The organism is Sporosarcina sp. HYO08 (assembly GCF_001563475.1).
Lineage (GTDB): Bacteria > Bacillota > Bacilli > Bacillales_A > Planococcaceae > Sporosarcina.
This window is the reverse complement of the sequence record NZ_LPUT01000005.1, coordinates 1-43,295: the sequence shown is the minus strand read 5'-3', so window position 1 is coordinate 43,295 and position 43,295 is coordinate 1. Positions and strand designations below refer to the sequence as shown.

38 protein-coding genes, 2 rRNA genes and 1 riboswitch are annotated in these 43,295 nt (G+C 41.4%); of the genes, 2 read left to right on the top strand and 38 right to left on the bottom strand.

The window, feature by feature from the left end; genetic code table 11:
* Positions 1–87: 87 nt before the first annotated feature.
* From AU377_RS04005 to AU377_RS03940, 13 genes are all read right to left on the bottom strand, one after another.
* The gene (locus tag AU377_RS04005; protein ID WP_067404568.1) at positions 88–1,044 is read right to left on the bottom strand and encodes a restriction endonuclease subunit S; all 957 of its coding nucleotides are present in this window, start codon (positions 1,042–1,044) and stop codon (positions 88–90) included.
* A 1-nt stretch (position 1,045) separates the two neighbouring features.
* Positions 1,046–3,175: a class I SAM-dependent DNA methyltransferase gene (locus AU377_RS04000; protein WP_067404565.1), complete on the bottom strand. Its 2,130-nt coding sequence runs from the start codon at positions 3,173–3,175 to the stop codon at positions 1,046–1,048.
* 175 nt (positions 3,176–3,350) lie between these two features.
* Positions 3,351–3,860: a hypothetical protein gene (locus AU377_RS03995; RefSeq protein WP_067404562.1), complete on the bottom strand. Its 510-nt coding sequence runs from the start codon at positions 3,858–3,860 to the stop codon at positions 3,351–3,353.
* A gap of 21 nt (positions 3,861–3,881) precedes the next feature.
* On the bottom strand, positions 3,882–4,790 hold the full coding sequence (locus AU377_RS03990; RefSeq protein WP_067404559.1) for a DUF6731 family protein: 909 nt from the start codon (positions 4,788–4,790) through the stop codon (positions 3,882–3,884).
* Between the two features lie 147 nt (positions 4,791–4,937).
* Positions 4,938–5,330, bottom strand: coding sequence for a hypothetical protein (locus tag AU377_RS03985; RefSeq protein ID WP_067404555.1), 393 nt, complete (start codon positions 5,328–5,330; stop codon positions 4,938–4,940).
* 614 nt (positions 5,331–5,944) lie between these two features.
* Positions 5,945–6,799, bottom strand: a complete 855-nt coding sequence (locus AU377_RS03980) for a hypothetical protein (protein ID WP_067404552.1) — start codon at positions 6,797–6,799, stop codon at positions 5,945–5,947.
* 310 nt (positions 6,800–7,109) lie between these two features.
* The gene (gene nhaC, locus AU377_RS03975; RefSeq protein WP_067404549.1) at positions 7,110–8,540 is read right to left on the bottom strand and encodes a Na+/H+ antiporter NhaC; all 1,431 of its coding nucleotides are present in this window, start codon (positions 8,538–8,540) and stop codon (positions 7,110–7,112) included.
* A 106-nt stretch (positions 8,541–8,646) separates the two neighbouring features.
* The gene (gene iadA, locus AU377_RS03970; protein WP_067404546.1) at positions 8,647–9,795 is read right to left on the bottom strand and encodes a beta-aspartyl-peptidase; all 1,149 of its coding nucleotides are present in this window, start codon (positions 9,793–9,795) and stop codon (positions 8,647–8,649) included.
* Between the two features lie 527 nt (positions 9,796–10,322).
* A complete protein-coding gene (locus AU377_RS03960) occupies positions 10,323–11,075 on the bottom strand; it encodes a hypothetical protein (RefSeq protein ID WP_067404540.1) in 753 nt (250 codons plus the stop codon).
* 51 nt (positions 11,076–11,126) lie between these two features.
* Complete coding sequence (locus AU377_RS03955) at positions 11,127–12,014, bottom strand: recombinase family protein (protein ID WP_256381693.1); 888 nt, start codon at positions 12,012–12,014, stop codon at positions 11,127–11,129.
* Positions 12,015–12,316: 302 nt separating this feature from the next.
* Positions 12,317–13,687, bottom strand: a complete 1,371-nt coding sequence (rlmD, locus tag AU377_RS03950; RefSeq protein ID WP_067404537.1) for a 23S rRNA (uracil(1939)-C(5))-methyltransferase RlmD — start codon at positions 13,685–13,687, stop codon at positions 12,317–12,319.
* A 213-nt stretch (positions 13,688–13,900) separates the two neighbouring features.
* Positions 13,901–14,926 carry a cytochrome d ubiquinol oxidase subunit II gene (locus tag AU377_RS03945; protein ID WP_067404534.1) on the bottom strand — a complete coding sequence of 342 codons (1,026 nt, stop codon included), beginning with the start codon at positions 14,924–14,926 and terminating at the stop codon, positions 13,901–13,903.
* The gene (locus tag AU377_RS03940) at positions 14,923–16,269 is read right to left on the bottom strand and encodes a cytochrome ubiquinol oxidase subunit I (RefSeq protein ID WP_067404531.1); all 1,347 of its coding nucleotides are present in this window, start codon (positions 16,267–16,269) and stop codon (positions 14,923–14,925) included. Before AU377_RS03940 ends, AU377_RS03945 begins: the two co-directional genes overlap by 4 nt.
* Positions 16,270–16,677: 408 nt before the next feature.
* Here AU377_RS03940 and AU377_RS03935 point away from each other — a divergent pair, with 408 nt between their 5' ends.
* Positions 16,678–17,112 (top strand): NUDIX domain-containing protein, encoded by a 435-nt coding sequence (locus tag AU377_RS03935; protein ID WP_067404528.1) that lies wholly within the window; start codon positions 16,678–16,680, stop codon positions 17,110–17,112.
* A gap of 23 nt (positions 17,113–17,135) precedes the next feature.
* Here AU377_RS03935 and AU377_RS03930 read toward each other — a convergent pair whose 3' ends face one another.
* The 23 genes from AU377_RS03930 to AU377_RS03820 form a co-directional block, all read right to left on the bottom strand.
* Entirely contained in the window at positions 17,136–18,077 is a 942-nt protein-coding gene (locus AU377_RS03930; protein WP_067404525.1) for a diacylglycerol kinase, read from the bottom strand.
* Positions 18,078–18,167: 90 nt separating this feature from the next.
* Positions 18,168–18,731 carry a thioredoxin family protein gene (locus AU377_RS03925; protein WP_067404524.1) on the bottom strand — a complete coding sequence of 188 codons (564 nt, stop codon included), beginning with the start codon at positions 18,729–18,731 and terminating at the stop codon, positions 18,168–18,170.
* Between the two features lie 122 nt (positions 18,732–18,853).
* Entirely contained in the window at positions 18,854–20,284 is a 1,431-nt protein-coding gene (gatB, locus tag AU377_RS03920; RefSeq protein WP_067404521.1) for an Asp-tRNA(Asn)/Glu-tRNA(Gln) amidotransferase subunit GatB, read from the bottom strand.
* A gap of 3 nt (positions 20,285–20,287) precedes the next feature.
* Positions 20,288–21,751: an Asp-tRNA(Asn)/Glu-tRNA(Gln) amidotransferase subunit GatA gene (gatA, locus tag AU377_RS03915; RefSeq protein ID WP_067404519.1), complete on the bottom strand. Its 1,464-nt coding sequence runs from the start codon at positions 21,749–21,751 to the stop codon at positions 20,288–20,290.
* Positions 21,752–21,771: 20 nt separating this feature from the next.
* Positions 21,772–22,059, bottom strand: coding sequence for an Asp-tRNA(Asn)/Glu-tRNA(Gln) amidotransferase subunit GatC (gene gatC / locus AU377_RS03910; protein ID WP_067404517.1), 288 nt, complete (start codon positions 22,057–22,059; stop codon positions 21,772–21,774).
* A gap of 119 nt (positions 22,060–22,178) precedes the next feature.
* On the bottom strand, positions 22,179–23,306 hold the full coding sequence (locus AU377_RS03905) for a CamS family sex pheromone protein (protein ID WP_067404572.1): 1,128 nt from the start codon (positions 23,304–23,306) through the stop codon (positions 22,179–22,181).
* A 5-nt stretch (positions 23,307–23,311) separates the two neighbouring features.
* A complete protein-coding gene (gene ligA, locus AU377_RS03900; RefSeq protein ID WP_067404512.1) occupies positions 23,312–25,324 on the bottom strand; it encodes an NAD-dependent DNA ligase LigA in 2,013 nt (670 codons plus the stop codon).
* Positions 25,325–25,343: 19 nt separating this feature from the next.
* Complete coding sequence (gene pcrA, locus AU377_RS03895; protein WP_067404510.1) at positions 25,344–27,593, bottom strand: DNA helicase PcrA; 2,250 nt, start codon at positions 27,591–27,593, stop codon at positions 25,344–25,346.
* A gap of 49 nt (positions 27,594–27,642) precedes the next feature.
* Positions 27,643–28,335: a heptaprenylglyceryl phosphate synthase gene (locus tag AU377_RS03890; RefSeq protein ID WP_067404507.1), complete on the bottom strand. Its 693-nt coding sequence runs from the start codon at positions 28,333–28,335 to the stop codon at positions 27,643–27,645.
* Between the two features lie 86 nt (positions 28,336–28,421).
* Complete coding sequence (locus tag AU377_RS03885) at positions 28,422–28,742, bottom strand: YerC/YecD family TrpR-related protein (RefSeq protein WP_067404504.1); 321 nt, start codon at positions 28,740–28,742, stop codon at positions 28,422–28,424.
* Positions 28,743–28,771: 29 nt separating this feature from the next.
* Positions 28,772–29,818, bottom strand: a complete 1,047-nt coding sequence (locus tag AU377_RS03880; protein WP_067404499.1) for a DUF3048 domain-containing protein — start codon at positions 29,816–29,818, stop codon at positions 28,772–28,774.
* A 172-nt stretch (positions 29,819–29,990) separates the two neighbouring features.
* The gene (purD, locus tag AU377_RS03875) at positions 29,991–31,250 is read right to left on the bottom strand and encodes a phosphoribosylamine--glycine ligase (RefSeq protein ID WP_067404496.1); all 1,260 of its coding nucleotides are present in this window, start codon (positions 31,248–31,250) and stop codon (positions 29,991–29,993) included.
* Between the two features lie 13 nt (positions 31,251–31,263).
* On the bottom strand, positions 31,264–32,799 hold the full coding sequence (gene purH / locus AU377_RS03870) for a bifunctional phosphoribosylaminoimidazolecarboxamide formyltransferase/IMP cyclohydrolase (protein WP_067404493.1): 1,536 nt from the start codon (positions 32,797–32,799) through the stop codon (positions 31,264–31,266).
* 45 nt (positions 32,800–32,844) lie between these two features.
* Entirely contained in the window at positions 32,845–33,417 is a 573-nt protein-coding gene (purN, locus tag AU377_RS03865; RefSeq protein WP_067404490.1) for a phosphoribosylglycinamide formyltransferase, read from the bottom strand.
* Complete coding sequence (gene purM / locus AU377_RS03860; protein WP_067404487.1) at positions 33,414–34,472, bottom strand: phosphoribosylformylglycinamidine cyclo-ligase; 1,059 nt, start codon at positions 34,470–34,472, stop codon at positions 33,414–33,416. The genes purN and purM overlap by 4 nt, the downstream gene beginning before the upstream one ends.
* Positions 34,473–34,490: 18 nt before the next feature.
* Entirely contained in the window at positions 34,491–35,936 is a 1,446-nt protein-coding gene (gene purF, locus AU377_RS03855) for an amidophosphoribosyltransferase (protein WP_067404485.1), read from the bottom strand.
* Entirely contained in the window at positions 35,894–38,122 is a 2,229-nt protein-coding gene (gene purL / locus AU377_RS03850) for a phosphoribosylformylglycinamidine synthase subunit PurL (protein WP_067404482.1), read from the bottom strand. The genes purF and purL overlap by 43 nt, the downstream gene beginning before the upstream one ends.
* On the bottom strand, positions 38,106–38,792 hold the full coding sequence (gene purQ / locus AU377_RS03845; RefSeq protein ID WP_067404479.1) for a phosphoribosylformylglycinamidine synthase subunit PurQ: 687 nt from the start codon (positions 38,790–38,792) through the stop codon (positions 38,106–38,108). The genes purL and purQ overlap by 17 nt, the downstream gene beginning before the upstream one ends.
* Positions 38,789–39,043: a phosphoribosylformylglycinamidine synthase subunit PurS gene (gene purS, locus AU377_RS03840; protein ID WP_067404476.1), complete on the bottom strand. Its 255-nt coding sequence runs from the start codon at positions 39,041–39,043 to the stop codon at positions 38,789–38,791. Before purS ends, purQ begins: the two co-directional genes overlap by 4 nt.
* 63 nt (positions 39,044–39,106) lie before the next feature.
* On the bottom strand, positions 39,107–40,228 hold the full coding sequence (gene purK, locus AU377_RS03835) for a 5-(carboxyamino)imidazole ribonucleotide synthase (RefSeq protein ID WP_067404467.1): 1,122 nt from the start codon (positions 40,226–40,228) through the stop codon (positions 39,107–39,109).
* Positions 40,225–40,713, bottom strand: a complete 489-nt coding sequence (gene purE, locus AU377_RS03830; RefSeq protein ID WP_067404464.1) for a 5-(carboxyamino)imidazole ribonucleotide mutase — start codon at positions 40,711–40,713, stop codon at positions 40,225–40,227. The genes purK and purE overlap by 4 nt, the downstream gene beginning before the upstream one ends.
* 208 nt (positions 40,714–40,921) lie before the next feature.
* A riboswitch (purine riboswitch) is annotated at positions 40,922–41,021 on the bottom strand.
* An 85-nt stretch (positions 41,022–41,106) separates the two neighbouring features.
* On the bottom strand, positions 41,107–41,298 hold the full coding sequence (locus tag AU377_RS03825) for an NETI motif-containing protein (protein WP_067404462.1): 192 nt from the start codon (positions 41,296–41,298) through the stop codon (positions 41,107–41,109).
* A complete protein-coding gene (locus AU377_RS03820; RefSeq protein ID WP_067404460.1) occupies positions 41,295–41,816 on the bottom strand; it encodes a DUF2179 domain-containing protein in 522 nt (173 codons plus the stop codon). Before AU377_RS03820 ends, AU377_RS03825 begins: the two co-directional genes overlap by 4 nt.
* Before the next feature lie 200 nt (positions 41,817–42,016).
* Here AU377_RS03820 and AU377_RS03815 point away from each other — a divergent pair, with 200 nt between their 5' ends.
* Entirely contained in the window at positions 42,017–42,349 is a 333-nt protein-coding gene (locus AU377_RS03815) for a hypothetical protein (RefSeq protein ID WP_067404457.1), read from the top strand.
* Positions 42,350–42,979: 630 nt separating this feature from the next.
* Here the strand turns inward: AU377_RS03815 and rrf are convergent.
* Positions 42,980–43,095 (bottom strand): 5S ribosomal RNA (gene rrf / locus AU377_RS03810).
* Between the two features lie 72 nt (positions 43,096–43,167).
* Positions 43,168–43,295 (bottom strand): 23S ribosomal RNA (locus AU377_RS03805); the annotation flags it as partial.

The following is a 43,295-nucleotide window of genomic DNA, read 5'->3' as shown; positions in this document are numbered from 1 at the left end:
AATCTGTTTATCTTTCAATGTGATCACTCCTGATATTTCCCCCTAACGTAATGCTAGGGTTATTTTCTATCAAAAGTGGCTCAGTTTTCAATTGTTATAGTGGCTCACTTTTAAGTTACCATATACACCACTTCTAGCAAAAAGAATATCTTCATCATTTAATATGAAGTTTCTAGCTACTTCTATTGGTAGTGATAATTTATTCTTATCTTTCAATCGCCCATCCAATGTAACATCAGTAATTCTAATGTATCTAGGTAAACCCTCTGAAAACTCTACTCCTGTTTCATTTGCACCGTATTGGAATGGTCTATTTGTAAGAAATTTCAACTTCACCATATCCCAATGTTCTGGAACATCTCCAATCCATTCATTACCAGTTGGCTTCATTCTCAAATTAGGATTAATTCCCTTTGTAACAGCTTTACTTATTACTGCTTGCTTCCGTTCCTTTAATGCAGAGATTAGTTTTTTCTTTACCTTTATAAACTTATTTATTTTAGCAAGCTGAAAGTCTAGATATTTTACTATTTGTTCTTGTTCTTCAAGGGAAGGTATTGGTAAAGATTGATTAGCAAACACTTCAAATCTAAAATCGGATGACCTTTCCCGTATCCCCCTATATAAAGACTGAATAAAGCCTGTCTTCGCCATTTCTCGAACTATATATGCATAATAATAATTATTTAAATCTTCCTTAGGGATACACACACTATAAACAGGTGTAGCTTTTCCATCTGAATCAGAAACACCAACTGCCCCTGCAAAAGCATCCATAACATGAATCACTAAATCGCCTTTTCTAATTCCCTGATACCCAATTTCTTTAATTGATTCTGTAAATCCTGTTATTCTTCTATTTTTTCTTAATGTAACCGTTCCGTCTCTAAAGCAAGTTACTACTTCATCAAAATCTCTAACAGGTCTATTCATTTTATTGAACATTGCCTTTGCACGTTTTACATTCCAATTTGATGGTATTTTATCTAACCATGGGATTAACGTGCTCTTGTATTCTCCATAAGGTTTAAGTTTAATTACCATGTCACTTACCTCCTATGATTTCCTGAAGTAAGCCGCCAGTTTCTGCTTCGAGCGTTTTAATGTCGGCTGCTATTTCGTCAAGTGAGCGTAATTGGACTGGTTTGTAGAAATACTTTGTGAAACTAAGTTCATACCCAATCAAGGTTTTACTGTCATCTATCCACGCATCTGGCACAAAAGATATGACCTCATCTGTGAAGAACTGTTCGATACCGCCTTCATGTAGTAGAGGTATTTGCTCCGTATCTCTTAAATCACTGTCGGCCTCATACTCTACAATACACGGTTTTCCGTCAAGTGTTGTTTCGAATAAACCATACAGTGGATTCGCTTCAACTTTTCCAGCTTTGTGTATCTTTCTGATAACTTTTTCTGCTTCCTCATCAATATAGGCAAGGTGGTTTTTTATGAGATTGATTCTTTTAGCAGGTAGTTTGGCATTTAATTCTTTTGCTACATTACGTAGTTCTTTTACGAACAAGTTAAAGTCAGTAATTGTAGTGTATTGGAACTTTTTAGCTACTGCATAAATAACAGACATTAAAGCTGTTTCTTTTTGTTGCTCACAAATCCTTTCAAAGTCGTCTAGTTTTTCTTTTGCTAGATCTATGCTTAAACGTAAAGGTCTTTCAACTGTAATCTTATGGTAACCAAACTCTTCATTGTCGAATACCTTAGACTGTTCGTTCTCATCGAAGTTGATAAGCATTTCAACAATCTGTTTTCTAATCTCAGGCGTAAATTCACAGTTTTTGTTACCCAGGTTCTTTCTAAGAGGACTTTTAAGTTTTGTTGCATCTATCAATTGAACTTTCCCTCGTCGATGTGGTGCTTTCCTATTAGTAACGATCCAGATATAAGTTGCAATGCCTGTGTTGTAAAACATATTTTCAGGCAATGCGATAATTGCTTCAAGCCAATCATTTTCGATAATATATCTTCTAAGATTACTCTCACCTTGTCCCGCATCGCCAGTAAATAGTGAAGAACCGTTATGAACCTCGACAATCCTACTACCTAGTTCTGTATCATGTTTCATTTTGCTGATTTTGTTTGCCAAAAATAACATCTGTCCATCACTTTGGCGTGGAATCATCTTAAATTCGGGATCACCTGCATGAGAAACAATAAATCGTGTATCAGAGATGCCTGTTTTACCCCCAAGGCGTTCCAAATCCGTCTTCCAACTTTTACCATACGGAGGATTTGATAGCATGAAATCAAAATCATACGTTGGAAAACCATCATTTGACAGCGTAGAGCCATAGGCTACATGATCCTCTTGTACTCCTTCACCCTTAATTAGCATATCTGCTTTTGTTATGGCATACGTCTCTGGATTGATTTCTTGCCCATATAAATAAGTTTTAATACTTTTATTATGCTCCCTTGCCAATTGGTGTAGCCTGTCTTCTGCGATGGTTAACATCCCGCCCGTTCCACATGCGCCGTCATAAACAAGGTAAGGAGCGTCTTTAATTTTATCTGCTACTGGTAAGAAAGTAATATCTGCCATCAGTTCAACAACATCACGAGGGGTAAAATGTTCTCCCGCTTCCTCATTGTTTTCTTCGTTAAATCTGCGGATTAATTCCTCGAAGATGACGCCCATCGTATGGTTATCCAATCCTTGCATCTGGATGTTACCCTCGGCATCTTGAATTGGGTTGGGGCTCAAGTTAATTGTCGGGCTTACGAACTTTTCGATAACTGCCCCTAAAATATCTGCTTCAATCATTGTGTCGATTTGATGCCTGAACTTAAACTTTTCAAGGATTTCTTGTACATTCGGTGAAAAACCATCTAAATATGCAATAAAGTCCGACTTGAGTTGTTGTTGTTTCGCCCTAGACTTCAGGTCTTTCAATGTGAAGGGCGAAGAATTACAAAAAGCTTGCCCTGCTACATTACAAAGAGCAGCTGTTTGATTGACAACACCTGCCTCATCTAATGATTTTTTCATCTGCAATACAGCTTCTTTTGTAGACTCGAGAACTGCATCAAGCCTACGAATGACTGTCATAGGTAAAATTACGTCTCTATATTTTCCCCTTACATAAACGTCACGAAGGCAATCATCTGCAATGCCCCATATAAAACTGACGATTTGATTATACGTTTGATCATTCATATTTGTTCCTCCATTTTATACACAGTACTTAGTTTTATAGTATCATATCGCCGCTTACTTGTGAGGTACTAGGAAATTGTTACCATTATTTTTATATTCAAGGTGTATTTTATAAACGAAAAAGAACCTATCCCTTTAAATGATGCTAAAATAATCATCAATAAAAGAATAGGTGCTAATTTTGGTTTTCTTTATTTATTGAAGGTTTAAATACGGGTGGGCTCTCCTGTTCCTCTTGTCTCTGCTCATGTAATACTGATTTCAATATGTTAGAAATAACATACATTATTCTATAGGAAGAAAAAAACAAAAAGGTGATCAGTAACACAAATGCGATTAGTAAGATGTTTGCATACTTTCCTTCATAATCCATAAACATGAATAGGATCATTGAATAAATTGCTAAAATCAACCCCGCTACTATAGCTTGTGATATATATGAAGTTAAGGTGTTATGAGCACCGTTATCCTTTATTCTCTGCATTACCTTTGCGTTAGTTAATGTTAGAAGAATTGAAATCATTGTTCCTAGAAACGCTATGACAATGGAACTTAACGTAACCGTGGCATTAAGTATAAGGTCAATATTTTTAACATCAGAAACTTCCCATTTTAAAAGATAAACTATTACCCCAAGAATAAGTGCAAATACATATGGATAACTACTTTCCCACAGTTTTTCCATTGATTTCCTCCTTACAAATATTTACACGTAGGTATTGTTTATATCGTTTATCCTTGTTCTATAAAGTATTTGCATTCTATTTACAACCGTAATATGTAATATATTCCTCGATTTGGGGCTTATGTCATTTCCAGAGAAATTGTGAAAATCATATAGTCTGTGCTGAATTAAATCAACTGTCTCCACCTTAGCATCTTCATTAGCCTTTTTTCGAACCTCTATTTTACTAACATTAGGATCACCTGCCATATCCTCAAGTTCTTCGTAAACCGGTAAACGACTACTTTTCTTGGAACCCTTTGGTTGGATACTTATTTTGAAGGTTATTCCAACCGATTCATTCATATCATTTGCCCCGCTAATGATTTGGCCAAGTGACTTTTTGGTTGTTGGTAAAGCATTCTTTATGTCTGCGATTGAAACTTCAGCACCCCTTATCAAGTGATCTCTTTTTAAAAGCTCCATTGCCTTAGGATGAACTAATGGTTTAAAGAAAACTGTAAAACCAGGTTCATTAACAACATCAGTAAAATAATTTGCTATTGCAGAAGGCGATAAACTATACATATTTCTCCTTATCATTATTACGCAATTATTTGGATCATATAGTACAGAAACTTCTTCACCAAAGCCCTCATCCTCGCTTAAATCATCAAAGAAACCGAAAGTTCCATCATCATTTGTTTTTATTGGGAACCCATCTTTTCTTATACGAACAAAATGCATTTCCCATTTATTATTTTTCTGTTGAATATCTTGTAACCTAGCTTGGTCATTTCCAACTCTATATACTCTTTCTCTAGTAGGAATTGCCCGGGCTTGTGTTAAAACATTAGTCAAATCACAAATCCCTTCATTCATAACATTATTCTCCTGATTGTATTGTCTTGCATAAACTTTAAAGTAATCAAATCTAATCGCTCTTGCCACTTAAATTGCCCCCTTAGACTAAACTACTTCGACATAAAGAGATAATTTCCTGCAATTTACCTATCAAAAAGCACCTATTCTTCTTACGATGCCACTAAATAGTCATCACAAGAGGAATAGGTGCTTTTTTGGCTTTATGTGGATTCACTAACTAACTGTTAACAAATTCCCATTTAAAATATTCACTTCAATATTATAGAATTCTCCCGAACTATCTTCATCACTCACTACATAAGCATAAAGATATCCTTGATTTGCCATGGATATATCATGCTCTATGTACTCCTTGATAACCGACTCTTTATTTCTTTCATTTGTTACATCTTCATCAAAAGTCATTGCCTCAGCAAAAATATCCTTTGGAACACAGAGGTAACTTTTAGTGGTAATTACTTTTTCATACGTAGACACTTCATGCTCACATTGGATTTCAATCTTTTTCCCGATCATCATATTTGATTCTAAAACATGATAAACAATAAGTCCGTTCTTTTTTAAATCCGAAATTATAATTTCTTGTGTATAATTGGTGACAGTCACTCACACAATTCACAAGTGGCAAAAGATCAGTGTATCCCACTTTTCTTATGGGAACGCTTTTGTCCATGTGGCAGAACCCCCCCGCTTCAAAACGGAACATTTTAAGTGGCGGGAGGTTCAAAGGTTTATTGCAAAGTTACAAATCATTGTCCACTTAAAATAATCTCCTGCATCTTCACCCCACCCAAACCCGCATTCCACCGTTGCCGTTTAAAATAAAGTCTTTCATCTTTCCCTCATTTTCACACATTTTTGGTCACGTTTTGACCACTTTTCACTGCTTTTCTCACGCTTTTTGTTCACGTTTTTCTCGGTTTAAAAGAAAGTTCGTTACGTTCGAGAAAGTAGAAAGAGAGTAGTGATAAGGGTTTCAGGGATTTAGGGTAAAGGACTTTGTTTTAAACGGCTGGGACAAGATGTTGCGAGTTTATTATAAAGTGCAAGGGATTATTGCTGAGCTACAATCATCTCTCCAACCACGCCACACACTCAACATGGGATGAGTTGATAGAATTGATGTATTTGCGATTTTTCGTGAAATGGTCGTATGCGGAAACATATCGACTTATTTATACGTTCGTGGGAACATGTCGATATGAATAAAATATCTACATCTATTTTTCATATGTATCAATCGTCATTTCAACATGCACACCTTGATCTAAATAACCTTTATGAACTTTTGCTATGTCTCTCATGCATCCTAATTCTATTGGAGACTCGATTAGACGCTTAATAATATCCTCTTTTTTAGTCTTAATTATAACACGTGCTTCGCTTTGCTCTTTAAATCGTATATTTTTCACAAATAATTCTTCAGGGTAATTTCTATTGAAATCCATCCACCCATTTGTACCGTATTTTTCAAAATCAAAATATGAGACATTCTTAATTAATATTTCAGTATCTTCCAAACCGAGATGTCTTAATGATTGATACAATCTATTCTTAAATTCATTAAAGTTAAAAATAGTTATCAATGCCGGTTGGTCTTCTAATGGTAGCCTTTTAACTTCTTCCGGTAATAAATTATCCGAGAAGTCTCTGAAATATGAGGTTGGGATTTCCGTGGATATCTTATGTTTCCCCGCACTATCAGGACAAGGAAACATGCTGTTTTTCAATATGTACACACAAAAACAGGGTAGCTTTAAACTTCTTTTATCCTTTAGAAATAATCGTCCCTCTCTTATTTCCTTGTGTAATGGTCTAGTATTAGGGTTCAAAACACAGCTTGATTCATATTTTCCAATCAATTCCGACATACGTTCAAAATCGAAACTATCACAAAAAGCCAGTGTTCCTTCATATCCATCTCCCCGACCATCCCCATATTTTTTGGAATAATCAATCCACGATTGGGGGGTGTTGAATTTAATTGACCCGGTATCTAAAAAGGAATCAGCATATTTTGAACTGGTTAATCTACAAACAACAAAAAAGTCGTTAGGCCTTGCCCATTCTCCCATAAAATCCACTCCTTTCAAGGTATATGTGAATTATTCTTCTTAATCAGTGTAAGTCTTCTTCGCCATCTTAAAAGCTTCTTTATACTAACTATGAACTCCTTTTTCCGAATATTCAAGTTTTTCACCTGTCCATTCTTCCTGACCGAGCTTTTTCTCAAGAACTTATTAATTGCACCAGATGAGGAAGGCAGTTTTCAAGTCTATTCGATACTTACTTATATTACTAGGATAAGTTCCCAACAAACAAAAAAGTCAAAATTGTAATGGCGGAAACACCATCAGCAATTTTGACTTTTCTTTTTAAAAATCATTAAGCAGTTTGTCCGCTATCAGTCTCTTTCTCATCATCCTTAATCTTCGCAATCCCAATCCCTGTATACCCAAATATAATCGCAAAGATAAATCCTGTGTAACAGAGGATTGCCCATGGTGCATAGCTTAATGTGGATACACCTAGTGTTCCTGCCATATATACTGCTGCAGATGACCACGGGATAAGTGGTACGACAACGGTACCTGAGTCTTCTAATGTTCTTGATAAGTTTTTTGCATGTAAGTTTTTCTTTTTGTACGTATCTTTAAAGATTTCACCAGGAACGATGATCGACAAGTAAGAGTTTCCTGTGACCAGTGCCATCGTCATACAAGCTGTAACGGTTGAAAGGATAAGGTCTCCTGTTCGTTTTACTACTTTTAATAACGCATTAATAATGACTTCGAGACAGCCTGACTTCGTTACGATTCCAGCAAAGATGAAGGAACAGAACGCAATTAATATAACACCTGTCATCGACTGCATGCCGCCTTGCTGCACAAGTCGTGTCACTTCCCAAATGACTGCTTCTTCCTCAAAGCCTGCCATACCTACATCAAAGCCTGAAACAGTTGAAGCAAAAATATCTTCCACCGAAAAGCCTTGGACAAACTTACCTAACAGTGCCGCTACAAATGACGATAAAATAATGACTGGCAATGTTGGAAGCTTTTTAATCGAACCTAACAAAATAATAAGTGGTGGTAAAAGTAATAATAAATTCCAATTAAACATTTCTGATAATGTGTTTAACATAGCAATTGTTTCTTCAGTCGTTCCACTCACATTACTTGAGCCGTTAAATCCAACGATAGCATATACGATTCCAGCGAGTAATGCAGCTGGGACTGTTGTATAAAGCATATGTTTAATATGTTCGTATAGCTCACTTCCCGCAGCAATTGGTGCTAAGTTCGTCGTATCAGATAATGGAGATAATTTATCACCAAAATAAGATCCGGAAACGATTGCTCCTGCTGTCGCAGGTAAAGATGCACCTAGTCCTGTTGCAATTCCGATTAATGCTACCCCAACGGTTCCAACTGATCCCCAAGATGTTCCTGTTACAATGGAGATAACCGCTGAAACGACGAAAGCAATTAACACGATGAATGTCGGATCAATCATTTTCAGTCCGTAAAAAATCATCATTGGAATCGTACCAGAAATGATCCATGTTCCAATTAAAATCCCAATAGAAATTAATATTAAAATTGCCGGCATTGCAGCATTTATTTTCTCTAATATTCCTTCCATCATTTCATCCCAGCTTACACCTACTCTTAGTGCAATAATTCCGGCAAAGACCGATGCAATAATGAGCAGTGGCTCCGGACGAAATCCGAATACACCATAACCAATTGCTAACAATAATAACATTGCTACAATTGGAAAAATAGATTCTATAAATGTTGGTTGTCTTTTCATGATATCCACCCCTAGTTGTCCTCAAATCTATGTTGTTTAAGAGTTCGGTTAAGGAAGCAAAACGTTATGCTCCTTAACCTGAATCTTTCTTGTTTACGTTAATTTATTATTCAAATGTTCCTTTAACAATAACTTCTTTATTTTTCAACATATGTTTTCCTTTTGCAAAAACATCGTTGATTTCCAATGTATCTTCATCTAAAATGACTAAATCAGCATCAAAGTTTTCTTTAATTTGACCCTTTGTATCAAGATCTAGTGCTTTTGCCGTGTTGCTCGTCACTAATTTTAATACGTCAGATAAATGAACATCATGATTTTTCGCAGTTGAAACGACTTGTTCATATAACGTATACGGGCTTGCAACACCCATCCCGATTAATTCACCTGCATCATTAAATTTCGGCAAGCTGCCATTTCCGTCTGATGATAATGTCAGTTGATCTAAGTTCCCGCCATTTTCTTTATAATAAACGATCCATTCGCCTGTTTTATTATCTGCGGTCATATCGACGAATGCACCTTTATTTCCTAATGCAATCGCATCATCAACTAATGCTTTACTTCTTGTAATATGTGTTGCATAAATTTTTGATGATGGAATTTCAAAATTATCAACGAGCTCATGTAATAAAGCTAACTTCTCTTTTCCAGGTCCAACATGGAAATGAGTCACTCCCGCTTTACCGCTTAATAAGCCGCCAATCTGTGCATCTGCAACAATTTTAGATAGTTCATTCACTGTCGGCTGTGCTGATCTGAAGTCAGAAATCGCAATTTCTCCAGCACCGATCACTTTATCAATAAGGATCACATCGTCTTTAACAGAGGATGTAATTGTTGGGGTAGGAACGTGGTAATTCCCTGTCCAAATGTAAGTTGTTACCCCTTCTTCCTCAAGCCCTCTCGCTTTCGCTAAAAGAGATGTCATATGTCTCGTCGTACCATCTGTACCTAATAGGCCAACGACTGTCGTAATTCCTGATCTAATAATTTCGCTAAGCTGAATTTCAGGTGTTCTCGTAGCAAAGCCACCTTCACCGCCCCCGCCGATTAAGTGAACATGCGGATCAATCATTCCAGGAGTCACAATTTTATTTGCCGCATCAATGACTGTCACATCTAAATCAAGTGCAAGCAATTGCTCTTCATCAATGTCACCAATCTTTGCGATCTTATCTTTTATAATTAAAATAGACTGCTGCCCTAAATCTTCGGGAGCATAAATCGTTGCATTTTTAATAAGTGTTATCATTTAATTTCTCTCCTCAATTTCTGTGCCAATTTACACACAATTAACTGTGATAAATGAAGGCGCTCTTATGTTATAAATGAATAAAATCTATTTTAGCATATTGTAAACGAGCTTTCTATAATTTATCAATAGAAATAAGATTACTAATTTTCTCACTAATCCATTAGTGACGGTATTTTCCAGTTTAAATTTCAAATAACTATTGCTGTTGTTCGATTAGCTAATATCCTCAACAAAATGGGTCCAACATCATAGTGACATATACCCAAACAAAAGTGTTTGTAAAATCCCTAATTTGAAAAAACTGTTCATTATCTCTTTTCGGAAGTTCATGATCAGCTATCTTATCCAAAGTATGCTTAAACTTTTCAATTTTATTTTTTGTATTTTCGTATGTACTATAGTAATTACGTACTTTATTTTTTAATTTATCATACTCCAAAATATCCCCGCTCTCCAAAACAAAATATTGAGATAGAATTCTTGATTACTCTATTTTAAACGTTGGACTTTTTCTACCAACAATATTATTTACCTTTTTTAGCCTTATTCCATTCTATTTTTAAATAAATCCGAATTATATTTCTCAATTTAACCAAATCATTAGCTAATTCTTCATTAAACTTTTTAATTTCCTTTACCTTTGATGCTTCTTTATCATATTGACTCTTAACTTCTTCATTATATTTATATTCTGTACTCATGTGATTTCTTCCATCTATTTCTATTACCTCTTGATATTCAATGCCAACTATATTATTATCCTGAAGTTCTGAATTTAGACTGTCTAAACGGGCTTCAGCCTGTGAAAGTATCCTGCTTTTCACATTCTTATTATACTTAAGAAAATCATCAGATAGTTTTGTTAAAAAGTCTACAATTAAACTATTTTTTCCCTTATTACTTTTTATGTCTAGCACATCTATGTCTTTTTCCTTTTTTGTTTCATGTCCAAAAAACAATATTAATCTTTCAATTTTCTCTCGTACTTCGACAATAATCTTTTGTACCTCTTCCGGATCATCTTCATTCAGTGCTGAAGAATAAGATGATATAATTTCCGCAGTAACATTTCTAACATTTTGAATCCATTCTACTCTTGCATTAGCGTTCTGTAACTTAGAATTTTTCCGTACTGTATATAATAGACCCCCGAAGGACAACAATGCAGCAAAAATGGCAATGTTCTCCGTTGTGAAAATATTACTTTTCTGATTTGTTTCATTTTGATTGATTAAATACTCAGTTAATACTTCAATCAAGTTTGATATATTATCCAAATGCTTCCCTCCTTATTTAGGTTAAATATTTTAAAGGTAACTTTCTCATGTTTAGCTTCTTTTTTTACTACTATATTTCTTGTTCTTCCTTTGTTGCCCACTTTCCGTCTTCACAACATTACTCCGCTTCTTCTTTTCCACCTGCACCGCTTCAAATTGCTCTTTTGAAATGATTGCTGGATGATTATTTTCAGAAACATAATGTTCTTGATGTTCTCCCGCATTGAGTAATCTAACCACACCGATATATTTTTCATTGCTTAGCATGACATCAATCGTTCGATTACTCCATTTTTCTTTTCCTGTTGGTGTTTTTATTCCACGTTTCTCTAATTCACGCTTTACACCTATAATACTTGCACCACGTAAATACAATTCAAAAATCAATCGAACATTTCTAGCTTCATCATCTTTTATAACCAATAGACCTTCTTCATCATTTTCATAGCCGTAGCATTTTCTGTTATATAATTTAGATGTGCCTTGAGCAGCATGACGTTTATAACCCCATTTAATATTTTCACTGCGTGATTCATTTTCTGCTTGTGCAATGGATTCAATAATTGAAATCATCAAAGCACTATCCGTATCAGCCGTATCTAAGCCTTCTTGTTCAAAAATAACACGTACACCAAGTTCCCTCAGTTTGTTTAATCCTTCAAGCACTTCAACTGTATCTCGACCAAATCTACTAATATTTTTTGTTATCACAATTTCTAAATCTTTGGATTCACAATCTTTTATCAGACGTTGAAATGATTTGCGGTTGGACTTTGCTTTTCCAGAAGCTATATCTATGTAAGTATCGACAAGTAACCAGTTAGGGGTTGATGCTGTTAATCTGGTCAAGGCAGATACTTGGGCCGTTAAACTATTCAACTGTTCCACACTATTAGAACTAACACGACAATAAATTCCTACCCGTTTTTCACGTTTCACAGGCTTGGGCGGAATAAAATGTACTCTGCGCTGATCAGATATCCCCTTGCCTCCTGCCACTTATATTTTAGACTAATGATATTAAATGTATTTTTTTCACCATATAGTTAGTCTAAATATAACATGTTTTATGCCTTACATCTATCCTATCAACTCCCCTACCCAAAATCTAATCTGTCAACTCAACCCCAATTTCTAGCTCTTCCAACACCAATAACAAAAAGGGTTTCATCTATTTATTTGTATAAAACAAACTTAGGTGAAACCCTATAAACCTTATTCTATCAACACTTCATCAGTTCTTATCCATCCACCCTAGACATCAACGCGACCAACTCCACATGCGCCGAATGCGGAAACATATCAACCGGTTGCACTTCTTGCGTCCGATAGCCCCCATCTTCCAAGATGCGCAAATCCCGGGCTAGCGTACCTGGATTACAGGAGACATACACAACACGTTTTGGCTTGTATTCCAATATCGTTTTCAACAGTTCTTCATCGCAGCCTTTACGCGGCGGATCGACGACTAATACATCAAAGCGTTTTCCTTCCGCGTACCATTTCGGAATGACGACTTCGGATGCACCTGTCTCAAAGTAGGCATTGGTGATGCCGTTTAATTCTGCATTTCGTTTTGCGTCTTCGATTGCTTGCGGGACGATTTCAACACCGTATACTTCATTCGCTTTTTGTGCGAGGAATAAGGATATCGTACCGATTCCGCAATACGCATCAATGACCATTTCATCACCAGTTAGCTGTGCGTATTCGAGCGCTTGTCCGTAAAGCACTTCTGTCTGCACAGGGTTAATTTGATAAAAGGAACGGGCCGAAATTTCAAAGTCGATCTCGCCAATTGAGTCAACGATGACTGGCTTGCCGTAAAGCAAAATCGTTTCTTCCCCGAAAATGACGTTCGTTTTTTGATCATTCACGTTTTGCATAATGGACGTCACATCAGGAACTACTCGCCGAATGATGTCAATGACCGCCTCTTTTTGCGGGAATTTTTTCTTCCGTGTGACAAGGACGACCATGATCTCTCCTGTTGCACGCCCTTTCCGGACAATCAAGTGACGCAGCATCCCGCGGTGTGTTTTTTCATCGTACGCTTCGATGCCAAGACCATGGAGTTCATGTTTCAATGCGGTCATGAGCGCATCGGCTTCCTCGCTTTGAATAATACAAACATCCGTATCAACGATATGATGTGTACGGGATCGGTAAAAGCCCGAAACGATTTTTCCATCTCGTTCGCTAAAAGGAATTTGCGATTTATTGCGATAGCGCCACGGGTCTTGCATTCCTTTTACTGGGTGAACCGGCACATCTGGCAGCTTGGCGATCCGGTCCATCACATCACGTACCATTTTCCGTTTTTGAACGAGCTGCCCCTCGTACGATAAGTGCTGCAACTGGCAGCCGCCGCATTCAGGAAACACATGGCACGGCGGCTTGACGCGATCTGGCGATGGTTTTACGACATGTAATAACCGTGCAAATCCATAGTTTTTCAATGTTTTTCCAACCACTATATCAACTTCTTCGCCTGGCAATGCCCCTGGAATGAAAAGTGGATATCCCTCCACTTTTGCAACACCGGAACCATCATGCGTTAAATCTTCAACGCTGACGGTAAGGCGATCGTTTTTATTTACAATAAAAGACATGGTAGATCCTCCAATAAATACTGATGTTCCTTATTCTATCATGATAAAAGAGCAGACATCCATCTAAGACGTCTGCTCTTCCTATTATTTGTCTTCCGTATACTTTCTAACCGCCCCGTCCATTGGTGCGAAAACAAATGCCGCAACCAATCCACCGATCAATACGATAAACGGCGCGTAAAATATAAAGAAATTTAACATCGGCAACTCTCCTTATGCATGGTAATCACCTTTCCCTCGCACATAGTCTTTGTCAAACAAGAAGAGGCGCATGAGCAAATACAATGATGGAATGAGCATTGCAAGCCCCAGTACGAACACGACGACGAGCGATATAGCCATCGCTGGATTTGTAAAACTGTCGTAAATGGTCAAGTATGGGTACAACAAATACGGATAATGCGAAGCACCATAGCCGAAAAATGCAAAGAGGAATTGTCCAGTCAACAGCGCAAATGCGACCCCGTAGCTTCGTTTTCTCCAGAGTAGCCAAACGGTGCCGATAAACATTAAAAATGAAATAAGGAACATTGGCCATAGAGCTTGGATGTTGCTGTAATGCGCTGGGTTATGAATACGAAGCTCGAAAATAATGCCTCCAGCCGTGATCATTGTCGGCAATGCCCAAACAAGCGCATATTTCCGCAGCAAATTTGTCGCTTCCACATCCCGCGCTTTATTAGCATACCAAGTTAAAAATACAGCGGAAATATATAACGTTGCCGCAATGCTTAAAACGACAATAGACCATGTTAGCCGGCTCGTAAATAACAACCAATAATCGAGAACTGGTGCTCCGTCTACTATTTCAATAAATCCACCTTCTGAAATGGTCAGTACGATGGAAAGTGAGGCGGGAAGCAAAATCCCCGCAATCCCGTACATAAACGAATAGCCTTTATGTCCCCTAGCCCCATACGTCTCGAAAGCATAGTAAGATCCTCGAATTGCCAAGAGAATAATCCCGATACTCACTGGTACAAGTAATGTCGTTCCGTAGTAAAAGGCCGTTTTCGGGAAAAAACCAATAATCCCTACAAAGAAAAAGACAAGAAAGACGTTTGTGACTTCCCATACAGGTGACAAGTAGCGCTGAATAATATTTGTTAAGATGCGCTGACGACCGGTTAATAAGCTGTAAGCGTTAAAAAATCCTGCGCCAAAGTCAATGGCCCCCACAAGTATATACCCAAATAGAAATGTCCATAAGACGGAAATACCAAGGATTTCTAGGTTCAACGCATATCACCGCCTTTCTCCATCTCCCGATCTTCAATTTCACGTTCAACTGAATTGTTGCGGAACATTCTTCGTAATACGACAACACTGCCAATCCCAAGAACGATATAGAGACCTGCGAATAACACAAGCATTGTGTCAACATGTCCACTTGTTGTCGCCGCTTCATCCACCCGCATAATGCCTCTCAAAATCCATGGTTGACGTCCTACTTCAGCCATCCACCAGCCCGCTTCAATGGCGAGCATCGACAGTGGACCGCCAAGTACAATGAGCCAGCGGAACCACTTCGTGCTGACCATTTTCCATCCGCGTTTAATGCCGGTCCAATAGACAGCCGATAATAGTGTCATCCAAACGCCAATCGTCACCATAATGTCGAACAAGTAATGAATGTAAAGCGGTGGAATTTCATCTTCAGAAAATTGATCAAGCCCAATCACTTCTGCCGACGGTATATTATGCGCGAGAATACTTAATGCATTTGGGATTTTAAAGGCATACTTCACTTCTTCCCCGTCCAATATGCCGTATAAGATAAGCGGTGCATTGCCTTCCGTTTCAAAATGCCATTCTGCTGCCGCAAGCTTTTCCGGCTGGTATTCCGCTAAGTATTTCCCAGAGAAATCCCCGATAAGCGCCGCTGCCACTGAAAAGATAAATCCGACTTTCATCGTTAAAAAGAGTGCTTTCTTGTGATACTCATGATTCGATCCTTTGATGAGACGATACGCTGCGATCGAAGCCAAGACAAAGGCAGCTGTCATATAACATGTCACCACCACATGCGCAACCTTCGTCGGCATCGCTGGATTTAGCATGGCAACGAGCGGATTAATATTAATGAGTTCGCCATTCACAAGGTCAAACCCTTGCGGTGCATTCATAAACGCATTCACGATCGTAATAAAAACAGCCGAGAAAGATGCACCAATCGCTACTGGAATTAATAATAATAAATGCTTTTTCTGATTTTCAAAACGATCCCATGTATATAAATAAATGCCTAGGAAAATCGCTTCAAAGAAAAATGCGAATGTCTCCATGAAAAGCGGAAGCGCAATGACGTTCCCTGCCAGTTCCATAAAGTTCGGCCAAAGAAGCGATAATTGCAAACCAATTGCTGTACCGGTTACAACACCTACTGCCACTGTAATGACAAAGCCACGCGCCCAGCGTCTGGCAAGCAAGATATAATGTTCATCATTTTTCTTAATCCCGACCCACTGTGCAAGCATGATCATAAGCGGAATTCCGACACCGATCGTTGCGTAAATAATATGAAAAGATAAGGTCAATTCGGTTAAGACCCTAGAATAGAAAACTGCTTCTTCATTCCCCAAAAGCTCCTCCCCCTTAACTGCCGAATATTCGGCCAATGATTGATAGCAGCATGATCCCTGCCACTATAAAGGCTAACCACATTAGTCGTTTTTCATGTTTTTTATACATTGGGACACGCCCCTTCTCCTTACATCTTTCGTTCATCCTATATTCAATATACACATCGTGACTGTTTTAAAAAGATTTCAATAAAAATCTTCACAAAATGGTAAAAAGTGTGTGAAAGTTTATTGACTAACTTTGAAGGCAAGAACATTGGTTGGAGACTTGTATGAGTTGGTTGGAGACTAACCACGATTCGTTGGACACTAAACTTATTCCGCCTGATTCAAACACAAACCTAAACAACACTCTTGAAATATTTGAAATTTTTAGTATAATATATTAATTACAAAGGGGGGAACACAATGGAGTTAAAAAGAAAAGTTTTGGCTTACATTACTAAAGGGGATACTAGTAGACGGAAAATCCTTGTGTTCGAACAGAAGGAACATCCGGAAGCTGGGTTACAAGTTCCAGGCGGGACGATTGAGGACGATGAGTTTCTCATTGATGCTCTGTACCGTGAGATTGAAGAAGAAACGGGGTTAACGCGGGACGAGCTCGTGTTAAATGGGAAAGTTAGTAAAACAAAATTTTATCCGAAAAATAAAGATATCATGTATGAACGAACGATTTTTCATCTTGCTTACACGGGAAGCCACCATGAACGAGATTGGGAACATAAAGTGGATCGTTACGGCAAAGATCACGGGAGAACCTTTGTACTCCATTGGGTACCCATTGATCAATGTCCGGAACTGGCTGCGGGACAAGACCAAGCAATCGAATTTATACAGTAAAAAAAGCTGAGGGCATCTTACCTTCAGCTTTTTTCGTCTTTTTCTACGTTTACATATTTTTTATCCTGCTCCCGCAGTTCGTCAAGCGGTGCGAATATTTCTATATGGCGACATAGATTTTGGAAAGTCGCCGGCAGCTTTCCGCCATATTCACCATCCAAATTTAAGAGCACTTCTGCTTTAGAATAGACGTTGATCTTTTCCGCCTTTTTCATAATGACGTGCGGATCATCCAAATGCTCCCCGCGCAGCGCCAATGAAACAATGCGAATAAATTCCGCAACATTGCATTTCTTCAAAATAATAAGTGTAAACTTCCCGTCATTAATGCTTGAGTCTGGCGCAAGCTTTTCAAGACCGCCGACCGAATTCGTTAAACCCACGAGAAACATCATCGCTTCATCATCAAAAACTTCTCCGTCATATTCAATTCGTACATGACTTGAATGGATCGACGGCAACATTTCAATGCCTTTTAAATAATAAGCAAGCTGACCAAGAACAGTCTTCAATCTGCTTGGTACATCATACGTGAGCTCCGTCATTCTGCCGCCGCCCGCGATATTGATAAAGTAACGGTCGTTCATCATGCCGACATCGACTGGAATCATTTCTCCCCGAAGAATAATGTCAACAGCCTCTTCAATATCACGGGGGATCCGCAAGGCTCGTGCGAAATCATTCGTCGTACCTGTCGGGATTAAACCAATTTTCGGTCTTTTTTCGAATGGGCTTACGCCGGCGACAACTTCGTTTAACGTTCCATCGCCCCCTGCCGCGACAACAAGGTCAAAACCGCGTTCCACAGCTAGCTTAGCCGCCTCTCTCGCATCGCCTTCCCCAACCGTTGCATGGCAAGACGTTTCATATCCCGCAGCCTCAAACTTATCGAGCACTTCGACCAAGTGTCTGCGGAATATTTCGCGTCCAGATGTTGGATTATAAATGATACGTGCACGCTTCATCCCATTATTTCCTTCCTATTCATCCATAATTAGTCTTACTTATATGACGCTCGACACATTGCTTAAGTTGCATACGCAAGAAAGTCATACTTATTTTTGCAGGGCAGGAAGAAATGTGTTTCGGATATCTTCATAGACCGTCTGCCAATATTCTGGTTTGGACGTATATTCCTCCATTAACCCTGCGATCAATGCTTGTTGTTTTTCTTTATACTCCGCTGAATCTGCTGGTGGTAATTCTTTGCGCAATTCCATGACGTACGCCTGAATGGATGTTGCACGCGGACCCCATTTTGCTTGAACTTCTCCGGCTTGATCGAGTAGTAAATAGATCGGAATGGATCTGCCGCCATTCGTTAAATGCCGGTCAATCAAGTCCGTATCCTGATCGCGGTAAACCGTGCGCACATCTAAATCCGCCGCTTCGGCAATTTTCCGTAAAATCGGATTGTTCATCATAGCATCGCCACACCAGTCTTCTGTAATCACTAATATATTCGGCTTTTTCTCTTTTAACACATTGATAAACTCCGCATCTTGCGGCATTTCAAACTGCTCATAAATGCCAAAGCTATTTTCTTTATGCGTTCCCATTTGATCCATATAGGTTTCCAATGAAATTGCTTCATCAAAATATTGTTTTTCAGTTTTCATCTTCATCACTCCTTACTAGTAAGTGTACAGTCTTTCTGACGATTGAATCAAATTTTCAGATTAGAAAACGCCCAATGCCAGGTCACTTGTGACAAAGTGGCATAGGACGCTTCCTTTTCTATTTATCGTTTTTGAATTTCTTCTAAAAGAATTTTGTTCACAAGTGGCGGGTTCGCCTGCCCTTTAGATGCTTTCATCACTTGACCGACGATAAAGCCAATTGCACGATCTTTTCCATTTTTATAGTCTTCAATGGATTGTGGGTTGGCATCCAATGCTTCGTTCACCATCGTGCGAAGTGCGCCTTCATCAGAAATTTGAACGAGGCCTTTCGCTTTCACGATGTCAGCTGCATCGCCGCCTTTTTCAATTAATTCCTTGAAAACTTTCTTGGCGATTTTGGATGAAATCGTACCGTCAGTAATGAGTTTCACCATACTTGCTAGTCCTTCTGGCGTTAAAGCTGTCTCGTGGAGCTCTTTTGCTTCTGCATTCAAGTATGCAGATACGTCACCCATAAGCCAGTTCGATGCAAGCTTTGCATCTGCACCAGTTGCAACCGTCGCATCAAAGAAATCAGACATTTCTTTCGTCAACGTTAACACCATTGCATCGTATGCTGGTAAGTCTAGCTCATTCATATAACGGTCTTTACGTGCGTCCGGAAGTTCTGGAATTTCAGCACGTACACGGTCGATCCATGCTTCATCGATATGAACTTCTGTTAAGTCCGGATCATTGATGAAACGGTAGTCGTTTGCACTGCCTTTCACACGCATTAAAGTCGTTTCGCCTGTTGCTTCATCGTAACGGCGTGTTTCTTGTTGGATTTCTCCGCCCGCTAACAAGATTTTCTCTTGTCGCTCGACCTCATTCGCAATACCGCGGCGAACGAAGTTAAAGGAATTCAAGTTTTTCAACTCTGTTTTCGTTCCGAATTGTTCTTGCCCAAATGGACGCAGTGAAATGTTAGCATCACAACGAAGTGAGCCTTCTTCCATTCGAACATCGGAAACGCCTGTATATTGGATAATCGCTTTTAATTTCTCTAAAAACGCATACGCTTCTTCGGGTGAACGAACGTCAGCTTCTGTAACGATCTCGATCAACGGTGTTCCTTGACGGTTCAAGTCTACCAATGAATACCCGTAATCAGAATGCGTTAGTTTCCCTGCATCTTCTTCAAGATGAACGCGCTCAATACGAATTTTCTTTTTCTTGCCGTCTACTTCGATTTCAACCCAGCCGTTTGACCCAATTGGACGATCGTCTTGCGAAATTTGATACGCTTTCGGATTGTCCGGGTAAAAATAATGCTTACGGTCGAAGTTCATCACGGGTGCAATTTCACAGTTTAGTGCAAGTGCCGCCTTCATGCCGTACTCAACCGCACGCTTATTCAATGTCGGCAAAACGCCTGGATACGCTAGGTCAACAACATGAATGTTACGGTTTGGATCTGCCCCAAAATGAGCCGGTGCAGGAGACATAATTTTTGTATCTGTTTTCAATTCGACGTGGACTTCAAGTCCAACAATAGTTTCAAAATTCATGGGTTATTTTCCCTCCCCTAAAGATGGAGTACGTGTATGAAAATCAGTTGCTTGTTCAAAAGCATGTGCTGTCTTATAAATTGTCGCTTCATCAAAGTGTTTACCGATGATTTGAAGCCCGATTGGCAGGCCATCGGAGAATCCGCAAGGTACTGAAATAGCTGGTACACCTGCTAAATTCACTGGCACTGTTAATACATCGTTTGTATATAGCATCAATGGGTCTTTAACTGTTTGTCCCATTTCATAAGCTGTCGTCGCAGAAGTAGGTCCGATGATGACATCATATTTTTCAAAAACAGTAGCAAAATCTTGCGCAATCAATGTACGGACTTTTTGCGATTGGACGTAAAGATCTTCATGATGATCCGCACTTAGTGCATACGTACCGAATAGGATACGCTTTTTCACTTCTTCTCCGAATCCTTCTGCACGCGAACGTGTATAAAGCTCTTCTAAATTCTTCACACCTTCAGCACGATAGCCGAAACGGATACCGTCATAACGGGAAAGGTTGGAAGATGCTTCTGAAGAACAGATGACGTAATACGTCGGAGCTGCATACTTCACATGCGGAAGCGACACTTCCTCCCACTGAGCGCCAAGTGATTCAAGTACGTTCAATGCTTCTTTCACAGCATTTTGAATAGGAGCCGGCACACCTTCACCGATAAATTCTTTCGGAACCGCGATTTTCAACCCTTTCACATCGCCTGTCAACGCTGCTCTGAAGTCTGGAACTGGCTGTGACGATGAAGATGAATCACGCGCATCTACTCCCGAAATGGCACTGAGCAATAGCGCATTATCTTCAACATTTCGAGTCATCGGTCCAATTTGATCGAGTGAACCGGCAAGTCCTACTAGCCCCGAGCGTGACACACGACCGTATGTTGGCTTCATGCCGACAATACCGCAAAATGCTGCTGGCTGACGCACTGAGCCGCCTGTATCTGAGCCAAGTGAAAATGGTACTTCTCCAGCCGCTACTGCCGCTGCCGAGCCGCCCGATGAGCCACCTGGTACATGGGCAATGTTCCATGGGTTTGTTGTTTTTTTGAATGCGGAGGATTCCGTTGTTGAACCCATTGCGAACTCGTCTAAGTTAAGCTTTCCAACAGAAACCATGCCTGCTTCGTTCACTTTCTCAACGACTGTTGCATCGTAAACAGGTACAAAGCCTTCAAGCATTTTGCTTGCTGCTGTCGTTTCAATTCCTTTTGTGACAATATTGTCTTTAATACCAATCGGCAATCCGAAAAGCGGACCTCGGCCTTCCATTGGCTCTTGATCCAACTGTTCCGCTCTTTCAAGCGCTTCTTCTTTTGTCGTTTTTAAAAACGCTTGAACTTCGCCGTCCACTTCTTCGATCCGAGAAAATGCTGATTCTGTCAGCTCTTTAACGGATACTTCTTTATTATGTAAAAGCGACTGAAGCTCTGCAGCCGTTTTGTTTACTAACGTCATCTATTTTTCCACTCCATTCATTAAAGGATATTCGGTACTTTAATTTGCCCGTCTTCGTGTTCACGAACGCTTTTCAGCATTTCCTCACGGTCAAGCACATCGACCGGAACGTCTTCACGAAGGACATTATACAATTGGATCGGGTGCGTCATTGGTGCAATTCCCTCTGTATTGACTTCCTTAAGTTCCTTAGCAAAGCCTGCTAGTTCGCTTAACTTTTCCGCATAGACTGCTGCCTCTTCATCACTTACAGCAAGCTTTGCAAATCCAGCAAAGTATTTTACGTCTTCATTTGTGAATTGCGTCATTTTGCTTTCCTCCTAAAACTCAGTTAAATTTACCCTACGTTTTATCATATCACCTTCACGTTGTGGTGAAAAGTTATCGCTATTCATAGCGGGCTAGCAATAGAATGATGTTTTTCCAATCAATATCCATAAATATGGACGTATGGTTCCTGATTCCCAGCTTCTTTCACAATTAATGCTTCTGGTCCGTTAACGGAAGTAATACTTACCTCTGTATGAATATCTGGAAAATGTTTGTTGACGAGCGAAGTGATGTATTGCGTAAAACCAATCGTTTCACTTGTCCCAAAAAATTGGATAGGAACTTCGATTGTCAAGGATTGCAGTCGATTATTCTTTATGAAAGCTTTTCCAATTACGTTCACAAAACTTGGAAAGTATTCATCAATATCTTGTTTAAAATTTTTAAATGTCGTATTAATGTCTCGATAATTCTCTTCCATTGACGAGGTAGGCAATACAATATAATGCTCGTCCACAACTTTCCACCCAGTTGGCCCTTTTCCTTTATCAGCAACAGCTGTTGCAAAATACGTTCCAGGAACAATTGAGTTTCGACTCTCTTGTTTGAATAAGCCGATGACAATCGGAATGTCAGTAAGACCTTGCTCGGCGCGAAGTCGACTCACAATGATTTCCGCCATCTTCATTCCTTGCTGTTCCAATGTTTTGTCGGGAATCACTGTTTCTTTCCCGGTACGCGTATAATAAATAGAGTTCAAAGCGAGTCCAATCGAGATGCCTGCTAAACGAACTTTTTTCTCGTCTGTCATGACAAGGTAGTTTTGTTCAATCATATGCGCAAGGTAAATAGGTGCATCCGCGGCAATTTCATCTTCACTCATCCCATCTTTTACAGCCGGATTAAGCCCTTCCTCATTATCCTTACTTTTTCTTGAAAGCCAAGATTTAGCCATTTTTTCATCAATGTACTGTCCTTCTTGAAAAAAGTATGTTTTCGGTTCAAATTGTTGTGTAGAGAGCCGAAGCAATCCCTCTTCCGCTTCTTTCATATCATATTTCGTATAAATTCGATTGACAATCATTCCACGGCTTGCACTTTTTTTGAATGGCAAAAGTGTCCGATAAAAGTTATCTTTTAACTGCAAATCTGGAATGATGACTGTTTCTTCAACGTTTTCCTCGTTTTCCTGCAGCAGTTCTTCTTGTTTCTTTCCGAATGAAGGAAGACATCCTCCGAGGATAAGGATGGCTGCCAGCCCCACAATTCCGCTCATTCTTTTCATCATCATTACCCTTTCTCGCCAAGCGATTCGACTAGCTGTGTTTCGTCCCACACAGGTATTTCGAGTTCGTTGGCCTTTGCCAGCTTAGAACCGGCATCTTCCCCAGCAATGACAAGATCTGTCTTCTTGCTTACACTGCCACTTACTTTTCCACCTAGGCTTTCAATTTTTTCTTTCGCTTCGTTGCGCGTTAAGAGTGAAAGCTTGCCTGTCAAAACGACTGTCTTGCCAACGAAAGGTCCTTCAGCCGGAAGGTCTTGCACCGTTAAGCCTTTGTACATTAAATTCAAACCATTGGCTTCTAGCTTATGAATGACATCCCGCACGTCATCATTGCCGAAATAGGTCGTCACGGCGTCTGCAACTTTTTCTCCAATTTCATGGATTTGCATGAGTCGATCTTCTTCCGCTTCCATCAGTGCATGGAGGGTGCCAAATTCCTCTGCTAAAATGGTCGCTGCTTTCTCTCCAACATGACGGATTCCTAGCCCAAATAGTAGTTTCTCAAGTGAGTTCGCTTTGGAAACTTCAATGGCCTTCAGTAAATTCGAGACGGATTTTTCTCCCATTCTCTCCAATGTCAACAACTGCTCTTTTGTTAGTGTATACAAATCGGAAACATCACGAACGAGACCAGAATTATAAAGCTGGTCGACGACTCTTTCGCCGATCCCTTCAATATTCATCGCATTTCGAGAAACGAAATGGAATATGGCTTCTTTCATTTGTGCTGGACACTGCGGATTGACGCATCGAAGCGCGACTTCGCCTTCCATTCGAACGAGTTCCGATTCACATTCCGGGCAATGGTCTGGCATTTCAAACGGCAGCTCGTTCCCCGAACGCTGTTCTATAAGCGGCATCACGACCTCTGGAATAATATCCCCCGCTTTTCGAATAACGACTGTATCCCCAATTCGAATATCTTTTTCTTTGATTAAATCTTCATTATGAAGCGAGGCACGCCCAACCGTCGTTCCTGCCACACGAACAGGTTCTAATATGGCGGTTGGCGTTACGACACCTGTTCTTCCAACAGTCAAGTCAATATCTAATAGCTTTGTCACAACTTCTTCCGCTGGAAATTTAAAGGCCGTTGCCCATCTTGGACTTCTTGCTGTAAAGCCAAGCTGCTCTTGGTCTTCAAAAGCATCCACCTTGACAACGATCCCATCAATTTCATAATCCAACTCTGCTCGTTTAGCAGACCATTTTTCGATGTATTGGATGACCTCATCTATACTTCGGCAACGTTCTCTTGCTTTATTCGTTTCAAAGCCAAGCGTATCTAAATAATCTAGCGCATCCGAGTGGCTGTCTTGTCCATATTCAGTGCCATCGCCGCCAATACCGTAAACGTAGATCGCCAAATGACGGCTCGCTGCAATTTTCGGATCCAATTGGCGAAGGGAGCCTGCCGCTGCGTTTCGTGGATTCGCAAAAGGTTCTTCTCCTGCCTCGTCGCGCGATGCATTCAATGCCGCGAATGATCTTTTTGGCATGTAAACTTCCCCGCGCACTTCAATCGTCGCGGGTTCGCGCAACCGCAGCGGAATGGTGCGTACCGTTTTTAAATTGGCGGTAATGTCTTCTCCTATTGTTCCATCTCCGCGCGTTGAACCTTGAACAAACCGGCCATTTTCATAAGAAAGCGACACGGCCAGTCCGTCGATTTTCAATTCACAAATATAGGTAAGGGCATGACCGGCCGCTTCTCGTGCGCGACGGTCAAAGTCCCTTAAATCAGTTTCATTAAAGGCATTGGAAAGGCTAAGCATGGGAGATGTATGCTCTACTTTTCCAAAGCCCGACAAAATTTCGCCTCCGACACGCTGCGAAGGCGAATCCGGATAAATGAGGTCAGGATGCTCGGCCTCTATCGCGAGTAACTCTTGCATGTACTGATCGTACACCGCATCCGGAACGAGCGGGCGATCGAGTACATAATACGCATGTCCATATTCATGCAATAAGTCATTTAATTGTTCTACCCGTTTTTCGAGTTCAATACGATCCATTTAATTTCTCCCTTTCAGGTCATGCTTTTTCAATGGGTGCGAATTTCGCCAACAATCGTTTTATTCCAACTGGATTTGGGAAGGCAATATCAAGCTCAATGTCTTCACCCGTTCCTTTCACACTGACAACAGTTCCTGTGCCCCATTTCTTGTGTACAGCCTTATCACCCGCGCGCCAAGCCATTTTTTCTCCGCCGCTTTCCTTATAATTAGGTCGCACCACAGCTGAACGCACCGGTTTTGCACTTTGCGTCGAGCGCATGGGACCTGTTGAAAAACCGGATGAAAAAATAGATTCACGGGCAATTGTTTCAATATGCTCGTCAGAAATTTCGCCAATAAACCGTGATGGACTGTTATAGCTTCCCCGTCCAAAAATCGTTCGATACGAAGCGGCTGTTAAAAAGAGTTTTTGTTCCGCACGTGTTATGCCAACATAGCAAAGGCGCCGTTCTTCTTCCATTTCTTCGTCATCCCCGATCGAACGGGAATGCGGGAAAATGTTTTCCTCCATGCCGATGATAAAAACGACAGGAAATTCAAGTCCTTTCGCAGCATGCATCGTCATTAAGACGACTTTTTCTGCCGACTGGTTCTCTTCTTTATCGAGTGAATCGATATCAGCGATTAAGGCTAAGTCCGTTAAAAAGGCAACGAGCGAACGATCTCCGCCATCTTCTTCCGCACGTTTTTCAAATGCTTCTGTTACGGAAAGGAATTCTTCAATATTTTCCAGGCGACTTTCCGACTCAATCGTTTTTTCATTTTGCAACATTTCTCGGTATCCCGTTTTATCCAATACTTGATCGACAAGTTCTGACACTGACAAATATTCTTGCATTTGTGTAAATCCATTCATAAGGTCTCGGAATTTGGCAACTTGATTTGCGGCACGGGCTGTCAACCCCATAAAGTCGACTTCTTGTAACGCATCAAAAATCGAGCGATCATGTTCAATCGCAAATCGGGCCATTTTTTCAAATGAGGTTGCACCTATACTTCGCTTCGGCTCATTAATAATTCTCGCAAGCGCCAAATCATCGTCATTATTAGCAATTAACCGCAAATACGCAAGTAAGTCTTTAATTTCTTTCCGGTCATAGAACTTCGTGCCGCCGACAATTGTATAGTCAATATTGGACTTCACAAGATACTCCTCAATGACGCGAGATTGTGCATTTGTTCGGTAAAGAATCGCAAATTGGTCAAGCTTTAAGTTTTCCTGTTCTTTCAGTTCAATAATTTTCCCAACAACAAATTGCGACTCATCTTTTTCATCGCTCGCCCGATAGACATAAATGGCATCGCCTTCTTCGTTTTCTGTTCGCAGCTTTTTATCATATCGGCTTTCGTTATTTTGAATGACGTCATTGGCAGCGTTTAATATGCGTTTTGTAGAACGGTAGTTTTGCTCCAGTAAAATAACTGTCGCATCTTTATAATCTTTTTCAAACGATAAAATATTACCAATATCCGCTCCGCGCCATCTGTAAATGGACTGGTCAGAATCCCCCACGACACAAATGTTGCGGAATTTATCCGCCAACATTTTCACAAGTCTGTATTGGCAATTATTGGTATCTTGATACTCGTCAACGTGAATATACTGGAATTTGTGCTGGTAATATTCGAGGACTTCGGGAACGCGTTCAAATAATGTTAGTGTTGTCATGATGAGATCATCAAAATCCAATGACTGGTTTTGGCGCAAACGTTTCGTATATGCATCATAAACATCTGCAACTATTTTTTCGTATGGATTAAATTCGTTCATTTGGCTGCGATAGGTTTCTGCATCGATACATTCGTTTTTTGCAGAACTAATTGCATTTAACAGTGACCGTGGATCGTATCGTTTCGGATCGATATTCAATTCCTTGGAAACATTTTTGATCACTGTTAATTGGTCAGCAGCGTCAAGAATTGAAAATGACTTGGAAAAACCGATCCGATCAATATCTCTGCGAAGAATACGTACACACATTGAGTGGAAAGTTGATACCCACATTCTTTCACTGCTGCCAGATCCCAAAAGTCCATCGACACGATCGCGCATTTCACGTGCAGCCTTATTCGTAAACGTAATCGCGAGAATATTGGATGGATACACGTTTTTTTCCACAACGAGGTAGGCGATGCGATGGGTCAACACACGTGTTTTTCCCGAACCTGCCCCCGCCATAATAAGCAATGGTCCCTCTGTTTTCTTTACTGCACGTGCTTGTTCCGGGTTCATGCCCACTAACAAGTTTTCTGCAATAGATTTCATATTAACCGTCCTTTCAAAAACGTTTGTTCCCATTATACATTGGTTACGTTTAGCGGGAAACTGATTTGACTGCTTGTACCGTCGACAATGCAGCTTTTAAATCGTCGTAAACAATATTTCCAACGACGATCGTGTCGGCAATTTCCGCCATCGCTTTTGCTTCCGTTACATTTGTAATACCGCCCCCATAAAATAGGCGCGTATTTTCAAGCACATTGGATGCAGCTTGCACGACTTCTGGGTCGCCGTACATCCCACTATACTCCATATAAAAAACCGGCAACTTAAAAAGATGTTCCGCCATTCGGGCATACGCAATGACATCTTCTTCGTCCGGTATTGTATCTACGCCAGTCAATTTCGCGGCTTTGCAGGCTGGATTCAAAATGCAATAACCTTCTGTTACGATCTCATCCCAGTTGATCATATAACCATACTCGAGCAATGCCTCATGGTGAAGGCCGTTCACCCATTTCACATCTTTTGTATTGAGCACTGTCGGAATGAAATAATAGTCGAATCCCGGTGTAATAGAGTCGACTGTTGACACTTCTAATGCAAGTGGAACAGAGTATCTTCGTATTCTAACGAGAAGATCGAGGACATTATCAAGTGTCACGTCATCTGAACCGCCTACGATAATGCCATCCGTGCCAGATTCACAAAGTTGCTCCAATTGCTCGTCCGTCACCGTTTTTGCCGGGTCTAATTTAAAGGCATGCCGCCATGTTGTAAAGTCCATATTCACTCACCTATTCAAATAATGATGGTTTCTTTAGTATACCAAAAAAACCAGACGAGTTCTTTTCTCGTCTGGTTTTGTTTGTTTTAAACTTTATCTTCATCTGTCGCCTCAGTTTCTGGATACAGCCGACTTAACAATTTATCATAACCGCCGGAACCGTAGTCGAAGCATCGTCGGATTCGTGAAATGGTAGCAGTGCTTGCACCCGTTTCTTTTTGAATCGTTTCATAGGTCTTTTTTAACTTCAATAAATGTGCGACTTCTAATCTCTGGGCGAGTGACTGGATTTCACTGATCGTACAAAGGTCATCAAATAGTTCATAGCATTCATCGAGGGTTTTCAATTCTAGTATCGCCTGAAACAACTGATCTGTTTGGTGCCCACGTATTTTATCAATTTGCATGACTTCCCCCACTTTCTGAATAATGATCTTTATGGTGTATACGTCACAGATGTGTCCATGCCAGGATTCGTTGACACAATATGAATCCACATTTTACCCGGAACAAATTTGGCAGGTGCCCCCTCTACAATTGGCATTAACAGTCCATCACGGTTTTCCCACTCTACCGGTTTAACCGTACCTGCTTGAAAGAGCATCCCCTTTCCACCCGATTCAATATCAACAGATTGTCTTCCTTCACTGTCAATTGTGCGGTGGTTTGCTTCTAAGATGAGCAGATTCGATATTTCAATGGACTGTTCATTCGCTTTGTCGATCGTCACAGTTCCATTTACACTTCGGTTATACGTTTCTTTTGTTGTGTCATACGTATACGTACTCATAAAGTCCGGATTTTTTCCATAATGTACGTCGATTGTCGATGCAAGATCCCCTGCGCGCGCTTCTTCAATGGATTCGTAAAAATTGAATTGCGGTTGTTTCGATATTTCCGTTGCCGCGCCCGTCTGCTCCTCAGCCGCTATAATATTTTCTCCGGATATATAGGAATTATGGGGAGCTTTTCGATCCGCAGCACGCCAAAATAATGACCCATCGTATTGCATGCCGTTTACGTTGTCTACTGCGCCAGACTGCAATAGTTTTTGAGCATCAGGGCTATAGCCATGTGCCACATAAAATGCATCTAATCCTTTGGCAAGGTGAACAAAATAGTCCCTGGCACTGCGAACTGGTCCAATTTCATCTGGCAAACTACTTTGGAATAAGGCAAGAAAGCGTGTGACATTGCCCTCTGCAACAAATTCATAAATGATATCCGCGTCGCTTAAACCGGATTGGGGTCTAGCATGCGGATGATTATTGATCGTTACGAGTACGGGTCTGCGATTAGATACTTCCTCGGCGATTACACCTGTAAAAGGTTCTTTGGATAGTGTCACAGCAGTATCAATCGAGTTTTCTTTTTCTTCAATTTCCTGAACGTCATCTTCCAGGACGCTTTCATCTTTGGAACACGCGCCCATTACTAAAGCAATTACTGTAAGCAGTAAAAGCCATTTTCTTTTTTTTATCATTGTATCCCCCTAGCTTCCAACGAATAAAATTGTCTATATTTTATCGCTTACCGCCATAATCTTTTCCTTTATCGTATCACAGCATTGAAGATTTGAATAGTTGGATCAACGGATGCGAAAAACCCTTGAATTTTTAGATTCAAGGGTTTTTTTATGAGAATCTGTGACTGTATTACTCAAACGTTCTCCAGCCAATATCTTGACGGTAGAAAAAGCCGTTCCATTCAAGCTGGGATAAGCCTTTGTAAACATCTTGCTGCGCTTGTTTCAATGAATTGCCCTTAGCTGCGATTAAAATAACTCGTCCGCCATTACCTACGAAGCCTGTGTCTTGTGCCTTCGTACCAGCATGGAATACTTCCAGCCCGAAGTCGGACAATACATCGAGATTCGGCAGTGCCGCACCTTTTTCAATATCACCCGGATAGCCATCCGCAGCAACGACAACACCTAACATCGCTTCGTCATGCCATTTTAGCTCATATGGTTTACTGTCCATAAGTGCCGTCATAAACTCTCCGAAATCCGATGCCATGCGCGGCAACACGATTTGTGTTTCTGGATCTCCAAAGCGCGCATTGAATTCGATCGTCTTTGGTCCTTCTTTCGTAAGGATCAATCCTGCGTACAAAATGCCTGTAAACGGCTTGCCTTCCGCCGCCATTGCTTCAACAGTCGGAACGACAATTTGTTCATATGCTTCCCGGACAACCTCATCTGAAATTTGCGGAACCGGTGAGTAAGCGCCCATTCCGCCCGTATTTGGCCCTTCATCGCCGTCGAATGCACGTTTATGGTCTTGCGCAATGACCATCGGATAAATTTGACCGTTATGAACAAATGACATGTAGGAAAATTCTTCGCCGTCTAAAAACTCTTCGATGACGACGCGAGACGATGATTCACCAAATTTTTGGTTGCCAATCATATCATCTACTGCATCCAATGCTTCTTCCAATGTCATTGCAACGATTACGCCTTTACCTGCCGCAAGTCCATCTGCTTTGACAACAATTGGCGCACCTTTTTCTCGGATAAATGCTTTCGCTTCTTCTGCATCGGTAAACGTGCCATACGCAGCAGTTGGGATATTGTATTTGGCCATCAGCTCTTTTGCGAATGACTTACTGCCCTCGATTTGTGCCGCTTCTTTTGTTGGACCGAAAATGAGCAAATCGCGCTCATTGAAATAGTCAACAATTCCTTCTGCAAGCGGCTGCTCTGGACCGACAAATGTGAGGCCTACCTCATTTTCTTTTGCAAAGGCAGCAAGTGCCTCAAAATCCGTCGCTGCAATTTCCACAACTGTTGCATCTTGCTTCATGCCATCATTGCCAGGGGCAACAAATACTTGATCAACTGAAGGGGAGACATTGAATTGTCTTGCGATCGCGTGCTCACGGCCGCCGCTCCCGATAACGAGTACCTTCAAAGCCTTTCCCTCCTCAATGTTTAAAATGACGAACGCCTGTAAAGACCATTGTAATGCCGTATTCATTTGCTTTTTTAATAGAATCTTCGTCTTTTACTGAACCACCTGGTTGGATAATTGCTGTGATGCCCGCTTTTGCAGCAGCTTCGACTGTATCATCCATTGGGAAAAAAGCATCTGATGCAAGCGCTGCACCTTTCGCACGCTCCCCAGCTTGTGTCAGCGCAATGTTCGCTGCACCTACGCGGTTCATTTGCCCAGCACCTACGCCTAGTGTCATTTGTGCGTCAGAAACAACAATCGCATTAGACTTTACGTGCTTTACAACTGCCCATCCAAGCTTCATCGCTTCCCATTCTGCTTCCGTAGGCTCGCGGTCTGTTGCCACGCGGATCTCTGCGTCCGCAAAACCAAATGTATCCGGCTCTTGCATAAGCAATCCGCCTTCAACAGAAACCGTATTCCATTGATCCTTTTTGTTTTGATCAAAAGAAATAGTAAGTAGACGAATGTTTTTCTTCTTCGTTAAGATCTCAATCGCTTCTTGTGTAAAGGACGGTGCAATAATGATTTCTAAAAAGATTTTAGACATTTTCTCTGCTGTTGCCCCGTCAACTTCGCGATTAAGCGCAATGATGCCGCCGAAGATAGAAACAGGATCCGCTTCGAATGCTTTGTTGAATGCTTCTTCGATTGAATTGCCCGTTCCAACTCCGCATGGATTCATATGCTTAACTGCAACTGCAGCAGGCGCATCGAACTCTTTTACAATTTGAATCGCTGCATTGGCATCTTGAATGTTGTTATAAGAAAGCTCTTTTCCATGAAGCTGTTCAGCATAAGCGATCGAGAAATCAGACCCTAGCGGACGGCTGTAAAAGGCTGCTTTTTGATGGGGGTTTTCCCCGTAACGGAGCGGTTGTTTTAATTCGTATGTATAAGTGACCTGCTCCGGGAATTCTTCGCCGGCAAGTTCCGTTAAGTATCCTGAAATCAGTGCATCATATGCTGCTGTATGACGGAATACTTTTGCCGCTAAACGTCTGCGTGTTTCCAATGTCGTTGCGCCGTCTGCTTTCAATTCTGCGAGCACTTGATCATAATCTGAAGCATCTACAATGACTGTCACATACGCATGGTTTTTCGCAGAAGCACGAAGCATTGCAGGTCCGCCAATATCAATATTTTCGATCGCATCTTCTGTTGTAACGTCTGGCTTCGAAATCGTTTCTTTAAATGGATATAAATTGACACAAACGATATCGATTGGTTGGATTCCGTGCTCTTCCATTTGCGCCTGGTGCAATGGATCATCCTGTTTCGCAAGTAGTCCGCCATGAATCATTGGGTTGAGCGTCTTAACGCGTCCTTCCATAATCTCCGGGAATTTAGTAACTTCATCAACCGCGGTAACAGCAACGCCATTTTCGGCTAAATGCTTCATCGTTCCTCCAGTTGATAAAATTTCATATCCAAGTGTTTCAAGTGCCTGTGCGAATTGTAAGATCCCACTTTTGTCCGACACGCTGAGCAGTGCACGTTTTTTCACGAATAAACCCTCCAGTTTTGTTTTGGTAAATATAGTTGGTCTTCTTTACCGGTTGAATAGCATTTGTAATGTACTTTTGAATAACTCATGCTCCACCGCATGAATCGCTTCGGCCGTTTGATCGATATCGCCGTCTACTACCTCGACAGCCTGCTGCGCAATAATCGGACCTGTATCCATTCCTTCATCTACAAAATGTACCGTAACACCCGTTACTTTCACGCCATGCGCAACTGCTTGTCCGATCGCATCCTTACCCGGAAACGAGGGCAATAAGGATGGGTGAATATTTACGATACGAGATGGATAAGCAGTTAACAAAGTAGAGCCAATTAGCCGCATATATCCTGCGAGAATGAGCCATTCTGTTCCGCTTTCACGAAGCGCCGACAAAACCGCTTCCTCATACTGTTCTTTTGTATCAAAATCTTTTGGACGGAAGGCCGCAACAGGAATCCCCGCTTTTTCGGCTCTTTCTACGACCAAAGCATTTGGACGATCCGTTACAAGCAACACAATTTCAGCATTCAGCTCTTGCTGTTTGCATGCCTGTTCAAGGGCAGCAAAATTACTGCCGCTTCCAGATGCGAAAACGGCAATTTTTGTTTTGCTTGTCATTGGGCAAGGCTCCCATCGTGATCACCTGTAAAAGTGACACCTTCTCCTTCAATGACCCGTCCAATTGTGTAAGCTTTCTCACCATGGGCTTCTGCAATGGCAATCGCACGTTCCGCTTGCTCAGCAGGAAGAGCAACGACAAATCCTACGCCCATATTGAAAACACTGTATAAGTCTCTATCAGACAGCTCGCCTTTTTCCTTTAGCATTTGGAAAACAGGCAGAACTGGCCAAGCACCAAGGTCTATTTCAGCGCCGAATCCATCCGCTAACATGCGCGGCAAGTTTTCGAAGAACCCGCCACCCGTAATATGCCCCATGGAATGTACATCGAGCTCTTTATGCATTTCAAGAACAGGCTTCGCATAAATTTTCGTCGGCTCAAGCAATGCCTCCCCAATTGTTCCGAGGGATTCATAGCCATCGACGACTGTATCCATTTCAAATCCATTGTCTTCAAAGACAATTTTACGAACAAGTGAATAGCCATTGGAGTGAATGCCGCTTGAAGCAATCCCTACAAGCACATCACCCGCTGCCACTTTTTCACCTGTGACAATAGCTGATTTTTCACAAGCACCTACTGCAAAACCGGCAAGGTCATACTCCTCTTCTTCGTAGAGACCAGGCATTTCTGCCGTTTCTCCGCCGATAAGTGCTGCACCCGATTGCACACAACCGTCGGCAATCCCTTTAACAATTGCTTCTACTTTTTCAGGAACCGCTTTTCCAAGTGCGATGTAATCTAGGAAATATAGTGGCTCTGCTCCTTGTGCAACGATATCATTGACACACATTGCCACACAGTCAATGCCGATTGTGTCATGTTTGTCCGCCATGAAAGCGAGTTTCAATTTAGTACCAACGCCGTCAGTGCCTGAAATAAGAACCGGCTCTTTATATTCAAGGGCTGAAAGATCAAACATGCCGCCGAATCCTCCGAAAGTCCCCGCAACTCCTTTGCGAGCAGTTCGTTCTACATGCGACTTCATCCGTTTAACGGACTCATAGCCCGCCTCAATATTTACCCCTGCTTTTTCATACGCCTTCGACATGAAAAGGCCTCCTATCTATTATCGTACAATTTCTTTTTCATGCGGCATTACCGTATCCGCGAAGATTTCTGTCGGATATTCTCCGGTAAAGCATGCAAGACATTGCCCGCAATTTTTCATCTCTGGTGAGCGGCCGATCGCTTCCAACATCCCTTCGATCGAAAGGAATGCCAGTGAATCAGCACCGATTAGCTCGCGGATTTCCTCGATTGAGCGATTTGTTGCGATCAATTCAGAATCCGTACTAATGTCTACACCGTAATAACAAGGACTGACAAGCGGAGGCGTCGCGATCATTACGTGAACTTCCTTCGCGCCAGCATCTTTTAGCATTTTGACAATTCGTTTCGAAGTTGTTCCGCGAACGATCGAGTCATCAACCATGACTACCCTTTTCCCTTCGACCACTTGCTGTACAGGAGATAGCTTCATCTTAACGCCTTTTTCTCTCATTTCCTGAGTTGGTTGGATGAATGTACGGCCGACATAACGGTTTTTGATCAACCCAAGCTCATATGGAATACCAGTTACTTCGGAAAATCCGATCGCCGCTGATATACTTGAATCCGGTACACCTGTGACGACATCCGCCTCGATCTGCACTTCACGTGCCAGCTGTTTACCGCAACGTTTGCGCGCGGAGTGGATGTTAATCCCATCAATATTGGAATCAGGTCGTGCGAAATAGGCATATTCCATCGAACACATTGCACGGTCAGCCGGTTTTGCAAACTGTTCGGACTTCATGCCACTCTCATTAATGATAATGAGTTCACCTGGTTCAACCGAACGAATACTTTCCGCACCAATAATGTCGAAAGCACATGTTTCTGACGCAACGACCCATGCATCCCCCATTTTCCCCAAGGACAATGGTCGAATCGTATTTGGATCTTGGGCGATCATTAAGCTATCTTCTGTCAGCATGACAAACGAAAAAGCACCTTTTAACAATGACAAAGCTTTTTTCACTCGGTCTTTCTGATTTAAAGTGCCGCTTGTCGCTCTTTTCACTAAATGTGCGAGCACTTCCGTGTCTGAAGCCGTTTGAAAAATACTGCCTTGGCGTTCCAGATGTTCCCGCAGTTCGACTGCATTGACGATGTTACCATTGAACGCAATTGAAAGACTGCCTGTCGTAGAACGGAAAACGAGCGGCTGTACATTTTCAATGCCGCGGCCCTTTTCCGTCGCATAAAGAACATGTGCGATAGCTGCATTTCCTTTTAATTTTTTAATGGCATCGTCGGAAAACACGTCGTTGACTAGTCCTTCGCCTTTGACGACATGCAGTTTTTTATCTTCCTTCGTTACAATACCGGCGCCTTCTTGTCCTCGGTGTTGCAATGCATGCAGACCATAATAACTGATCTGCGCTGCATCCTTATGTCCCCAAATGCCAAACACGCTGCACTCCTCCTTTAAGCCCTCGGGTTTAGCAAGCGTTGGATGGCCCCTGTCCACTCGGAACGGAACTCATCAACAGACCCTTCGATGAGCGTTTCATTTTCACCTTTAATTACAATTTCGTTTTGATCCGTTACAATACCGATCTTTACCGCATCTTTGACAGCAGCTTCAAATGCAGCCGCTTGCTCTTCTTTAACCGTCACAAGGAAACGGGATTGTGTTTCACTAAATAATGCTGTTACGGCAGATCCATTAATTGTTACGCCAGCACCTAAACCTTCGGCGCCAAATGCTTTTTCACAAAGTGCAATCGCAAATCCGCCTTCTGAAAGATCTGTTGCAGATTGTACAAGTCCTTCTTGAATCGCTGCAAGCAATTCTTTTTGACGTTGTGCTTCCACTTCAAGATCAATCGCCGGTGCTTTTCCGGAAATTTTTCCTTCTGTCATTTGTTGCAATTCACTGCCGCCGAAGTCCATGCCTGCTTCACCAATTAAGTAAATAATATCTCCAGCATTTTTAAACTCCGTCGTAATGACATGAGACAAGTCATGTGCGATCCCTACCATACCGATTGTTGGTGTCGGATAGACCGGCACGCCATTTACTTCATTGGATAAAGAGACGTTCCCGCTAATAACCGGTGTATTGAGTGAAAGACAAGCTGCTGAAATACCTTCAGCTGATTTTTCAAACTGCCAGAACACTTCGGGCTTATCAGCGCTTCCGAAGTTTAAGCAGTCTGTAATCGCAATTGGCTCTGCTCCCGAACAAACGAGATTACGCGCAGCTTCCGCAACTGCAATCTTTCCACCTATTTCCGGATCAAGATATACATAGCGTGAGTTACAGTCAGACGTCATCGCCAGTCCTTTGTTTGTTCCTTCTACGCGGATAACGCCGGCAGAAGATCCTGGTGCGACAACCGTATTGCGTAAAGCATGTGTATCAAACTGTTTGTAAACCCATTCTTTGGATGCAATCGTTGGACGCTTTAGTAATTCTTTTAAAGTTCCTTTTAAATCATCAACGACTGGTTCGGCGTTTTCCATTGACTGGAATTCTTTATAGTAAGCAGGTTCTTCAGATTTTTTATGGTAAACAGGTGCATCTTCCGCGAGTGCATCTGCTGACACTTCCGCAACGACTTCTCCTTTATGTAGAAGGCGAAGCATTTTATCATCCGTAACTTTTCCGATCGCCACTGCTTCAATATCGTATTTCGCAAATAGATCCGTGATTTCTTGCTCACGGCCATTCTTCACAACGATCAGCATACGTTCTTGCGACTCAGACAACATCATTTCATATGCTGTCATGCCTTTTTCACGTTGTGGTACAAAATCGAGATTTAACTCAACCCCATATCCAGCTTTCGATGCCATTTCAGCAGCAGAAGAAGTTAGACCTGCCGCGCCCATATCTTGAATACCAATTAGCGCATCAGATTTCACGAGTTCCAAACAAGCTTCCATTACAAGTTTCTCCAGGAACGGATCACCCGCTTGCATAACTGGCAGTTCCGCTTCCTCCTCTACTGATACTTCAGATGAAGACATTGTGGCCCCATGAATACCATCGCGTCCAGTTTTTGCTCCAGCGTACATGACTGTATTTCCTACACCTGAAGCGACGCCTTTTTGAATATCTTCATGGTTTAACAAGCCAACTGCCATCGCATTGACGAGTGGACGCTTTGAATAGCATTGATCGAATTGTACTTCGCCCGCAATCGTTGGAATCCCAATCTTATTGCCGTAGCTTGCAATTCCTGCAACTGCTTCTTCAAACAAATAACGGTCGCGCGCTTCAGACAAATCCCCGAAACGTAAAGAGTTCACAAGTGCCACCGGACGTGCCCCCATGGAAAACACATCACGCAACACGCCACCCGCACCTGTTGCAGCACCGATGAATGGCTCAATCGCTGATGGAGAGTTATGGGATTCCATTTTAAAGACAACAGCTTGGTTATCACCAATATCTACAATCCCCGCACCTTCGCCAGGCCCTTGAAGTACACGTGTGCCCTCCGTTGGGAATTTACGCAGAACAGGTTTCGAACTTTTATAAGAGCAATGTTCAGACCAAAGCGCAGAAAAAAGACCTGTTTCTGTATAGTTTGGAAGACGACCTAGTTTTTCTTCCGCTAGTTGAAACTCCTCGTCGGTCATTCCCATTTGGCGATACAATTTTTCTTCTTTAATTTGCTTTGCAGTTGGTTCATGCTTGGCTGACATTTTGTTCACTCCACCTTTTCACAATTGAATTGAAGAGAGGTAATCCATCCGTTCCACCAATGATTTCCTCTACCGCACGGTCAGGAAGGGGCATCATGCCCAGAACATTTCCTTGTTCATTCAAAACTCCCGCAATTGCTTCCGTGCTGCCATCTACATTGTCATTTGCATACGTGAAGACAATGCGCTGATCATTTTTGAGTTCCGTAATCGTTTGTTCATCGACAAAATAATTACCATATTCATGCGCAAAAGGAATCGAAATTTCTTGCCCTTGTTCATACTCCGATGTAAAAATCGTTTCTGCGTTTTGCACTGTTAGTTTTGTATTGCCTGAACGGAATTTCAATCCTTTATTTCGAAGGAAAGCGCCCGGCAGTAATCCTGCTTCTGTCAAAATTTGAAAGCCATTTCCAACACCGACTACTGGCTTACCGGAAGCTGCAAATTCTTTTAGGCTTTCGATCACTGGTGTACTCAGCGCAAGTGCGCCTGGTCGTAAATAATCTCCATAAGAAGCACCACTTGGAATAAGCACAGCATCGAAATCACTTAAGTCTGATTCAGTATGTCGGACATATTCTGCTTCTTGACCTAACACTTCATGAATTGCATGGTATAGATCTACATCGCTACCCGATCCCGGGAAAGTTAAAATAGCGAACTTCATTTGCCCGCGACCTCCTCGATTTCATACCGATAGTCTTCAATGACTTTATTGACTAATAACTTATCGCACATTTCTTTTACGCGTGTATCAATTTCATTCGCAGTGCCTTCTAATTCAAGCTCGATCAACTTTCCAATTCGTACACTTTCAACCTCATCGTAGCCGATTGCTTGAAGTGCTTGTTTTGCAGCCGTTCCTTGTGGATCTACAACACTTTCACGGAGTGTTACGTATACGTTTACTTTCGTCATATTTTCTTCCTCCTAAATGATTAAGTTATTTGAATAAAGCATGTTCTATTTGAAACGTAAAGCTTATTTTGACCAAATTCCTGTTTTTTCGATTTCTTCTAATGTATTTTCAATATGATCTGTCATAATCGTAACATGTCCCATTTTTCGCTTTTCCTTAGCCTCAGCCTTGCCATAAAGGTGAATAGACCAATCAGGATATTTCGGAATCATTTTTGTTAACGGCTCCACGTGCTCGCCTAGGACATTTACCATAATCGATGGTGCCCAAAGTTTTGGTTTTCGGAGCGGCCAACCGCACACTGCCCGGATATGCTGATGGAACTGCGAAACGTTACATGCTTCAATCGAGTAGTGTCCTGAGTTATGTGGACGTGGTGCAAGCTCATTGATGACAATTTCATCATTTGCAAGGACAAACATTTCAACTGCTAGTGTACCGACAAGCGCTAAATGATCTGCGATTTTGGTAGCTGCTTCTTGAGCTTGCTGAATTACTTTCTCATCGACACGTGCTGGCACAATCGATTCATGTAGAATGTGATGCTTATGAATGTTTTCCGCAATCGGTAAGCAGTAAGATTCCCCAGCAGCATTCCTTTGAATAATGACTGAAATTTCTTTAGTGAACGGTACAAAAGCTTCTGCAATACATGCCGAATGTTCAAAAAGCGCTGCTGCTTCATGAAGATTTTCTGCACTGTCTACCTTTACTTGTCCTTTACCGTCATAACCGCCGAATGCAGTTTTCACGATAAACGGGAAACCAACTTGGTCAATTGTCTCTGTCAGTTCCTCGAAATTTTCAGCCGTAACATAGTTCGCAACTGGTGCGCCTGATGCACGGATTTCGGCTTTTTCATTTATGCGATTTTGCGTTATGCGAACGAGTTCTGCACCTTGTGGAATATAGGCGATTTCTGAAAGACGTTTTAATCCCTCATAGTCAATGTTCTCAAATTCGAAGGTGATGACATCACTTACTTCCCCGAGTTCTTTTAATGCAATCTCATCGTTATAAGGCGCAACAATTTGAACATCTGCAATTTGACCACAAGGGGAATTTTCCGTTGGATCCAGCACTGCTATTTTAAAACCGGCTTCCTTTGCGGCAAGTCCCATCATTCGACCAAGCTGACCACCGCCAATGATGCCAATTGTTTGTCCAGGTAAAATTGTTTTCATTGTAGTTCACCACTGCTTTCTAAAGCGGCATCGCGCATTTCGTCCCGGCGTCGTTGAAGCCTTTTTAGCAGTTCCCCGTCATGTACACTTAACATTTGCGCTGCCAACAGACCTGCATTCGTAGCACCTGCTTTTCCAATCGATACTGTCGCCACTGGAACACCACCTGGCATCTGAACGATCGAAAGTAAAGAGTCCATACCATTTAATGCTTTTGATTGAACTGGTACACCAATGACAGGAAGGATTGTTTTAGCCGCAACCATACCCGGAAGATGTGCAGCTCCCCCTGCGCCCGCAATAATAATATGTATTCCTCTGCCGTGTGCTTGTTCGGCATATTCAAACATGAAATCTGGCGTGCGATGTGCGGAAACCACCTTTTTCTCATATGGAACGTCAAGTTCATCTAAAATATCGCAGGCATGCTTCATTGTTTCCCAATCACTTTTACTTCCCATGATCACACCAACTTTTGGTTCCACTACAAATCCGCTCCTCAATTAAATAATAAATAGTAATTCATAAAACATCTTGTTTCATTCATCAAATATGATTTTTAACTTTATACTTAAAAACAAAAATCCTCGAATATACGCTTCACCATTATGTGCGAAAAGCTGTACGTTCGAGGAATGTAAGATGCGCAAAGATGTGGTCAACCATAGTATCGACATATTTGACGCAAATATCCTAAAAGTCGCTTTCCCGCATAGTCCAGACATTACGGTGTCTTGGTAGAAACACTTAAGCCAATTCTTAAGTATATATGTGGGTTCTTTTTACTCTACAATTTTACCAATAGGAATAGAGTACGTCAACGAAAAAGACGAACATTGTAATAAGCAACAATATAAATGTTCGTCTTTTCGGCAGATTTATGACTCAGATAAAGATCCTTTAAATTTTATTATTTGTTTTACTGGAACGAATGTACCATCAACCTCTTCAAATAGCGGTTCTTCCTTTCTAGCAACTGCAGTGTAACCTTCTTTTTTCATTCTTTCTAAACACGCAGCGATTGTTTCTCCATCCTGCACTTCAAACCAAACTACTTTTTTTCGGCTCACTTAAACAACTTTCCTTTCCGGACGGTTTTTACCCAGAAACCGCCATGGATCGTTTTTGCCTCGTACGCAATAATGAATGCTCTTGGATCATGTTCTTTAATCGTCGCATATAGCTGTAACTCATATTTTCGCGGAGTGAGGATTTGTAATGCGGAACGGTCTCCATCCAGTCCATTTGCGGACCAATCCGTTACGCCGTACCCTTTATCTCTTAAGATTTTCGGTAGTTTTAAATCTTTTTCGGCCGTGATCACATTTACAGTTATATAACCGAGTGCCATCTTCTCTTCAATTTTTGAACCCACGACAACACCACATCCATATCCGATCGCATAGGCTATAAGGTTTTGAATTTCATTTAAATTTTCAAGGACTAAACCTAGGCCCACTACATAAATAATAACTTCTACAACGCTTACAACTGCCGCAATATACCTATACCCTTTTAAGGTTAAAATCATGCGTACCGTAAAGAATGTTACATAGACAATATTAATGGCAAAAATAATTAAAACCATCTGCAAGACAACCACCTCTTCCTTGAATCGTAACGTTCGTAGCTTATGATTTCAAGGGATTTAGCGTCGAAATATGAAAAATGTTGCGAAAATCGTATGGGATTAGCTTGTTGAGTTTTCTCTTTTTGAATGCTAAACATTTTTGGAGTAATTTACTTGGTTTTAGGGAGACTTAAATAAGTATAGGAGCAACTCGGTAGTTGTTTAGAGAAACTCACATAGATTCGGGAAACTCAAGTAGGCATGAGGGCAACTTGGGAGTTGTTCAGGGAAACTCAATGTGTATTGAGGGCAACTCGGGAGTTGTTCAGGGAAACTCAATGTGTATTGAGGGCAACTCGGGAGTTGTTCAGGGAAACTCAATGTGTATTGAGGGCAACTCGGGAGTTGTTCAGGGAAACTCAATGTGTATTGAGGGCAACTTGGGAGTTGTTCAGGGAAACTCAATGTGTATTGAGGGCAACTCGGGAGTTGTTCAGGGAAACTCAATGTGTATTGAGGGAAACCTACATAGATTCGGGGAACTCAAGTGAGCATGAGGGAAACCCGACATGTTTTGAGAATAACCCGGCACATTTTCAAGTCGTTTTTTCCAATTTAGGCAATATCATTTTCAGCATACCTTAATTGGATTCTATTTATAAACACAAAAAAAGCCATCACCGATTGGCAATGACCTTGCGCCTGGCGACGTCCTAAAACCCTTGCTTAGATTTACGCAAAAAACGCGTAAATCACGCAGAAACAAAAAGGTTTTAGTGGAACCTTTTTGTTTTGCAGGGGGAAGCCCCCAACTACCATCGGCGCGCGAGCTTAACTTCCGTGTAAAAACCTGTGCTGTGATTTACACAAAGAACGTGTAAATCACGCAAAACGCCAAGATTCTAATCGAATCTTGACGTTTGGCTTCGAACGGCGATGAGCAGCGGATTTCGTCGTCAGCTTCGACAGTCCGGTTCTCGCGTATATCATAGTGCTTTGATTTACAGCCTTCGGTGTAAATCACGCAAAACCATGTTTCGCTTCGATCCTCCCGCCTTCGCTTCCTAGAACTCCACTACTCCTCACCATTCTCGCACGCTATTAAACAAGAACAAAGAACCTTCGGTTTGATTTCAATTTTAAACACAAAAAAAGCCATCACCGATTGGCAATGACCTTGCGCCTGGCGACGTCCTACTCTTGCAGGGGGAAGCCCCCAACTACCATCGGCGCTGAAGAGCTTAACTTCCGTGTTCGGTATGGGAACGGGTGTGACCTCTTCGCCATCGGCACCAGACTATGAGCTTGTTCGCTCAAAACTGAATAAAACAAACATTGGATGCATAATCGTAATCATGTCTTTTTAAATAAGGTTAAGTCCTCGATCGATTAGTATCTGTCAGCTCCACACGTCGCCGTGCTTCCACCCCAGACCTATCCACCTCATCATCTTTGAGGGATCTTACTTACAAATGTAATGGGAAATCTCATCTTGAG

Coding starts and splice junctions, on each gene's coding strand:
- AU377_RS03820 (WP_067404460.1), bottom strand. CDS start 41,816: ATGGTTTTAATTATTTTTGCCATTAATATTGTCTATGTAACATTCTTT.
- AU377_RS03885 (WP_067404504.1), bottom strand. CDS start 28,742: ATGCAAATTGATAAAATACGTGGGCACCAAACAGATCAGTTGTTTCAG.
- gatB (WP_067404521.1), bottom strand. CDS start 20,284: ATGAATTTTGAAACTATTGTTGGACTTGAAGTCCACGTCGAATTGAAA.
- nhaC (WP_067404549.1), bottom strand. CDS start 8,540: ATGAAAAGACAACCAACATTTATAGAATCTATTTTTCCAATTGTAGCA.
- AU377_RS04005 (WP_067404568.1), bottom strand. CDS start 1,044: ATGGTAATTAAACTTAAACCTTATGGAGAATACAAGAGCACGTTAATC.
- AU377_RS04000 (WP_067404565.1), bottom strand. CDS start 3,175: ATGAATGATCAAACGTATAATCAAATCGTCAGTTTTATATGGGGCATT.
- AU377_RS03995 (WP_067404562.1), bottom strand. CDS start 3,860: ATGGAAAAACTGTGGGAAAGTAGTTATCCATATGTATTTGCACTTATT.
- purQ (WP_067404479.1), bottom strand. CDS start 38,792: ATGAAGTTCGCTATTTTAACTTTCCCGGGATCGGGTAGCGATGTAGAT.
- ligA (WP_067404512.1), bottom strand. CDS start 25,324: ATGGATCGTATTGAACTCGAAAAACGGGTAGAACAATTAAATGACTTA.
- AU377_RS03890 (WP_067404507.1), bottom strand. CDS start 28,335: ATGGACTTTACAACATGGCGGCATGCCTTTAAATTAGACCCGGCAAAA.
- AU377_RS03905 (WP_067404572.1), bottom strand. CDS start 23,306: ATGAAAAGAATGAGCGGAATTGTGGGGCTGGCAGCCATCCTTATCCTC.
- pcrA (WP_067404510.1), bottom strand. CDS start 27,593: ATGAAATCTATTGCAGAAAACTTGTTAGTGGGCATGAACCCGGAACAA.
- rlmD (WP_067404537.1), bottom strand. CDS start 13,687: ATGTCTTTTATTGTAAATAAAAACGATCGCCTTACCGTCAGCGTTGAA.
- gatC (WP_067404517.1), bottom strand. CDS start 22,059: ATGACGCAATTCACAAATGAAGACGTAAAATACTTTGCTGGATTTGCA.
- purS (WP_067404476.1), bottom strand. CDS start 39,043: ATGACGAAAGTAAACGTATACGTAACACTCCGTGAAAGTGTTGTAGAT.
- AU377_RS03935 (WP_067404528.1), top strand. CDS start 16,678: ATGGAGTTAAAAAGAAAAGTTTTGGCTTACATTACTAAAGGGGATACT.
- purN (WP_067404490.1), bottom strand. CDS start 33,417: ATGACAAGCAAAACAAAAATTGCCGTTTTCGCATCTGGAAGCGGCAGT.
- AU377_RS03980 (WP_067404552.1), bottom strand. CDS start 6,799: ATGGGAGAATGGGCAAGGCCTAACGACTTTTTTGTTGTTTGTAGATTA.
- purM (WP_067404487.1), bottom strand. CDS start 34,472: ATGTCGAAGGCGTATGAAAAAGCAGGGGTAAATATTGAGGCGGGCTAT.
- purL (WP_067404482.1), bottom strand. CDS start 38,122: ATGTCAGCCAAGCATGAACCAACTGCAAAGCAAATTAAAGAAGAAAAA.
- AU377_RS03925 (WP_067404524.1), bottom strand. CDS start 18,731: ATGAAAACTGAAAAACAATATTTTGATGAAGCAATTTCATTGGAAACC.
- iadA (WP_067404546.1), bottom strand. CDS start 9,795: ATGATAACACTTATTAAAAATGCAACGATTTATGCTCCCGAAGATTTA.
- gatA (WP_067404519.1), bottom strand. CDS start 21,751: ATGACGTTAGTAAACAAAACGGCTGCAGAGCTTCAGTCGCTTTTACAT.
- AU377_RS03930 (WP_067404525.1), bottom strand. CDS start 18,077: ATGAAGCGTGCACGTATCATTTATAATCCAACATCTGGACGCGAAATA.
- AU377_RS03880 (WP_067404499.1), bottom strand. CDS start 29,818: ATGATAAAAAAAAGAAAATGGCTTTTACTGCTTACAGTAATTGCTTTA.
- purK (WP_067404467.1), bottom strand. CDS start 40,228: ATGAAAACAATTTTACCTGGACAAACAATTGGCATCATTGGCGGTGGT.